The organism is Acetobacter nitrogenifigens DSM 23921 = NBRC 105050 (genome assembly GCF_000429165.1).
Classification (GTDB): Bacteria; Pseudomonadota; Alphaproteobacteria; order Acetobacterales; family Acetobacteraceae; genus Acetobacter; species Acetobacter nitrogenifigens.
On sequence record NZ_AUBI01000005.1, the window covers coordinates 1 to 57,671 of the forward strand.

The window sequence follows — 57,671 nt, forward strand, 5'->3', positions numbered from 1 at the left end:
AGCCGAATCCTGACCCTTCGCCTGTTCAAACAGAGCCTGCCAGACGCCGAGCTTTGCCCAGCGGATGAAGAGTTGGGCTGCCGTCCACCAGGGGCCGAGTTCAGCAGGAATGGAGCGCCATTTCGCGCCGTTCTGATGGCGCCAGAAAATCGCTGACATGGTCCGTCGCAGATCGCGAGGCGGGGTTTTGCCTTTCGGACGAACCGTCTCGATCAGAGGTTCCCAGATCGACCATGCATCATCGGAAAATACAGACTGTATCATGCTCATGACAAAGAGCTATGCAGTGCGCTCCGTCTTTCAAGACCTAACAGGCCCTAGCTCACTGACATTGGCCCCCTAGCGGCGCGCGTGGTCCCATGGGTAACGAAGCTCGGCCGACCACTCAGCCGCTCATGTCGGGCATTATCTTTGGTTTTTCTGATACGCTTCTTCGGAGCGAACCGGCGTTAAAGTCGTCACTTCGATGAAGTAGCCGCCCTTCGCTCGAAAATAGAAAGACCATGCACCATGTGCGTTGCGCGGCGCCTGAGCCTCCCAGCCATCTCCGCTCAGGCGCTTATACAAAGCATCAACGGCATCGCGAGACTTCTGGATGAAACCAATATGCAGGATGTCGAGCTGCTGGGGATAACCGAAGCCTTCGAGTTTGTTTTCGAAGTGGTTGACGATCAGCACCAGCCCGTCGTCGTCCTGCATGATGACCATCTTCGTTCCACGCACCACAAGAGTACGCAGGCCGAAATACTGCTCGAACATTGCGCGATCGGCGTCCGTGTCGTGACTGTAAAGGTTGATATGGTTGAGCTTCATGGCTGTGCCTTTCCGTTGGTGAGACGGACACGAACCGGTCGCAACATGGACAACGACGACCGGCCACCGACGAGGCCAATCCTCGTTGTGTCCGGCCATGGCCAAGAGCGGGCTTATTCGCTCAAGCGTGACTGTCTCCAGAGAGACCGCAGGTTGTCACCATACCTGCATCGCTGTCTTTTTAGGCAAAAACGACCTTGCTAGCAGCGGAAGCGGCGGTCAAGCGTCATGTTCGCTTTGTAGACGCTTATTGGACAACGAAAATGACTGGCAGGAGAACGGCACTGTCGGCTGTCTTCTCTGTATCCATTGAACTCACCGGATGTTTTGGGAGAGGTAAGCGGTCGGTCTACTTTTGGATAGAAAAGCAGAAAAATAGTCGTTCATCGTGCCCGCACAGCCTTCAAACTATTCTTTCCTGATCATAGAGCGATAAACTCAACCGGAAACAATATGCATATTCACGCATCCATAAAAGCAAGGAACTTTTCTTTCCACTCTGGGTGCCAGCGCGACAGGGCTGGCCGGTTCAGGACCATGTCATTTGCAGCCCAGAGAATTTTCTTTGCATCTATTTTAAGCGCAACTTCATTATCGGGGCACAGAATATAAAAATCATCCCGTTTTAGGCGATCGACGAAGTACTTGATCAATTCATCGGCTGTCCATGCCCCATCGGGTTTTGGGGTTCCCGCGGGTTTGAAAGCCTCATTCATTGGTGTCCACGTATAGCCCGGGACCAAGAGGTGCGCTGTAACCTTGTTCTGTGGAATTTGGCGTAATTCATGAGCAAGTTTCTCGGTCAGAACTTTAACGCCGGCCTTGGCAACAGAATATGCTGCATTACCTGGCGGGGTCGTAATGCCTTCCTTCGAGCCGAGATTGATAATCGCCGCGTGACTGTCTTGTGCGATCATACGGGGCACGAAAATTGTTTGAGCCATCAGAACCGAGAAGAAATTAACCTCGAGCTGATGTCGCCATGCCGGTATATCGCTCCAGGGACCGGCGCCCGCCGAGATGCCTGCGTTATCCATCAGTATGGCGACGTCCCCAAAGGCACCATACACCGTGTCCCTGAGCCGACAAAGATCTTCATACGATGTGACATCGCCAACAACCACTTCCACTGGGCCTACCATGCTCAGTTCGGCCGACAAGGTATTCAGCGCCTTCTGATCGCGATCGAAGAGACACAATCGCATTCCGCACGCTGAGAAATGACGTGCCGCAGCAGCGCCAATTCCGACAGCGGCTCCGGTGATCACCGCCACGCGGCCGGGAGCCAGAAGAGAGGAGAGGTCCGTCATTTTGGAAAGCCCACTGTTTTATTGCTGAAAGTATTGCCCACGCGGGCAACGGCGCACGACAGGCCCATCATCGCAAGACCGCCAATCGCGAGCCCACCGGCCACCAGACCTGTCGAGGGCCAGCCCAGGCCAGCATTGATGGCCATACCACCGGTCCATGCACCAATCGCATTCGACAGATTAAAAGCCGAGTGGTTCATTGCAGCTGCGAGAGCCTGTGCGTCCTGAGCTACGTCCATAAGACGAGCCTGTAAGGCGGGTACGAGTGCAAACCCTATACCGATCAAAAATAGCGTTACAGCAGCTGATAAAGGACCTGTTGCCGCGAAATAGAAAACACTGAGAAACACGACATTCCAAACAAGAATACCAAAAATTGCGGGGATCAGTGCGCGGTCGGCAGCCCAGCCACCGACGATATTCCCAACGATCATTCCGAGGCCCCACAAAGCAAGATAAAGCGGAACGTGATGGACCGAAATGTGCGCAGCTTGGGTGAGTGTTGGCGTGATATAACTGTAGACCGCAAACATGCCCCCGAAGCCAACTGTTGCCGCAGCGAGGGTCAGCCAGATTTGCGGACGACGGAAAGCCGACAATTCTTTCATTGGGGATGCATTGGCTTCCGCTTCAATCATGGGAAGGGAGCAGAGCAGCAAGGAGTGGAGAGCCCAACACAACCCCGAGTGCATAAGCGCTGATGAGATTTCCGGCTTGCGGCACAGAGACATGTGTCGAGGCAGCCATATCGGGCAGCAACCCCATTGACGCAAATTCACCCGTGCCGATGAACAGGCCGCCGAGGCCGAGCACGAATTGCGCGAACGCCAACCCGCGGGGCGCTTACACCACGTTGCCGCCTTTTTCAGCCATAAAAAATCCCGTTCTTATGATGGGCGCGTTGTCAGAATTGAGCCAATCTAAGGGGTTTCTTCGATTGAGGCTCTATCCTCTACCGTCAATGACGTGTTCATCTGAGCTCAACACCAGCGTCAGTTTTAGAGGAAGGCATGACTCATCTTACCCGTACGGATCTCGGTGACCTCAATTTGGTCCGGGTGATCGCGCGCGCTGGTGGCTTCCGGCGTGCAGCGCTCGAGTTGGATATCTCCCCCTCTGCTTTGAGTCATGCCGTGCGAAATCTGGAAGCACGACTTGGTGTAAGGCTTTTCAATCGTACAAACCGGAGCGTAACGCCGACTGATGCTGGACATGAGCTCATCGCCTCTCTCGTCTCCGGGTTCAGCGTCATCGAAGAGGGACTGGAGGGAATTAACCGGTATCGGGACCGTCCTACCGGACGCCTGCGCCTGAATGTGCTGACTGATGCAGCACGGCTACTCTTGGCGCCGGCGCTCGCGAGTTTCATTGTTCGATATCCTGATGTTAAGCTCGATATTACCGTACAGGACGAATTTATTGACATTGTCAGCGCAGGTTATGACGCAGGCATTCGTTTTGGTGGTCGAGTGCCAGAGGAGATGGTCGCACAAGCGATTGGTCAGGATCTGCGGTGGATCATGATCGCGTCCCCGGCCTATCTTGCGGCATCTCCTCCCCTGACGCATCCAACTGATCTCGCGTTTCATCGTTGTATCGGTCTACGTACGGGTACCGGTGCTCTTGAACGTTGGGAGCTAGAGCATGGTGAAGAGATGAGGGCTGTTCATGTCGATTGGGCAGTCATCGTTAACGAAACCGCACTCGCGATTGAGTTAGCTGAACGAGGCGCAGGCATTACGTATTGCCAGGAACATCGTGTCGCCCATCAGATTGAAGCGGGCGAGTTGTGTGAAGTTCTGCCAGAGAGGTCATCATTCGGACCAGCATTCCACATCTACTATCCCAGCCGACGTCATGTACCTAAAGCGTTGCGCGCGCTTATTGATCATCTACGATCTCATGACTAATAAATTTTATCTTGCAAAATATAAATATTTGAAAATTTTAAAATTAATAAAGGAAATATAATATTTTTATTCCAGAATACATATCAATCAATATAAAAATATTAATCCGATTCATTCCTGATATCGATCAAGCAGTGTCAATCTGAAAATCTTCGAGTTCAGTTATGCGTTCCGCGTCCCATCGTTGAAGTGGTCGGTAACGAGGTTCACCTATCTGCTCAGTAAGAATTTCAACTACGTATATTCGATCCGTCCGAAAATGACGGAAACCTGTAGATATTCACGCTAAGTGGCCGTTTTTTGAGCACGGTATATGGCCACCTACCGGCGCAAGGGGGGGAGCGGAATGTCGGGTATTGGGAAGAGATAGTCGGAAGTAGCCATTCGCAGTGTTCAATCCGCGCTGTCTCCGGCTGAATGCGACTGCTTGTTACCGGCATTGTGCAGGGCTACCGATCCGCCGAAACATCGCTAACGGCGACCTTGCCTGTTTTACGACATGGTGTCCAAAAGGAACAACCATGCAGGAACTCGTGAACGTCGAAGGGACGCGTTGAAGAATCGAAGAGTGTTTCGAGACGGCCAAAACGAATTCGGTCTCGATCATAACGAGACCCGCTCCTGGCATGGTTGGCATCGGCATGTCTCTCTGGTCATGCTTGCCTATGCCGTCATGGCAAGTGTCCGTTACCAGGCAAACTCACTGAAACCGAAAAAAAACTGCACCGGACACGATATTCCTTGTCCGCTGGTCCATACCGGAAATCAGGCGTCTCGTCGTAAAACTCGCACAACGCAGGCTGCCCGTCGCCCACATCCTCAGATGGTCTGTCTTTCGACGAACACATCAAGCCAGTGCTATCAGCGTTCACTCACAACACAAAATGCAACTGTAGGGGTAGAGGGAAGATTTTTGATCTGGACATATTAAGGCCGCTCCGTCTCCGCCCTCTCCATCGCGCAGCCCGACAACGCCTCACCAGGCCGCCCCGAAAGTCACTTCCCGATTGAGTGCAATTTCGCGTGACAACACGCCGCATATCGCGACCCAATATAAGCTGATGTTGACAAGCACCGGTCTTAGAGAGTGTGATCGCGCGCACCAAGGGGGGTTCCGGCAAGGAACTGAGAGGTCATTGGGCGCGTGTCTGACACGTTGCCGCGTGACGACCCTGCCGGACGCGCCAATAAGGAGGCCGCCCGGGGAACCTGATCCGGTTAATACCGGCGGAGGGACTGGTCTGGTCGCGTGGCTTCGACACGTTCGAACTCACGAAAACTACGACCGGCGCCCGTTCCTCGTTAGAATCGAGGACGTTTCTCATGAACCATATCGCCCCCCCTGCCCCACATTCGAACGCGCCTGCCCCCGGTGAAGTCACCACAGGCCCCATCTGGGGTTCACGCAAGGTCTACTCCAGCCCTGAAGGTCACCCGGGCATCCGCGTTCCGTTTCGCGAGATCGCGCTTGACCCGTCCGCTAACGAGGCTCCACTACGCATCTACGATACGTCTGGGCCTTACACCGATCTGGACGTGGCGATCGACGTGCGTCAGGGGCTGCCAAAGGTTCGGTCGGAGTGGCTGACCAGGCGTGGATTTGCCGCCTCCGTGCCTCGCGCGGTCAAACCCGAAGATAATGGCGGCGCCACAGGCGATCGCCTTGTCGCCCCTTGCCCGGCCCCACACACCGTGCTCGAGGCCGGTCACGCGAAGCTGGTGACGCAGTACGAGTTTGCGCGCGCAGGCGTCGTTACGGAAGAGATGATCTACGTGGCGCACCGCGAGAATCTCGGACGCTCCAAAGCAGCTGAAGGCGCCACGGCCCGCCGTCGCGACGGCGAAGATTTCGGCGCAGTCATTCCCGAATTCGTAACGCCCGAATTCGTCCGTGACGAGATCGCACGTGGCCGCGCCATCATCCCGGCGAACATCAATCACCCGGAGCTGGAGCCAGTCATCATTGGCCGCAACTTCCTGGTGAAAGTGAACGCGAATATCGGCAATTCAGCCGTCACTTCATCGGCAGCGGAAGAAGTCGAAAAACTTGTCTGGTCGATCCGCTGGGGCGCCGACACCGTCATGGACCTGTCGACCGGCCGTAATATCCACAACATCCGCGACTGGATTCTGCGCAACTCCCCGACCCCGATCGGCACAGTTCCGCTGTATCAGGCTCTGGAAAAGGTCGGCGGCGACGTGTCCGCTCTCAACTGGGAGGTTTTCCGCGACACGCTGATCGAGCAGGCCGAGCAAGGCGTCGATTACTTCACCATCCATGCGGGCGTCAGACTCGCCCATGTCCCGCTGACCGCCGAGCGCGTGACGGGCATCGTGTCGCGCGGCGGATCGATCATGGCCAGTTGGTGCCTGATGGAGCACCGTGAGAGCTTCCTTTACGAGCATTTCGAGGAAATTTGCGACATTATGCGTAAGTATGATGTCTCGTTCTCCCTTGGGGATGGCTTGCGTCCGGGCTCCATCGCCGACGCCAATGACGCAGCCCAGTTCGCCGAACTGGAGACGTTGGGCGAACTGACGAAGATCGCCTGGGCGAAGGGCTGTCAGGTAATGATCGAAGGCCCTGGCCATGTGCCGATGCACAAGATTAAGGAGAACATGGACAAGCAGCTACGCGAGTGTGAAGAAGCGCCGTTCTACACGCTTGGCCCGCTAACGACGGACATCGCGCCGGGCTATGACCACATCACCTCCGCCATCGGCGCCGCGATGATCGGCTGGTTCGGCACGTCGATGCTCTGCTACGTCACCCCAAAAGAGCACCTTGGTTTGCCGAACCGCGACGACGTCAAAGTCGGCGTCATCACCTATCGCATCGCCGCACACGCCGCCGACCTCGCAAAAGGCCACCCGGCGGCGAAGCTGCGCGACGACGCTCTGAGCCGCGCACGTTTCTCTTTCCGATGGGAAGACCAGTTCAAGCTATCGCTCGATCCCGATACGGCGCGTGCGTATCATGACGAGACGTTGCCGAAAGAGGCGCACAAGACGGCCCATTTCTGCTCCATGTGCGGGCCAAAATTCTGTTCCATGCGTATCAGCCAGGACATTCGTGACGACGCGCAGCGTCTGGCCGGTATGGAGCAGAAGAGCCGCGAGTTTCGTGAGGCGGGCAATACGGTCTACGTGCCTGCCGAGTAAACAAGATAGAGTGGCGCAGTCTCTCGGGGACTGCGCCACCTGCATCAGCATTTGATTAGCATCATTCGTTTACTACTCACGTGCGTGGATGGTCACAGACGTCGCGTAAAAATCAGGATGATCTAAACACATGCACCGCCAACTTCACGCGTAGGCCCAGTGCGATTCCTTACGATTCATGATCTACGCAAGAAACGTCATTTCTTAACGAATACGGGGCACTTTGCATCGAACCACATGAATGAGATGCAGAGCATGCGAAAATTTATTTTTGGCGCATTTTTAACGGTGTATTCACTGGGTCACGCGTTGGCCCAGGATTACTCGACCGATCCCGCATTAAACAAATCTCAGTGGGATTATACAGCAGGTAGCCGTCGGGTCTCTCCACCTTCATACGAAGGCGCTCCGCCGCCCCCCACACAGGTCATCATCATGCCCAACACTGCAGGCTACGGCGAAAGCGCATCGTCTTCTAGCGGAGTTCCCATGCAGCCAAGAAATCTCTCACAACGACGGAACTCTTTTTCAGCCTCCGGAAATTCAAAATTTATTCAGCCACCATTGAGCCAACCGCCAACTGATACTCATCACTGACGACTCAATGAACATCGTCTCTTGAATAGCGACACATGCCTCGCATGGGCACCCGTATCCAGTCGGCCGGTTAAGCAGGCGCCACGATACGATGATCTCTCGCTATAGCTGAAGCTTCTTCCTCCGGCATCGGCCGCCCGAGCAGAAAGCCCTGCATTTCGTCGCAGCCACGCTCCGTAAGGAGAGAGAGCTGCGCTCCTGTTTCGATCCCTTCCGCCGTCACGCGCAAGTTGAGCTTATGGCTCATAAGAATGATTGCCTCTACAATAGTCCAGGCGTTCGGATCGTTGCTGATTTTTCCGATAAAACTTCTATCCACCTTGACCTTGTCGAACGGAAAATTATGTAAATAAGCCAAACTTGAATAGCCGGTGCCAAAATCGTCCAACGCCACCCGAACGCCGTGATTCCGCAAGTCCCTAACCAGCTCAAGTGCTTTAGCCGTATCTTCCATTAACAGGCTTTCTGTAATCTCCAGCTCCAGTCGCACGGGGTCGAGCCCCGTTTCCGAGAGGATTCGGGTAACCATTTCCACCAGATCGACCCGCTGAAATTGAATCGGCGAGAGGTTGACCGCAATACTGATGTCGGAACGCCACTTCGCAGCCGTGCTGCATGCCGTTCTAAGCACCCACTCGCCTAGCGGGACAATCAACCCTGTTTCCTCCGCCAGAGGGATGAAACGATCAGGAGGTATCATTCCTCGGGTGGGGTGTGGCCAACGCGCCAGCGCTTCAAATCCGGTGATAGAACCGGCAATATCGAATAAGGGTTGATAATGAATGGCCAGTTCTTCTCGACTTAAGGCCGCTCGCAGGTCCAGTTCGATATCGTGGCGCTCACGCAGGGCGGCGTCCATACCCGAAGCGAACTCGCAAGCCTGCCCCTTCCCCCCCTGTTTCGCCTGATACATAGCTATATCTGCTGATTTCAGTATTGACACAGCATTATCGCCGTCACGCGGACTCACGGCAACGCCGATACTGACCCCCACGTAGGCGTCGTGCCCACTCAGTTCAAAAGGTCGCCACAAGCACGCGATGATCCTGCGCGCGAGTGCGACAGCATCCGAAATTTCGTCGACCGCTCGCAGAACGATGACGAATTCGTCTCCACCCAACCGAGCGATGTAATCGCCGTCCCTCAACTCAGCCTGAAACCGATGCGCAACCTGTTTCAAAAGCATGTCGCCCGCGTGATGACCAAGCGTATCGTTGACAGCCTTAAAACCATCCAAATCAAGGCACAGAACTGCTGATTGTCCTCCTGCAAGGCGGGTCTGGTTCAAAACTTGCGTCAAGACGAGTTCAAGGCCTCGTCTATTCGGCAGGGACGTCAAGGAATCATGCAACGCCAGAAATCGAATATGCTCCTCTGCAGCTTTTCGTTCCGTAATGTCACGCACGGCGAGAACAGACGCCTGTCCGTCGACATACGGAACGGATCTGGAGAGAATTTCAACGGCGATACACCGTCCTGTTGCACTCACAAGTTCGAGTTGCTGCGGAGCCGACACGATCCCGGTTTCGGCTTTTTCATTGTTCAGTATTTCGACGGACGGAGGCTCCACGAACAGTTCTTCGATCGTCCGCTTCTTGGCCGTTTCGATATCGAGTCCGGTCATTTCGAGTATTCGTTCGTTGGCGTCGATGATGTTCGACCCCCGATGAATGAGAATGCCTTCGAATGTTCCGTCAGCCAGATGTCGCATTCGGTCGCTTTCACGCTGCTGGGCGCCAGCAACACGGATATCAAGAAGCGAGGCGAGGAAAACGAGAAACATGACCGCCAGAAACTCCGACAGGCCGATGACCGCGATTGGCGAGAACGCCGCACTATCCGGCGTCTGGCTGGCCGACATCCAGTCTCCGAAAGGCAGGACCGATCCCATCGATCCCAGCGGAAGCTCTGTCAACGTGACCGCGAGCAACAGACTCGACACCAGCACGGGCCGGGCGGCTATGCTGCTGCCCAGTTCCCAGAATGCGAATCCGCACAGAGTCGACCCGACGATCATCACCGCCATCACGGCTGAAAGATCGTACGCAAGCGTGAATGGTTGCGCTATAGAAACGAGAACAGCGAAGGTCGAGCAGGACATTCCAAAGGCAAGCAAACATCCGGCCAAAATGACGTTTCTGATGCTTCGACGCTGGCAAAGATAAAGATACCCGGAAACTGCCGCCGACAGGAACGTGATCGCACCTGCGAGCAACGTGACAGGTTCCGGTAAACGCCCCCACAGACTTGGGTAGGTCGACCATAAGGTATCGAAGAAAGTCGCCAATTCCGATGCCGAAACAACAGCGCCGAACGCGAATATGCGAATCAGCGTTGGCCAACGCGAAACCAAAAGACAACGGACCGAAAGAGAACCGCCAAGGATGGCGAGCGCAAGCACCGTCAGATGCGATCGCACATGCTGCTCATTAAGCAGGAATGTAAAGAGTCGCTCCATGAGTCCGCTTCTCGAGATCTTTACGAAGCGCCAGCCATCTGCGCCTTACTGAACTTAGGCGTCGATGTCTTAACGACGTCATAAAACGCTGCACGAAACGGATCAGGCTGCGTCGGGCGAAATCAGATCTCTCTGAAATCATCCTATCTTTCAAATATTACTTGTAAAATCCAAGATCATTTGGAGGATTACTTCACCTTTCCCCTTCGAAAATCATTCCCCGCGATACGCCGCACGGTCGCAGTTGTGGAGTGACCGGCCCGCAGATTCGCCAGAACCAACCGGCCTCCCGCTGCAATCACGTCACCGGCGCCGACCACCTGCTCAGGCGTGTAGTCCGCACCCTTGACCAACACGTCCGGCATGAGCGTACGAATTATCTCCAGAGGCGTGTCCTCGGAAAAAGAGACCACTGCATCGACCGAACGCAGCGCGGCGATGACGATGGCGCGGTCCGTCAAGGCGTTTATGGGACGCGTCTCCCCCTTGAGCCGCCGCACGCTGGCGTCGTCATTCAACGCCACGATCAGCCGGTCGCATTCGGCGCGCGCCGCAGCCAGCAAACTGACATGCCCTGGATGGAGGATATCGAAGCATCCGTTAGTGAAACCAACGGTCAGCCCCTGCTCCTTCCATCGGACGACCTGACGCGCCGCCTGCTCCTGCGACAGCAGATGACCAGCAGGCGACGACATATCCTGGGCTCGCAATTCGCCGAGCACCTCGGCGATATCCGCGGTGGCCGTCCCCAACTTGCCGACGACAACCCCGGCGGCGGCGTTGGCCACCCGCATCGCCTGTTCCCACGGCATACCGGACGCCACGGCAAGAGCCATAGTCGCGATGACCGTATCGCCAGCGCCCGAAACGTCGAAGACTTCACGCGCCCGGGCCGGCGCGCCTACGGCCTGACCGTCGCACGGCACCAGCATCATGCCTTTCTCTGAACGCGTCGCGAGAATCGCTTTCGCTCCGGCCTGCGCCATGACAAGTCGCGCGGCCGCCTCCACCTCGGCGTCATCTCCGGCGTCCGCTCCAGCCGCCGCCGCAAGTTCCCGAGCGTTGGGAGTGATGCAGGTCGCTCCATGGTAACGGCTAAAATCAGAAGATTTCGGATCGACGAATACAGGCACGCCCCTGTTTCTCGCCCCCTCCATCAGGTGACGCACGACAAGCGGATCGCACACACCCTTTCCGTAGTCCGAAAGAATGACAACGTCCGCTTCGGTCAAACGCGCATCGATCGCCCGCTGCAATGCTTCGGCCTCATCAGACTGCAACGGTAGCCTGCTCTCTTCATCAGCGCGCACGACTTGCTGGTGGGTCGCAATATACCGGGTCTTGCAAATGGTCGGCCGATGCGCAGTAGTCACCAGCGCGTCAGTGATCTGCTCGCCATGACGCAGTCGGTCGCGCAGGGTGGCGGCGGCATCGTCGTTTCCAACCAACCCGACGAGAACCGCCTTGCCGCCCAGCGAGATCACGTTGCTGACGACATTGCCCGCGCCCCCCGGCATCTCCCGACGCTCTTTCAGCAACAGTACGGGCACCGGCGCCTCAGGCGAAATTCGCTCCATTTCGCCATAAAGGAAGCGATCGAGCATCACGTCGCCAATGCAGAGGACAGTGATCGCGGAAAAATCCATGACTTCAGCAAACCCGTTGTTTCAAGCGTCGCCCGTTCAGACGACCGTTTGCATGTGACGGCCCTTGTCGCCAAACGCTGATACTGATGACGCTTTTATCGCGGCGCGTTCTTCAATCTTCAAGATTTTCGCAGATGATATCCGTAAGCGAAACAGCGCTCATCCACACCAGACGTCCGCCGAAATCTGCATAACCAATAAGGTTGATGCAAGAATGCGACCAGCCGTTCCTGCAATCATGGTCTCCGATAGCTGAATAAACTATGACGCAACCTGAATCGCGTGCCGCACGTTACACAAAGAACCCGTCGACGAAGCTTTCAAGCCCTGTCTGCCGAAGAGTCTTTAACCGCGCGGATATCAACACCGAGCGGGCTTCAAGGAGCGCACGATCAAGATCCGTATTGACGATAACGTGGTCGAATTCGCGCCAGTGGGAAATCTCGTCGCGGGCCGCAGCCATGCGGCGACCGATCTCGTCCTCCGCGTCAGACCCGCGCGAATGCAGTCGACGCTCCAGTTCCGGCAAGGACGGCGGCAACACGAACAGGCTGATGACATCGCCAGGCAGCGCCGCACGAATCTGGCGATGCCCCTGCCAGTCGATGTCGAACACCATGTCGCGCCCCTCAGCCAGCGCACGTTCCACCGGCTCGCGCGGCGTTCCGTAACCACGACCGAACACCGTCGCCCATTCCAGCAGTTCCCCGGCGTCGGCCATTCGCCGGAACTCTTCCATACTGCGAAAATGGTAATGCACCCCATCGACCTCTCCGGGGCGAGGCGCCCTCGTGGTGACGGAGACAGAATCGCTGAGGCGAGGCTCCGCAGCGCGGAGAGCGTTCGCGATGGTCGACTTGCCCGCACCGGACGGCGCAGAAATGACGAAACAGACGCCCCGCCGCGCCACTGCCGGACCAGCTGCGCGGACTGGCGGCGCACTCCTTCGCATCGGATGTTCGCCGGGGTGGTTGCTCGTCATGGTCTAATGATCCCAACACGCTGCGCCAGTCACTTGCGCCCTTCTATCAGCGTCGGGTTAATAGCGCGACTATGAAACGGACCACGCTTCTGATCACCGGCGCAGCGTCGGGACTTGGCCGCGCGCTCGCGTTGAAACAGGCGAAGCCCGGCGCGACGCTTCACCTCGTCGACCACGACGCTCTCCGTCTGCAAGATACCGTCGCGCGCGCTGAAGCGCTCGGCGCCCGGTGCGAGGGGCGCCGCATCGATGTCCGCGACGCGACGGAGATGCAGGCGCTGGTGTCGGGGTGCAGGCATCTGGATCTGGTGATCGCCTGCGCAGGCGTGACGGGCGGGGTAACACGCCCAGCGGGCTGCCCAACCACTGGCGGCGCTGCTTCGCTGGAATCCGAACGGCAGGTCCGGGCGATGATCGAGACCAATCTCCTGGGCGTGATCAACACGGTGATGCCCGCGATCGACGTTATCCGCTTCCAACCGCGTGCGGACGACGGCCTTCGCGGCCGCATCTGCGCCATCTCCTCCGTCGCGGGCGTCGTGTCGTTTCCCGGCACGCCGTCCTACTGCGCGACCAAGGCCGCCGTGGACCGCTTCATGGTGGCGACAGGCGGCAATCTGCGTCGCGAGGGCGTGCTGCTGTCGTCCGTTGTGTGCGGCTTCATCTCAACGCCCATGGCGAACGTGAACGAATTTCACATGCCCGGACTAACGCAGGTTCAACACGCCGCCGACCGTATCATGAACGGACTGAACCGCAACAAGCGGAGAATCGTCTTTCCACGCTGGCTCGTCGTTGGCTCGCGTCTGATGGACATGCTGCCGATCAGTCTCGCTGAAAAATATTACCTCAATCAGCCTGTCGGCGCCGCCGGGACATTGTGCCGGGCAGGCGACCCTTCCTGAGGCGGGCTGGGCGCATATACGCCGCCCGCACTCCGTATTAACGTTACGAAGGCGATTCGCCGGACGTCGCATCCCCATCAACGGAACCTCGCCATTGACATCGCCCCCGCAGCGTAACGCTCACGCCCTGATGGAAGATCTGTCGGCGGCTTCCGTGCGCGAACCCGCCCCGCTGTCGCGCAAGACGATGCCGATGGACCGCGTGTTCTGGAGCCATTTCTCCCCCAATCTGGGGCCGGGAGGCTGGGTCACCGGCGCCCTGCTGGTCAGCCTTGGGCTGGACTTTCGAACCGGCGTTCTTGCGATCCTGCTCGGCAACGCGATCGGCGCCTTGCCGGTCGCGCTGGCCGCGGCGATCGGACCGCCCACGGGCCTCACCCAGATGGAGGCTTCGCGCCGAGCGCTCGGAACGCTGGGCGTAAGGCCGCCCTCATTTCTCAACTGGCTCTATTGCGTCGGCTGGGATGCGGTGAACAACGTGCCCGCCGCCGCCGCGCTGATCGCGCTGCTGGCGGTGTTCGGCCTCTCCGCGCCGTTCTGGCTCGCGCTCGGCGTGCTGGCTGGCGTGCAGATGATCGCCTCGATTTACGGACATCACGTGGTTCAGGCGCTTCAGAAATATCTGGGGGCGCTGCTGCTGGCGGTATTCGCCCTGATCGGCCTGACTTTCGCGGCCAACGGCGGATCGGTAATCCATGCGGAACATTCTGTCGGCTTCGCCACATTTCTGCTCGCCGTCGGGATTCTCGTCAGCTTCAACCTGTCATGGGCGACCTACTCGTCCGACTACACACGATATTTGCCGGTGGACGCCGACCCGAAACGTGTAGTGACCCTTGCTCTCGCCGGGTTGCTGACCTCCGCCGTACCGTTCCAGATTCTCGGGTTGCTGACTGCAGCGAGCATCGCGGAACCCTCGCCGACCGCCGTGATCGCCAGTCTTCAGCACGCCATGGGTCCGCTTGGCCCGCTTGCGCTCGCCGCCATCGCTTTGTCGTCGATCACTGGAAATTCTTTCAACGACAACACTGCCAGCTACAGCCTGATTTCGGCTGGCATTCATGTCCCGCGCGTGGCGGCGGCGATCATCACAGCCTCACTCGGCTACGTGCTGGCTGTGGCGGGCGCCGGACGTTACGCGTCGCTCTACACAGACTACCTGTTGGTGACGATGTACTGGATAGCCCCTTGGGCGGGAATCGTGCTTGCAGACTGGTATCTGGTTAAAAAGAACGATCCCAACGTCGCATACGGGCATGAGCCAGACGCGCCGTCGGGCTGGACGCATGGAGCGACGATTTTCATCGTAACGTCCGCGCTGACGGTTCTGCTGTTCTCCACAAGCAGCCTTTATACCGGGCCTATAGCGCGATGGCTGGGCGGCGCGGATATCGGCTACTATGTCGGCTTCTTTGTCGCCGCGCTCTGGTACGCCGCTACGGCTCGCCCGCGCGGCGCAAGCTCGCGTTAGAGCGGCGACGCAGGCCGCGTCGTCAAAGGCTTCCGTGTTCCGCCGTCAGTCCTCGGTCGGCGCTTCCTCGGAAACCTCGGCGACGGTCGACACCTCCGCCTTGCCCACCAGTCCGCGCGCGAAATCCTCCGCCGAGAACGGACGCAGGTCCTCCGCCTTCTCGCCCACGCCCACGGCGTGCACAGGCAGCTTGAACGCATCGGCCAAAGCAACGACCACGCCGCCGCGCGCCGAACCGTCCAGCTTCGTGACGATCAGGCCCGTGACGTTCACCAGTTCGCGGAACACGCGAACCTGCTCCAGCGCGTTCTGCCCCGTGGTGGCGTCCAGAACCAGAATGACCGAATGCGGCGCCGTCTCGTCGAATTTCTTCATCACGCGGATGATCTTCGCGAGCTCTTCCATGAGAGCGCCCTTGTTGTGCAGACGCCCGGCAGTGTCGATCAGCAGCAGATCGGCGCCTTCCGCACGACCGCGACGCAGCGCCTCGAACGCCAGACCGGCAGCGTCGGCGCCCGGTTTTCCGGCGATTACCGGCGTTCCGGTGCGCTCGCCCCACACCTGTAGCTGCTCGACGGCGGCGGCGCGAAAGGTATCGCCCGCGACCATCAGGACCTTCTTGCCCTGCTCGCTGAAATAGCGAGCCATCTTGCCGATCGTCGTGGTCTTGCCTGTACCGTTGACGCCCACCATCAGCACGACATGCGGCTTGAGCGCCGGATCTGGCTCGAAGGGAATCGCGACCGGCTGCAGCACGCGGGCGATTTCCTCGGACAACGCGGCGCGAATTTCGTCGTCCGTCACCTCCGCCCCGAACCGCGTCGCGCGGAACGAATCGATGACGCGACCAGCGACCGCCGGGCCGAGGTCGGCTGCGATCAGATGCTCTTCAAGATCCTCCAGCGCTGCTTCATCGAGCTTGCGCTTCGTGAAGACCGCTCCGAGTTTCTGGGTGGAACGAGACAGGCCCTGCTTGAGCCGTGAGAAAAAACCGAGCGCCATGTCAGATCGTTTCCGCCACGACGCCGCCCGCGTCAACCGCTACGGCGCGCACGCGCTCTATGCGTCCGATTTCGGAAGGCTTCGTCAGCCTTACCGGCGCGAACTCCTCGCTATGGCCGGAATCGGCTGTCTCCATGAGCACGCTCAGTTCCTGCCCGATAAGGCTGCGGTAATACGCCTGCGCCGCCGCCTCGCCGAGGGCGCGGATACGCGCGGCGCGCGCCTTTCGCTCGATAACCTGCACGGCGGGCATCCGCGCAGCGGGGGTGCCGGGGCGCGCACTGTATGGAAAAACATGCAGAAACGGCAGTGACGCCTGTTCGACGAACGCCAGAGTTTCCTCGAACAGCACGTCGTCTTCAGTCGGAAAACCCGCGATCAAATCGGCTCCGATGCCGATGCGTGGCCTGATCGCACGGGCGCGCTCAATGACCCGCGCGGCGTCCTCCACCAGATGACGCCGCTTCATGCGCTTGAGGATCATGTCGGATCCCGCCTGCAACGACAGGTGCAGATATGGCATGAAGCGGGGCTCGGATTCCAGCAGACGCCATATATCGTCATCGATCTCCACCGGATCGACGGAAGACAGCCGCAGCCGCTCCAGTTCAGGCACAAGCGCAAGCAGACGACGACACAGCTGCCCGAGGCGCGGCGTTCCCGGCAGGTCCCCACCCCAAGACGTGATGTCCACGCCCGTCAGCACGACCTCGCGATAACCAGACGCGACCAGCGCCCTCACCTGCTCGACGACCGCTCCGACCGGGGCGGAGCGCGACGGCCCGCGACCGAACGGGATGATGCAGAAGGTGCAGCGATGGTCGCAGCCCTGCTGCACCTCGACGAAGGCCCGGGTACGCCCGGCGAACTCCGTCACCAGATGCCCCGCAGTCTCCCGCGCGGCCATGATGTCGGAGACCGCGTTCCCCTGCGTCAGCGCCGTCGGCGTCCAGCTTTCGGCCTTCAGCTTGTCCTCGTTCCCCAGCACACGCGTCACGCCCGGCAGGGCTGACCAGCGATCAGGATCGATCTGCGCGGCGCAGCCCGTGACGACGATGCGCGCGCCGGGGCGCTCGCGGTGGGCGCGACGAATCGCCTGTCGCGCCTGACGCTCAGCCTCGCCCGTCACGGCGCAGGTGTTGACGATGATCAGGTCGTCCAGCCCTGTGGCATGGCCGCGCATGACCTCGCTCTCATACGTGTTGAGGCGACAGCCGAACGTCAGGATATCGACGCCGCGCTCCGGCGAAGGCGCGGGTGACACGGCTTCCGGCGCGAGCGCCGCTGCGGACTCCACCAGATGCTCCGGCGCGCTCATCGGGGGAAAGCCTCGAGATCGACAACGCCTTCAAAGGCAAAGGCGGCCGGGCCGGTCATCAGCACATGGTCGTCCGCCGCCCACTCGATAAGCAATTCGCCGCCATCGGCCTCGACCGTCATGCGACGTTCCCCAAGGCCGCGTCGCGCCGCATTGACCACCGCCGCACACGCGCCGGAGCCGCAGGCGAGCGTGAATCCCGCGCCACGTTCCCACACCCGCAGGCGCATGCGGTCCGGCGCGTCGATGCGAGCGAAACCTGCATTGACGCGTTGCGGAAACAACTCATGGACCTCGATCTCCGGCCCTGCGGAGGAAGCGGCTATGTCATCGACGAAGAACGTCACGTGCGGGTTGCCCATCGACAGCGCTGCGGGCTCTCCCGCCAGAGGCAGGCGGAGCGTGTCGGCCTCCCGGGCCAGCGGCACGTCGCGCCAGTCCAGTTGCGGACGCCCCATATCGACTGTCACCCGCGCCTCGCCCTGCTCTCCTGCATCGAGCACGCGGGCGGCCAAGAGGCCCGCCTGCGTACGCAGCGTAAACGACCGGGCGTCGCTCTCGCGCGCCAGAAGCGCCGCGACGCAGCGCGAGGCGTTGCCGCACGCACCGGCCTCGCCGCCGTCCGGGTTGAAGAAACGCACATGCACGTCCGCGTTCCCGCCTTCCGCCTGAATGTCAGGGCGGGAGAGCGTCACGAACTGATCGGCCCCTATGCCGCGTTTGCGGTCCATCAGCGCGGCGATGCGCCGTGGCGTCAGGTCGAGCGATCGGTCACGTTCGTCAACCACGACGAAATCGTTCCCCAGTCCATGCATCTTGTGAAAAGCGGCGCGCATGCGGGCCTTATAAGGCATCCTCCTTTTGGTTGCGAGGATTGCCGCAAGTGGATTTCTAGAAGGCGACGACCTGAGACGTTACAGCGATGGCCAACGCCTTCGTCGTTGGGCGACGCTCCATGGAGATCTTTTAGTCGACGATATGGCCCAGGATTACAGGTCTGTACCCGCACGGAGCGTCGCGGGCTGCGCCGCGTCCCCGCTTTAGCATCGCGTTACAGTCATCCCACATATGCGTGTCCGACGACTGAAAGCGGTCTCCGGCCATAACGGGCTGGACGACAGAACCCTAACTCTACGCACGGAAGATTCATTATGTATCAGACGACGTCAGCGCGCGCCTCTTCGCAATAACGATGCTCCGACAGCGAAACTGGCCGCAAATCAATACCTCCGACGCATGAGCGACTCCCGATCAGGCCCGTCATGACTTGAACCTTCGCAGCATGAAGGGTAAACCCCGGCGTTCCGGTGACGTCGCCCGACATGGCGTTTCATCTTTGTCGGCGGTTCGAACCGCCACCGGACTCCCACAATCGACCGCTCCATCGTCAGGAACGACGTCGTCCGCGCGCCTGCACACCACCAGCAGGCGGCAGGGTCATACGTCGTGAATGCTGGCGTTCGCCGGCGATAGTCTCTATGCCCACCTTCCGATCCCGCTCAGGAAACCTTTACCGTCATGCCTTTTCCGGACTCCGCCGCCCCCCTCGCCCGCGCGCTCGCCGAACGCGGCTATGAAGAGCCGACCGCCGTTCAGGCCGCCGTGCTCGCGCCGGAGGCGCGCGGACGCGATCTTCTCGTCTCTGCGCGCACCGGTTCAGGCAAGACTGTCGCCTTCGGTCTCGCCATGGCCGAAGAACTGCTCAACGACGAAGGGCGCGCCATTCACGTTGCGACGCCCGCCGTTCTGGTCGTGGCGCCGACGCGCGAACTCGCGCTTCAGGTCAAAAACGAACTGACCTGGCTTTACGCCCAGACGGGCGCGCGTATCGTTTCCTGCGTCGGCGGCATGGAGCCCCGACGCGAGGCGAGCGCGCTGGCCGCTGGATGTCAGATCGTTGTCGGCACCCCCGGCCGCCTTTGCGATCATCTGGCGCGCGGCAACCTGAACCTGTCAGCGCTGCGCGTCGTCGTTCTCGACGAGGCGGACGAAATGCTCGATCTCGGCTTCCGCGAAGAGCTTGAGACCCTGCTGCAGGCGAGCCCAGAGACGAAGCGCAGCTTCCTGTTCTCCGCGACCATCGCCCGCGAAATCGCGCGCCTCGCCAAGCGTTACCAACGCGACGCGTTGCGGATCGACACGATTGGCGACAACGCCCCTCATTCGGATATCGAATACCGCGCCGTTCTGGCCGACCAGACCGACACAACGGGCGCGATCATCAACGTCCTGCGCCTGGTTGGCAGCCCCTGCGCAATGGTCTTTTGCCATACCCGCGAAGGCGTGCGGCAGATGCAGTCGGCCCTGCTCCAGCACGGCTTCGCCTCGGTCGCCATCTCCGGCGAACTCGGCCAGAACGAACGCAGCCGCGCCATCGAAAGCCTGCGCAACGGGCAGGCGCAGGTCTGCGTCGCCACCGACGTCGCGGCGCGCGGCATCGACGTGCCGACCCTCGGCCTCGTGATCCACGCCAGCCTCCCCAGCAATCCGGCGACCTTGTTGCACCGCTCTGGCCGCACCGGCCGCGCCGGACGCAAGGGCGTCTGCGTGCTGGTCACCACGCCCGCGCGCAGACGTCAGGCAGACCGTCTGTTTCAGGCGGCGGGCGTCGAAGTTACCTGGAGCGCCGCGCCGACCCCCGACGCGATCCGCGCCGCCGACGTCGAGCGCCTGCTCGCCGATCCGGTCCTCGTCAGCAAACCGCCCTCTGATCAGATCGCTCTTATCGAACGGCTGGTCACCGAGCGGACGCCTGAGCAACTGGCCGCAGCCCTCATCGGGTTGTGGAACTCCCGCCTGCCGGAAGCCGCACGCATTCGCGCCATCGCGCCAGGCGCCCCCTCCCCGCGCGAACGCGCACCCGCCACCGCGCGACGCGACAATGCGGACGGCCCTCCGACGCGCCGACGCGCCGAGCAACGCGACGGATCGGGCTCATGGTTCCGCCTGTCCGTGGGGCGCGCCGATCGCGCCGATCCGAAATGGCTCGTGCCGCTCCTTTGCCGTCTCGGCGGCGTGACGAAGCCGGACATCGGCGCAATCCGCATCGCGCCGACATATACGCTTGTCGAAATCGCGTCGGACAAGGCTGACCGCTTCGCGTCATGCGCGTCGGCTACTGACGATGACGAGATCAAGATCGAACCAGCTCAGGCGCCATCCGACAACGAAGCGCCTCCGGCTCGTGGCCGTTCGCCCGGCAAGAAGCCTGTATACAAGGGCGGCGGCAAGGGACGCGGCGATCGTCCCGCTGGCCCATCTTCACGCAAGCGTCGCTGATATACTCCCGTTCAAGCGGAAAGCTCGAACGGGCGAGAAACGCAGCGCACGACGCTCCAGACAGTGTTCACCACGCCTTGGTTCGGTGGACACTGCCCTGTTCACGGGAACGACTACGCGAACCCGTCATTGAATCGAATTCGTAAAGACGGAAGACGGGCGTCGAGTTAAGCCGCCATTTGGTCGGGCAAACCCCACTGACTGGAAAAATTCATTCCAAACAAGCGACTGGAGCGCATAGGCCGAGAGTCAGCCGTGATGCCCGTCGCGCCGACAGCGGGCTACGCGCTGGGCGGCGTAAATGGCGGTTTCATGCCGGGCCCTAATAAACCACGCGCAAACCGCAAATTGCGCGTACGGTGGGGACAAGGACGGGCCCCGCCACTCTACAATCGAAAAATCATCAGCCGTTTTTGCTTACGTGGGCATCCGCCCCGAACGCCGATCCCGAAATGTGGATTGCAGAGCCCGGCACGCCTCTTTTGACAAGAATGTCAGCAAGCGTTCGGGCGCGCAGCAATCCCAGTTCGACAGCGTGCGCCTGATCTTCGGGAGCCATGGACACGGTATCGCCAGCGCCGTGCACAAAGAGCGTGGCGCTCCCGCGCGTAGCGACCAGCTTGTTCAGCGCTGGCTCCTGCCCGACCACGAGCTGGTCTGAGCCGGCCTGAAATCTGATCAGCACCCCATCCGGATCCGACAGATCGTAATCGGGGCGCTTGACGTCCGCCAGCTTAGAGTCGGCGGGCGTTTCAAACCCCGGAAACTCAGCGGGAGATGGAGGGGCGTTGGGAATTTCCGGTAATACGACTGGCCCAACCTGAGCCGACGCCTTCGGTTCCCGGAATTCGGGCATAGCGATTTCGGGCTCGTCTCCCGACGTTTTCGCGGACGTCGTTTCTGCTTTTGGAGACGTCTCCGGTTTGGTTACGGAAGTCGAAGGCGCGGTCGCTGAGGTCTGGGGCGGCGACGTCGCCTCCGCGGCATCCAAAGTGGCGCCTAACGACCCGCCTGGCGCCACCGGCGACGCCTTGGCGGGGGAGGTTCCGGTCGACTTGCCTGTCGCCTGCGCGGCGCCTGTATCCGTCTTCGGTCCTGGCGCTTTCGCGGCCACCTGACCCGGCGGAGGTGGAATGACCGGCGTCAGGGCGCCATTCTGCGCGACCGTGCGCTGGTTAAGATTACGCGCCTGCACAAGTTGCTGGGTAAGCGACTGCCGGAGGGCGGGCGACGGAAGATCCGGCCCGGATGTTGGCGTCAACCCAACCTTGGGATACGGCGCGGCCTGCCCCGGCGGCGGCGGGCGTTGCAGAGCGATGGCGCCGCCCTGATGCTGCTGGTACCACTCCAGCGTCGAATCGACGACGTCGCGGTGTTGGCATCCGGCCAGCGCGGCCACGACGACCGAACCTGCGGCAATTTTCGCCGTCGCGCGCGAGAAAGGCGAAGGCTGCCCAACCCCTGGCGTGGACGGCGGAATCTCGCATTGCCCGACAATTTCGGCGGGCGGCGACACGAGCATAAACTGACGGAGCGAAAGAAGCCTCATTTGCCAGCCAGTCTAGCCCGTTCCGTCGTTTCTGGCGAGGCGACGCCGAACGATTCCCGAGTGTCTTTCGAGCAGAGGCCCGCAAGGCTGCTTACGGGCCTCGCAATCGCCAAGGAACGCCCCCATCTGTTTCGGACGCCTGCTCTCTCCGCCCCCTCTTGGCAGCGGACGCGCAGCGGCGCAGGATGTAGCCATGACTTCGCATCTCCATTCAGAGGAGGCCTCCGCTATGGGCTCCATGAAGAACGACCACGACCTGCGGCTTGCTCGCACACAATTCGACGAAGATCCGGACGGACCCGATATCCCTGAGCCGCAGGGGCCGGACGTCAAGGAACCGGACGACAACAAGACGCTGTCCTCGCCGGTCAACGAACTGGAGAGTCGTCTGTTCGATCAGCGCAAGGTGCTGATCTTCGGCGGTATCAACGACAAGATCGCCCGTGACGTCACCGGTCGCCTTCTGGCGCTGGCCGGAGCCTCGGACAAGCCGATCGACGTCTATGTCAATTCGCCCGGTGGCCATGTCGAAAGCGGCGATACGATTCACGACATGATTCGTTTCGTCGATTCGATCGCCCCGGTGAACATCATCGGCACGGGCTGGGTCGCGTCCGCTGGCGCCCTGATCTTCGCGGCCGGTCACAAGGACCGCCGTTTCTGCCTGCCGAACACCCGCTTCCTGCTGCACCAGCCGATGGGCGGCGTGCGCGGCCCGGCGACGGACATCGACATCGAAGCGCGTGAGATCGTGAAGATGCGCGAGCGTCTGAACCGCCTCTTCGCCCGCGAGACCGGGCAGTCTTATGAAAAGATCTGCAAAGACACGGACCGGAACTACTGGATGTCCGCCGAAGAGGCGATTTCCTACGGTCTCGTGACCAAGGTCATTTCCAAGCTCTCCGAGCTCCACTAACGCACGCTCATTCCGCGCGAGCATATCGCGCGGAATGGCCCTGCAATCGCTCGCAGTCCATCGGCCTTCGCCCGGATTTGCGGGCCTATACCGAGCGCCTGCGACATGAATGCTCTTTCTGATATCTACAGCCGTCTTCCTGACAACCTCGACGATCTGCCGCCCCCGCCCAACGAAGCTGCGGTGCAGGAAGCGGATTACCGCGCACGTCACTGGAGTTCGACGGTCCCGGGACCACTGAAACCGGGATCTCAGGAACACAAGCAGGCTGTCGCGCAGATGTTCCGCGACACGTTCAATCCCTACAAGCCTTCCGTTATCAACTGGCCGAAGCTCGATCCGGAGACGCTGAAGCGCGTCACGTCGCTGCCGATCTGGGACATCGCCGTTCAGACCGAAGGCAAGGCCCGCCTCCGTATGGCAGCCTACGCCAGCATGATCGACGATCCTGACATGAAGGATGCGATCTCGCGCAACGCGTGGGAAGAGAACCGACACAAGGAAGTCCTCAGCAAGCTCGTCGAGGCCTATGGCATCGAAATGGCCCCAGAGCCGCCCTATATCGAGCCAGGCGATCCTGAGTGGGCGTATCTCGTCACCGGGTTCTCCGAGTGCGTCGACAGCTTCTTCGCTTTCGGGCTGTTCAAGGTCGCGCAGACGTCAGGATTTTTCCCAGCGGAACTGATCGAGACGTTCGAGCCGGTTATGCAGGAAGAGTGTCGTCACATTCTGCTCTTCGCGAACTGGCTGGCATGGTATCGCGCCACGGGTCCGGCGTGGCGCCGTCCGTGGTTCGAACTGAAGGTGCTCGCTGTGTGGTTCTTCCTTGTCTACGAACGCATCGGCCTCGCCCGTTCAGTCGACAGCGACGGGAAGGAGCACACGCAGGACAACAACTTCACGGTGACCGGCGCACAGGAAATGACCAGCCAGGACCTGACGCTGGCTGACTTCATGGCGCTGTGCCTCAAGGAAAACGACAGGCGCTTTTCGGGATACGATCGCAGGCTCCTGCGGCCGAAACTGGCGCCGAACCTCGCCAAGGCGGGTCTCTGGGCGCTTCGCCTCGCAGGCCGCAAGCCGAAGGCGGAACCAAATGGCTTTGCCGTTCCCGCATGAGCATCAAGGCGGGCTCAGACGCACATAAGCGCCTGTTCTGTGAACAGTTCATCGCCACGCATCAGTCGTTCGACCCGGAAACGCTGCCCTGGCCGGAGTTGGACGAACGCGACCTGACGCGCTTGCGCAGCATTCCGTTCTGGCAGGAGGTGTATCACACCGAGCGCCGTGCGGGAGCGATCGTCGACGCGTTCGCTCCCTTCGTGCACGACCAACTGGTACGGGACGCGGTGGAGATGCAGGGGCTTGAAGAGACCCGTCACGCGCGCCTGATCCGCACGATGATCGATCGCTACGGGATCGACGCCACCGAACAACCGATCGAAAAATTTCCCGCCGATCTCGAGACCGCATTCATCGATTTCGGATTCGGAGAGTGCCTCGACGCGTTTTTGGGCTTCGGCGCATTCAAGACGGCCCGCCAGTCAGAGTTTCTGCCGGAGGGTCTGTTCGAGATTTTCGATCTGCTTATGTTCGAAGAAACGCGGCACATCGTGTTTTTTATCAATTATATGGCCTGGCGAGAGCGGCAGCGCGGCCTCGGCCGAATACGGCGGACTATCAAGTCATTGAAGTTCTACTCCAGAGCGGCGCAGCGGCTGCTCGGGATGGTGCGCCGCGGCCAGAACGCCAATGACGGGCATGATTTCGCCGTGACGCAGACTGCCGTGTTCCTGGAAGGCTTCGCGTTCCGTAACTTTGTCGAGGATTGCTATCGCGAAAATGCCCGTCGAATGGCCGCGTTTGATCCGGATCTGATGCAGCCCCGCCTGCTGCCTGCTATCGCCAATCTGGCGCTGCAGGGGTTGCGGTTGTGGCCGCATAAGCCCGCACACCAGACACCCCATCCGGCGTAGGGCGCCACAGTGGCGCACGCAAAGACGAACTTCTCATGCGTGCATCATTGTGTTTTGGAACATCCAGAGTCAGCGCCAATATCGCCGCCAGGCGCGGACAATATGCCGCCTCACGATTTGCATTTGGAATATAAAAAATATCACCAAATATTTTAAAGAATTGAACGCCACCCGGAGACATCTCCGGTAGATTTTAAAAGCTCTTGCAGACGAAAGACCGCTCCCCGCAAAGCCTTGGCCTCGTATCACGAAGCGATCCAACCACTCCCCACTGGCGGAAAGGATCGATTTGTGCACGGTGTTTACCAAGTGTGCGATAAGGGCCGTATCCACGAACCTGCGTGACGGAATGGCGCTTCAGTTCGTTCGCGCCCGCAATATGGCCGCTCCTCGAGCCCGCAAAGCCGAAATCGAGGTCAGTCCAGCCAACGCCATAACGTCGCGAATTTCCTTTGCCAGCCCGCCAAGAGTCGCCATGACTCCCGCATGACCACCTGCAGCGAGTCCCCAGGCCCACGGTCGCCCGATCGCAACAGCTGTCGCGCCCAGCGCCAGCGCGGTGACGACATCGCCACCGCACCGGACGCCACTATCGAGAATGACGTCCCCCCTCCCCGCCACAGCCGCGACGATGTCTTGCAGGACGTCAAGGGTGGCTGGCGCGGGATCCATCTGCCTGCCGCCATGATTGGACACGACCACGCCATCCGCGCCCGCCGACATGCAGGCGCGCGCGTCGTCGCTCTCCATAACGCCCTTGACGACCAGCTTTCCCGCCCACTCCGCACGCAGCCAGTCGAGATCACGCCAGGTCAACGTCGGGTCGATCTGCCCTGCCGCATTCCCCGCCTGCTCCAGCAAAGTCGCGCCCATGTGGTATGGTTCAAGATTGCCAATTTTGGGCTTGCCGCCACGCGCCATCCCAAGACTCCAACGCGGATGCAACGCCATGGACGCCAACAATGCGGGCGATGGGCGCGTCAGGCGTCGGAACCCGTTGCGTGCGTCCCGGCGCCGCAACGGGGTGATCGGCGTATCGACGGTAAGGATGATCGTCCTGACGCCGCATGCTTTCGCACGCGCCAGCATGTCCTGCGTCAAACTCCGATCTCGGAAAACGTATATCTGAGAATAAAGCTTCGCATCATTTGTGCGAGATAACTCTTCCATGGACGCTATGGAGAATGTCGACACGCCCATCGGGACGCCGACCCTCGCGGCGGCCGAGGCTGCAAGGCTCTCTCCGCCTGGCCACATCATGCCGCCAAACCCCAGGGGGGCCAGCATGAATGGCGCCCCCCAGCGCTCTCCAAGGCAATCTGTTTCAATATCCACCTGCGAAACATCGGTCAGGCAACGGGGCGTTATGGTCCAACGACCAAACGCCGAGCGGTTGGCCTCCAGCGTCGCCTCCTGAAATGAACCGCCATCGACATAGTCGCGAAAAAGTCCGGGAAGGCGGCGGTTGGCCAAACGCCGCATATCGTCGATGCCAGAGAATTCCATGACCGGTCTTTCTTATTTCTGATTTTTCATGAGGCGGCTATCGGCTCACACGGCGTCGCGTCAGCCTGAACGCGGGCGCTCGCGAAGGACGCGTCGAAAGCACGCCTACAGGCAGGACAGGACCATCGTCGCAAATCGCAACATGATAACGCTGCAGCAGGCGCGCCAGAACGAAGACCGCTTCGGCCATGGCCAATTGCGCGCCTATACAGACATGCGGCCCAACGCCAAATGGCAGATACGCGAATCTGTCCGGTTCGGGGCCGCGCAGAAAACGCCCCGGGTCGAATGCGTTCGGCTGCGACCAGAGCGCCGGAGAACGATGCAGCATCCAGAACGGCGTAAGCACCATTGCGCCGCGCCTGACTACGTGCCCGCAAAGTTCCGTGTCTTCGACAGCTTCCCTTCCGGTCATGAAAGCAGGAGGGAACAGCCGCAAGGATTCGCGTACAATAGCCGTCACCACGGGAAGGTTTTCCAGATTTGCGGCGGCGTTGTCTGGAGACAGATCAACGTTGAGGACCTCGTCCGCCGCCATCTTCTGCCAATCATCAGCATGAGCCAGAAGCCATACGGACCAGAACAACGCGGTCGCAGTCGTTTCATGTCCCGCAACAATCATCGTGCCGACTTCGTCGATGACTTCTGGGCCTTGCGGCGCACCATTGACGCCAAGCGCCGCAACCAGCAGATCAAAAAGATCTCGTGGTTTTCCGACCGCAGCGGCAGGCGGTCGTTCCGCGATAATGGCTTCGACCAGCCGAACCCACCGTTTGCGAAAGCGCGCACGGCGCCAGTCAGTGACGGTCAGCGCCGACAGCGGCAACAGAAAATCGGCCGGACGGGGGCGACCAATTCCCGTCATAAAAGACGTCACCATCTCACGAAGGGACGCATTGAATCTCTCACTCGCCATGGAAAACATGGTGACCGCAGCAATATCCAATGCAAGAATCTGCATGAACGCGAAGACGTCGACTACGCTGTCGTCATCTAGTGTTTGCAAGGCCTCTTCGGAAGATGTCGCGATATGCGGCGTCAGCGCGGCGACCGCCCGTGGTGTGAACGCCGGAGCCATGGCCTTGCGCCGCTCGCGCCAGACAGCACCTTCACTGACAAGAATGCCATCGCCGACAATCGGACCAAGAACGCGCCGTCCCATCCGCAAACGCCGAAATGTCGTAGCCTGCCCGATGAAGAGGGCCTTCATAGCCTCGGGACTGGAGGCCAGGACCAGCGACTTTCCCGGGACGCGCAAAGACACCACCGGCTCATGGAAACAACGCTCCGGGAACGCCGAGAAACCGTTGCGGCGCAACCGGGTCAGAACGCCAAAGCCACCGATGGAATCAGGCGGCGACGATGGCATCGATGGAGTGAATAGCGTGGACATGCCGCATCACAATGCACGCAATTTCTCATTCCGACCAGAGAACGTCAAAAGGAAAATCAACCCTCTCACCCACCATGCCCTCCCGGTTTGTGAAGCCGCCTGTCAGAAAGCGCCGCGACTGCCCACCGTTCGCTGACAAAGGCGGCTCACGCAGTGCGCGCATGAACTCCCCACTCGCGCGGACGGCTTACCGAGCGGGCGCCACATAGAAAAAGCCCGGCATAACGCCGGGCTGCACTGTCATGAACCTCGACAGTTTCAGAAATTTTCCAAAGCATTGGAACGTCCCCGAAACCTGCGTTCCCCTTTTATCCCGCCATATCGACAGTCGGCAACGCGACGCCCGCAACCGCCTTCGGCAACGCCCGCTGACCAAGCAAAGCGACTGCCGCTTCGATATCTGGCGTAAATAACCGATCTTTTTCATAGAAAGGCACCGACGCCCGCAACGCAGCCACAGCGCGCACCAGCGGCTCAGACGACGCAAGCGGCGCAAGAAAATCGATTCCCTGAGCGCTGGCGAGGTATTCGATAGCGAGAATGACGCGCACGTTGTCGGCCATATCGCCCAGACGACGCGCAGCAAACGTCGCCATGCTAACGTGATCTTCCTGATTCGCTGACGTCGGCAGGCTGTCGACGCTGGCCGGATGCGCCAATGTCTTGTTTTCCGAAGCCAGAGCCGCCGCAGTAACCTGAGCGATCATGAAGCCGGAGTTCAGACCGCTCTCTTTCACGAGGAACGGAGGAAGCCCGCTCATCTGCGCATCGACCAGCAGCGCCAGACGTCGCTCCGCCAATGCGCCGATCTCCGCGATCGCTACGGCCAAGGCATCCGCGACGAGGGCCACGGGTTCGGCATGAAAATTGCCGCCGGAGATCATCTCGTCCGTATCAGCAAAGTGCAGCGGGTTATCGGAAACTGCGTTCGCTTCAATCAGCAGAACCGAAGCTGCGTGACGCAGACTGTCGAGACAGGCGCCCATAACCTGCGGCTGACACCGCAGGCAGTATGGGTCCTGCACCCGCTCGTCATCTTCAATGTGAGACGCGCGGATCGCGGAACCGGACAGCAACGCGCGGTAGACTGCCGCGCATTCGATCTGCCCGCGTTGCCCGCGCAATTCGTGCAGGCGCGGGTCGAACGGCGCGTCAGTGCCGCGCGCTGCGTCCAGTGTCAGGGCGCCGACGACCAGAGCGCTCTGGAGCAACGTCTCCGCCGCGAACAGTCCGACCAGCGCCAGCGCCGTCGAAGCCTGCGTGCCGTTCAGAAGCGCCAGGCCCTCCTTCGGCCCCAGTTCCACGGGCGTCAGACCAGCTTCCGCCAAAGCCTGCGCGCCCGGAAGCACCCGACCGTTCAGCGTCGCATGCCCCTCTCCGATCATCACGGCCGACATATGCGCAAGCGGAGCGAGGTCGCCTGACGCCCCGACCGAGCCTTTCTCGGGAATGACCGGCAGGACGCCCGCATTGAGCATATCCAGCAACAGCGACACGACCTCGGGCCTGACGCCGGAAAAACCGCGCGCCAGACCGTTCGCCTTCAAAAGCATGAGCAGTCGCACGGCGTCGTCGGCCATGGGCGCGCCGATGCCCGCCGCATGACTCAGCACAAGATTGCGTTGCAGCGCGCTGAGATCAGCGTCGGCAATGCGTGTTTTCGCGAGTTTTCCAAACCCTGTGTTGACGCCGTAAACAGGCTCGCCCCGGGCGACGATGCGGTCCACCGAACGAGCGGCTTCGGCAAGCGTCTCCGCAACGCCATCCGCCAGCACGACATGCGCAGGGTTCTGCAGAAATGAGCGAAGGTCGTTCAGGGAGAGACGGCCCGGAACAAGCGTCAGAGAGGCTTTTTCCATAATTCAGACAACCTTCTTCGGAGCGACCATCGGCAGATCGAGGCCTTTTTCACGCGCGCACTCGGCGGCGATGTCGTAGCCCGCATCGGCGTGACGCATCACACCGGTCGCCGGGTCGTTCCACAGCACGCGCTCCAGCCTGCGCGCCGCATCCGGCGTGCCGTCGGCGACGATGACCATGCCCGAATGTTGCGAGAAACCCATCCCGACGCCGCCGCCATGGTGCAGGGAAACCCACGTCGCGCCCGACGCCGTGTTCAGAAGAGCATTGAGCAGCGGCCAGTCGGACACAGCGTCCGAACCATCGCGCATCGCTTCCGTCTCACGGTTGGGGCTGGCGACGGAGCCGCTGTCCAGATGATCGCGCCCGATCACGATCGGCCCTTTGAGTTCCCCCTTGGCGACCATTTCGTTGAAGGCCAGACCCAGACGATGGCGATCCCCCAGTCCAACCCAGCAAATCCGCGACGGCAGACCCTGAAACTGGATCTTCTCGCGCGCCATATCGAGCCAGTTGTGCAAATGCCTGTCGTCGGGAAGCAGTTCCTTCACCTTGGCGTCGGTCTTGTAGATATCTTCCGGATCGCCTGACAGCGCAGCCCAGCGGAACGGGCCGACGCCCTTGCAGAACAGCGGACGGATATAAGCGGGCACGAAACCCGGGAATGCGAAGGCGTCCTCGCAACCAACCTCAAGCGCCATCTGACGGATGTTGTTGCCGTAATCGAAGGTCGGCACGCCCATCCTGTGGAACGCCACCATAGCTTCGACCTGAAGCTTCATGGACTCCTTGGCCGCTTGCTCAACCTCGGCAGGGTTCGTCACGCGCATCTTCGCGGCATGGTCGAGCGTCCACCCCGCCGGCAGATAGCCGTTCAGCGGATCATGGGCGGAGGTCTGGTCGGTCACGCCGTCAGGCCGGACGCCACGTCGCACCAGTTCCGGAAAGACTTCGGCCGCGTTGCCCAGCAGACCGACCGACACGGGCTTGCCGCTCTTGCAGGCCGCGTCGATGATCTCCAGCGCTTCGTCGAGCGTATCGACGCGACGGTCCAGATACCCGGTCTGAAGACGCTTTTCGATGCGCGAAGGTTCGCACTCCACCGCAAGCATCGAAGCGCCCGCCATGACCGCCGCCAACGGCTGCGCGCCGCTCATGCCACCGAGGCCGCCGGTCAGAATCCACCGTCCTGTCAGATCTCCGCCGTAATACTGGCGGCCCATCTCGACGAAAGTTTCGTATGTGCCCTGAACGATCCCCTGACTGCCGATATAGATCCAGGAGCCCGCCGTCATCTGGCCGTACATCATGAGGCCAAGTCGATCGAGTTCGTTGAACTTGTCCCAGTTGGCCCAGTGCGGGACGATGTTGGAGTTGGCGATCAGCACGCGCGGCGCATCCGCATGGGTGCGGAAAACGCCGACCGGCTTGCCGGACTGCACCAACAGCGTCTGGTCGTCCTCAAGCGCCGTCAGACTCTCCACGATCCTGTCGTAGCACGCCCAGTTGCGCGCCGCGCGGCCTATGCCACCATACACAACCAGCTCTGACGGCTTTTCGGCCACGTCCGGATCGAGATTGTTCATCAACATGCGCAGCGCCGCTTCCGTCTGCCAGGACTTCGCCGTGCGGGTCGGGCCTGTGTCCGCGCGAATCACGCGGTCATTGGCTATGCGGCCAGCGCCGCCGTCTTCCGGTGCGGTCTGGGGGAATGTGGCGAAACGGGGCTCAGTCATCGGGCGACCTCATTGCTGAGTAGATGAGAGTTTAATTGTATAGACAAGCCAGTAGAAGCATGGTCTTTTCCTGTCAATCCGTTTCGTGTTGGTATGAATCCTGCGGCGCCTGAACAATGGGCGCCGCGCAATTTCAGCCTAGCTCACGCATAGGCAGAATATTGTCTGCGCCGGGTCCCCTTCCGGTTACGATACGATTTTGGGCGTTATGCACCGCGCCCGCTCGCCCCAAGGAGGCCAGATGACCGATACGGTGACCGCGATCGAGGCGGAAACGATCTATCCGATCCCTCTCGACAAGCGGCACGGTCATCCTCGCGACCTGTTCACCATCTGGTTCGGCTCGAACATGATGATGCTTACACTGGTCACAGGAGCGCTCGCCACCACAGTCTACGCGCTGCCGCTGCTTCCGGCGCTGGTTTCCATGGTGGTCGGAAGTCTGATCGGCGGCGTGTTCATGGCGCTCCATGCCGCGCAAGGGCCTCGTCTGGGCGTGCCGCAGATGGTGCAGACCCGTGGTCAGTTCGGCTCCATCGGCGCAGCGCCAATCACCGTCCTGATCGTCCTCATGTATATCGGCTTCGCGGCGTCGAATCTCGTCCTTGGGGGCGAAGGGCTTGAATTCATCCTGCCCGGCATCAGACGTATGGGAGGCATACTGATCATAGCGGTCGCGACCTTGTTGCCGGTCGTATTCGGCTACCGCATGATTCATATTTCGGCAAAGCTGATGAGCCTGTTTTGTGGACTGGCGGTCCTTTACTGCCTGTTCGCCATCGGGGTGAACGGCTGGGACGTGCTGACCAGCGCTCGGGAAAGCGTGATCAGCACACGCGGCGTCCTGGGAACCATATCGACGGCGGCGTTGTGGCAGATCGCGTATGCGCCCTACGTCTCGGATTACTCACGCTACCTTCCGCCCGACGCCAAAGGCGAGCGTGAAGCATTTATCGCAAGTTTCTCAGGGTGTGTTCTGGGATCTTTGCTGGTCATGACTGTCGGAGCCATGATCGGCGTCATCGCGCATGGCGCTTCGGTCGTATCGACGCTCGGGCTTCAACTTGGACATGCCGCAGTGCCGATTCTGGTTCTTCTTTCGCTTGGCATTTCCGTCGCCAACGCGATGAACATTTACTGCGGCACGTTGTCGACCATCACTGTAGTGCAGACCTTCACGCCCAACCTGCGCCATGCCAGTCGGTCACGCATGGCGACCACATTGATCCTCCTTCTGATCTCTCTCGCAATGGCCCTCTTCATGGCCAAGAGCTTTCTTTCAACGTACAGCGAATTTCTCGAACTTCTGATGTCGGTCATGGTGCCGTGGACCTCCATCAACCTGACGGATTACTACCTGATCCACCGGGGAGATTATGACGTCGCGTCATTCTTCGAACCCGATGGCGGGCGCTATGGCCATTACAACAAGCCCGCTTTTTTCTGCTATTTTGTCGGGATTCTCGTGCAAGTCCCTTTCCTTGCTAACGGAATGTATGTCGGCCCCATGGCGAAGCTGTTCCACGGCGTCGACCTGTCCTGGTGCGTTGGCCTGCTGATCACCACGCCACTCTACTGGTATGTCGCACGGCGCTGGCCTTCCCTGCGTGAGCATCCCTCAAACGAAGTCGCTGCAAAGATCTGAGCAGAACAAGCTGTTGACCAGAGCGAAATCCTGCGACGCAAGCGGCTGACGGAACGGAATACAATTTAGCCGCCAGAGACGAAGCCCCTCCGGTCACTCCCGCAACTTCCCGGCGTTCACGCGTTATGATTGTGGGCAGTGCGGACACAACCATGTGAACGCAATGGTAGAGTCATTGCCGTAAAGAGGCTTACCTCTGCAAGAAACTCAGGGTTAGCCTGACGTCGCCTTGTCGAACAGTGCAGGGCGACGCGAACGACGCGCCGATAATGCGGCCGTGGCCTTGCACGGGACGTCTATGTCCACCCATATACAGACACTCGAACAAAACGACCGATCAGGCCGTGACGGAGCAATGAGTGATGAGCATGTATCGCACGATCAATCCAGCGACTGGAAAGACGGAAAAAACGTACGAAACCCACAGCGACGCGCAGATGTTCTCGAAACTCGAGAAAGCCCACGCACTCTGGGAAAGCTCATGGCGCAAGCTGTCCTTTGGGGAGCGTCGCGCAATTATGCAGAAAGCCGCCGATCTGCTGCGCCAGAACAAGGAAAAGCACGCGCGGCTTATTTCGACGGAAATGGGGAAAATCCTTCCCGAGGCGCTCTGGGAGATCGAAGTCTCCGCTGATATCCTCGCTTATTACGCTGAAACAGCAGAAACTTTCCTCGCTCCCAAAGAGCTTCCTGTCAAAACCGGGCACGCAACCGTCATCAGCCAGCCGCTCGGTGTCATTTACTGCGTGGAACCTTGGAACTTCCCGTATTATCAACTGGCGCGCGTTGCAGGTCCCAATCTGATGTCCGGCAACGTCGTTATGGTGAAGCACGCCCCCGGCGTCCCGCAATGCGCCGAAGCGTTCGAAACGCTGTTCCGGGAAGCGGGCGCGCCCGAAGGTGCATACACAAATCTGTTCATCACCAACGACCAGTCCGAAGCGCTTATCGCCCGCCCGGAAGTGCGTGGCGTCGCCCTGACGGGTAGCGAGCGCGCAGGAAGCGCCGTTGCGGGACAAGCCGGGCGCGCGCTCAAGAAAAGCACCATGGAACTTGGCGGGTCCGACGCCTTCATCGTGCTTGACGACGCCAATCTCGACGAAGTGGTCCCCCGCGCCGTCGCTGCGCGGATGAGCAACAACGGACAGGTCTGCACCGCCGCGAAACGGATGTTCGTACATGAAACGCTCGTCGACGAGTTCACCATTCGTCTGGAGCAGGCAATTTCAGAGTTCCGCTATGGCGATCCGCTTGAACAGGGCGTCACACACGGGCCAATGAGCAGCGAAGACGCCATGAAGCGCGCGATTTCGCAGGTCGAAAAAGCGGTGGAAAACGGCGCCACACTGGTCACTGGCGGGAAACAGCTTGAACAGGAAGGCTTCTATATGGGAGCCGCGATCCTGAAAGGCATCACCAAGGACAACCCGATCTTCTATGAAGAGATTTTCGGGCCGGTTGCCTCAATTTACCCTGTAAGCGGCGACGACGAAGCCGTTGCGCTCGCCAACGACTCACCTTACGGACTCGGTGGATCGGTTCACACCAGCGACATCGCGCGCGGCAAAAAGATTGCCGAACGCATCGAGACAGGCATGGTGTTCATCAACGACGTGACAGGGACCGCGCCCGATCTACCGTTCGGCGGCATTGGAAACTCAGGTTATGGACGGGAGCTTTCAGAATTCGGCATTGAAGAATTCGTCAACCACAAACTGATACGCACCCCCTGACGCGCAGGAGACGCCCTTTCAAGGGCGTCTCCCATGCAAAGCCGGCACCGCGTTTTTGCAGCGTCTTTAATCCGACGTCAGTTCAGCCGTTCGTCTGCATCCAGCACCGCACGAAGAAGAACGTTGGCTCCCGCCGTGACGTCGTCGGCTTCGGCGCTTTCTTCCTCGTTGTGGCTTACGCCGCCCGCGCAGGGGATGAAAATCATCGTCGTGGGCGTGACGCCCGCCATGTACACCGCATCGTGCCCGGCGCCCGAGACGATGTCCCGCGCCGGATACCCGAACGAATCCGCTGCGCGACGCACCGCGTCGATGCAGGTCGGATCGAAACGCACCGCCGGAGAATCCCAGACAAGCTTGATCGTAATCTCCAGCCCGGATTCAGATGCGACTTGAGCCGCGGCCGACCGAAATGCCTCCTCCATACGCACGATGACCGCATCATCGGGATCGCGAAGATCGACCGAGAAGAACACCTCTCCCGGCACCACGTTACGGCTGTTAGGACGATTTTCGAGCAGCCCCACGGTCCCCACCGCGCCCGGAGCATGCTTCAACGCGATGGATTGCACCGCCTCGATCAGCTTCGCCGTTCCCACCAATGCGTCCGCCCGCAGCGCCATTGGCGTGGCGCCCGCGTGGCCATCGCGCCCGATCACCGTGACCTCGTACCACCGCATGCCCTGCACGCCCGTCACGACGCCTATGGTTTTGCGTTCCGCTTCGAGAATCGGTCCCTGCTCAATATGCAATTCGAAATACGCGGCGATCGGATGATCGCCGCAACGCTCCGCGCCACGGTAGCCGATGCCGACCAGCGCATCCTCAAAGCGGACGCCGTCCCGGTCGGTCTTGGCCAAAGCCTCCTCTTCCGTGAAAACGCCAGCAAACACGCCTGAACTGAGCATTGCGGGCGCGAACCGGGAGCCCTCTTCGTTTGTCCAGTTTATCAATTCGACCGGGTGACGCGTCTCCCGTCCAGACTCGTGCAGCGCGCGCAACACGGCCAGGCCGCCCAATACACCGACAATGCCGTCGAACTTGCCGCCTGTCGGCTGCGTGTCGAGATGACTGCCCATTGTGATAGGCGGCAAAGACGGATCAGTTCCTGCTCTGCGAGCGAACTGGTTGCCCATGGAATCGAACGTCACGACACAGCCCAGAGCCTCGCACGTTCTGATGAACCAGTCGCGAACCTGCCGATCCTCTTCGGTCAGGGTCAGACGCCTGATGCCACCCTTCGGGGTCGCACCGAAGCGAGCGGTCTCCAGAATGTCAGCCCATAATTTTCCGCCGTCCACTGTGACGTTGCCGCCAATGCCGTCAAAACCGCTCACGTCTTTCTCCTTACGGCGTAACAAAGAAAACGCCTCGGGCTTAGCCCGAGGCGCGAGGTCCCGCCAACCTGCCTGCTGAAACCCTAAAGCCTAGTGCGCGCCCGACATAGGGTTGTTCGGGTGATTCGGCCAGGTAAGCACGCCGTCGGTCGGCTGCGGCGCCATGGTGATGCAGTCATCGACCGGGCATACATGGGCGCAAAGGTTGCAGCCCACGCACTCCTCGTCGATGACCTCGTAACGACGCGAGCCATCGACGCGCAGACGGGCAATGGCCTGATGCGACGTATCCTCACAGGCAATGTGGCATAGCCCGCATTGAACGCACAGATCCTGATCAATCCGCGCCAGTGTTTTGAATTTCAGATTCAACTGGTTCCAGTTGACGAAATTCGGAACGGCGCGCCCGACCACATCTGAAAGAGACCCGAATCCCTTCTCGTCCATCCAGTTCGACAGACCGTCTTTCATGTCCTCGACCACGCGAAATCCGTAATGCATAGCCGCCGTACAGACCTGCAGATTGGACGCGCCCATGACGAGAAACTCGGCTGCGTCACGCCAGGTCGAAATTCCGCCGATGCCCGAAATCGGCAATCCAGCCAGATCGGGACTGCGGGCGACTTCTCCCAGCATCCGCAACGCAATCGGTTTGACGGCGGGACCGCAATACCCTCCGTGCGTGCCCATGCCATCGACGACCGGGGTCGGCGCCATTGCGTCAAGATCGACGGAGACGACGGACTGAATCGTGTTGATCAGCGACACCGCATCCGCGCCACCACGCATCGCCGCGCGGGCAGGCGCCAGAATCGACGTCACGTTAGGCGTCAGCTTGACGATGGTCGGCATCCGGCTGTGCTGCTTTACCCAGCGCGTGACCATCTCGACATATTCTGGAACCTGTCCAACGGCGGAACCCATGTTCCGCTCCGACATGCCGTGTGGGCAGCCGAAATTCAGTTCCAGTCCGTCGGCGCCGGTTTCCTCGACCAGAGGCAATATCGCTTTCCAGCTTTCCTCGACACAAGGGACCATCAGGCTGACGATCACCGCACGGTCAGGGTAATCTCTTTTGACGTCCTTTATTTCAGCAAGATTGACCGCAAGGGGCCTGTCGCTGATCAACTCGATATTGTTCAGGCCGAACATGCGCTCGCCCCGATAGGACAACGCGCCGTAACGGCTGCTGACGTTGACGACCGGCGGATCTTCGCCAAGCGTCTTCCATACGACGCCTCCCCACCCGGCTTCGAAAGCGCGACGAACGTTATACGCCTTGTCGGTCGGTGGCGCGGACGCCAGCCAGAACGGATTGGGCGACCGGATTCCGATAAAGTTGCTGCGAAGATCGGCCATCTTCAGACCTCCTTCTTCTGCGAAAGGTCCGCATGAATGGCTTCCGCCGCGTCCCGTCCGTCCCTGACCGCCGCAACGGTCAGATCCTCGCCTGCTGTGCAATCGCCGCCAGCGTAGACCCCGGCGCGCGAGGTCCGGCCTACTGCATCCACACGTATCCGCCCGCCCTCCGTTTCGACGCCGCTGCCCTCAAGCGGATCGAACACCACATGCTGGCCGACCGCTTTCAAAATCATGTCGGCCTCAAGAACGAATTCCTCTCCATCGTGAACGGCGCGCCCATCCAGAGCGCGCCCCCGCGTGAAAGCGATCGCCGTCGTCGCACCGTTGGCGCCTTCGATCCGCGCGGGAGCCGCCCAGTGACGAATTGTCACCCCATTGGTCTGCGCCCATGCCTGCTCAACCTCAGTCGCCGACATGGTCTCCCGTCCGCGGCGATAAACCAGCGTCACCTCTTCCGCTCCAAGGCGTTTCGCCTGCACCGCCGCGTCGATTGCAGTGTTGCCGCCACCGATAACGACGACACGACGGCCGACGGCTACATCCTCCTTTGTCCCGGAGATGCGAATGGACTCGATGAAGTCGACAGCGTTCATAACCCCGGACAAATCCTCGCCTGTCAGGCCCGCCTTCCGAGCCCCGGCCTGTCCAAGGCTAAGAAAAATCGCCTCATATTCGTCCATCAATGTGTCGATCGTGAAGTCGCGCCCGAGCGCCTGATCCGGCGCCAACGTCACGCCGCCTATGGACAGGACGAAATTCACCTCGTCCTGTGCAAAATCGCCCGGCGTTTTGTAAGCCGCGACGCCATATTCGTTCAGTCCGCCAAGCTTCGGCTTCGCATCGAAGAGCGTCACCTCGTGCCCGTGCATCGCAAGACGATGCGCGCAGGCGAGCCCCGCAGGACCGGCCCCAACGACTGCGACCCGACGCCCCGTCGCGGCCGCGCGCGTAAACGGCTGAACGCCCCTGGCCATTTGCCAGTCGGTCGCGCGACGTTGCAGGGCGCCGATCTGCACCGGCTTTTCTTCCTGCGCGTTACGCACGCATTTCTGTTCACAGAGAATTTCGGTGGGACAAACCCTCGCGCAGGAACCGCCGAGAATATTGGATTCCAGAATTGTGCGTGCGGCGCCAGCCAGGTTTCCTGTAGCGATACCTTTGATGAAGGCTGGCACGTCGATGCTGGTCGGGCACGCTTCGATGCATGGCGCGTCGTAACAGAAGTAACAACGGTCGGCCTCTATGATCGCCTGAGCATCGGTCAGCGGCGGGTGTGCGTCCGCGAAGTTCAGCGCCAGTATTTCCCGCGGCACGCGCCCTGCCGCAATATCCGGCCCTCGATCCATGCGCTCTCCGTTCCATCCGTAAAACGACAGCATGGAGGAATTCGACGCACACGCGCAAGGAAAGAAACGCCCGACCGGATTAACCGCCGGGCGCTCTCTCAGAGTCAGCCATGAGTGGGCATGACGAACTCGGCGCCTGCGCGCACTCCGTCCGGCCAGCGTGTCGTAACCGCCTTCATGCGCGTGAAAAAGCGCACGCCCTCCGGTCCGTGCATGTGATGGTCTCCGAACAGGGAGTCGTTCCAGCCGCCGAAGGAATGGAACGCCATTGGAACGGGGATCGGCACATTGACGCCGACCATTCCCGCCTTGACCCGATGGGTGAAGGCGCGGGCCGTATCGCCGTCCCTCGTGAAGATGGCGGCGCCATTGCCGAACGGACTGTCATTCACCAACCGTAACGCTGTCTCGAAATCCGGCGCGCGCATAACGCAGAGAACCGGACCGAAGATTTCCTCCCGGTAGATCGTCATATCGGCTGTCACATTGTCGAAGAGAGTGCCGCCAATGAAAAATCCCTTTTCGTGGCCATGCACTGCATGGTCACGCCCATCCACGACGACGGTCGCTCCCTGCTCCGCCCCGCTGGCGACCAGACCGCTCACGCGCGCCAGATGTTGCCCGGTGACGAGCGGCCCCATTTCGTTGTCGTTGTTCGTCCCTTCGCCGATCCGAAGCGCCCGCACCTTGTCCGCCAGCCCGGCGACCAGGCTGTCTGCGACTGGCCCCACCGCCACCGCGACGGAAATCGCCATGCAGCGTTCGCCCGCCGATCCGTACGCCGCGCCGATCAACGCATCGATCGTCTTGTCGAGATCGCAATCGGGCATGACGATGGCGTGGTTTTTCGCGCCGCCCAACGCCTGCACCCGCTTGCCATGCGCTGTTCCGGTCGCATAGACGTGCTTGGCGATCGGCGTCGATCCTACGAAACTGACGGCCTGAATATCGGGGTGAACGAGGATGGCGTTAACCATGTCCTTGTCGCCCTGCACCACCTGAAACACGCCGTCGGGAAGACCGGCTTCCTTGAAAACATCAGCAAGGAGAACCGCCGCCGACGGATCGCGCTCGGACGGCTTCAGAATAAAGCAGTTGCCTGTGGCGATAGCCATCGGCGCCATCCACAGCGGCACCATCACCGGAAAATTGAACGGCGTAATTCCCGCGACCACGCCCAGAGGCTGGCGCATGGTATGAGCGTCAATGCCGCGTCCGACCTGCTCCGTGAACTCGCCTTTCAACAACTCCGGCGCTCCAGTCGCGAACTCCACGACTTCGAGGCCTCGCGTGATCTCTCCCTTGGCGTCGGACAGGATCTTTCCGTGTTCGGCGGTGATGATCGCCGCAAATTCGTCCGCGCGGGCCTCCAGCATGTCGCGGACACGGAAGAGGATGCGGGCGCGCGTAAGCGGAGGCGTTTCAGCCCATTTCGGGAAGACGGCCTTCGCCGCCGTCACTGCCGCCTCCAGATCCTCCTTCGCGCCAAGAACGACATGCCGCGCGACGACACCCGTCGCCGGGTTAAAAACGTCGGCCCGCCGCGAGCCAACGCCTTCAGTCTTCCGACCTGCGATCACATGGGGAATTATGCTCATAGGGCCTCTCCTGTGTTTGCATCGACGCCCGAACGTCGTAACAACAGACGACATTCGGCGTTTTCGAGATCAGTAATTTTCGCGCATATCAAAACATTATCGCATCGCGCCGCATGACGAAATTTCATCTACGTCCGCCATATCGTTACGCCTGTCTAGCGTCAGGCTCGATACAGGCGACCTCCCCTTGAAGCCATCATGCCGGGTGTTCAAAAGACGCTTCGGGCCCGGAGGAGGCCGCTGCATCCGATATGGGCGCAGCTACCCTGCGCGCGCCTGCCCCGCGCGGCAAGGTTTCCGGCACGAACAGCAGCGTCACGACGAAGCCTATGGCGCAAACTGCCATCGGATAGAGCAGTCCGGCATAAAGATTTCCTGTCCGGCTCATGAGACTCAGTGATATCAACGGAAGAAATCCGCCGAAGACGCCATTGCCGATATGGTACGGAATTGAAATCGAGGTATAGCGCACATTGGCGGGGAAGCATTCGACAATGAACGCCCCATATGGCCCATAGATCAACGCCGCAATCACGACCAGCACGAAAACGCAAGCGGCAGCAGGCACGAAAGCGACGCCGTCAGAAAGGACAGACGCCCGCAAACCGGCGAACAGCGGAATGTACAGCACAACCGCTGCGGCCATACCGGCAAGCGAGAGTTTCTTTCGTCCCACCCGGTCAGACAGACGGCCAAAGATTACGAAGAACGGCAACCCGAGCAACGAGCCTACTGCAATGGCGAGCGTCGCCGGGAGAAAGGCCACGTGCAATGCACTCTGGAGAAAATACAGGGCGTAAAACTGCGCCGTGTAGAAGGTCACCGCCTGAGCACAGGCCACTCCGAAAAGAAAGAAAACGATCCGCCTGGCGTTTCCGGGAATGGTGAATGCGTCCCTGACTGGAGATTTCGACAATTTGTGCGATTTTTGCATCTCCACGAACACCGGAGATTCCGACAGACGCAGGCGTATCCGGACGGAAACCGCCACCAAAACGATCGAAAGGAGAAAAGGAACCCGCCATCCCCAGGAACCGAAAGCCGCCTCGCCCAGACCAATCCGTAACGCCAGCACCATGCCCAGAGACAGGATGAATCCGCCGGACGCCATAGCCTGAATATAGCTTGCCCATTTTCCGCGCTCTTCGGGCGGCGCGTGTTCCGCGACATATGTCGCGGCGCCGCCGTATTCGCCGCCAAGCGCCAGCCCCTGAATGATCCGCAGCAGGATCAGCAAAACAGGTGCCAGATACCCGGCGACTGCGTACGTAGGGAGAAACCCTATCGCTGCAGTCGAACAGCCCATAATCAACAGCGTGGTGAGGAACGTGGCTTTTCGCCCTAGCCGATCCCCCATATGTCCAAAGACCAGACTGCCGAGCGGTCGGACAGCAAACCCTGTGGCGAAGGTCGCGACGCTGATCAGCGTCGCTGCGACGCCCTCTCCCGGCGGGTAGAACAGTTTTGCAAAAAATATCGCCAGACTGCCGTAAAGAAAGAAATCATACCATTCGATGACCGTGCCGACGCTCGACGCCAGAACAAGTCCGGCCATACTGCGCGACGATTGATCTGCATTCTGCATGACGGCCTCCGTCGCCGATCCGTTTCAACCCCAGACGACACGATAGAGAGCGACGATCTCCTCCGCAGTCGGTATGCGCGGGTTGTTGGCGGGCGAGCCCGAAGCGAGCGCCTGCTCGGCCATCAGCGGCAACAGGTTGTCCCAACGGGCGGCGTCCAGGCCGAAAGTTTTCGGGCTGGGCACGCCGATTTCATCGTTTCGCGCACGCAGCGCCGCGACAAGAGCGTCGCCCGCCTCGACATCCGGCGCACGCGCCGACGCCACACCCAGGAGTCGCGCACAGGTTGCATAACGCGCCGGAGCGCCCGGCAGGGACCAGGCCGTGATTTCCGGCAGCAACATCGCGTTGGAAAGTCCGTGCGCCACGTGAAAATGCGCTCCGATCGGGCGACTCATACCGTGGACAAGCGCCACTGACGCGTTGGAAAACGCCATCCCCGCCTCGAAGGCGCCCTGCATCACCGCGGCGCGCGCCTCCCTGTTCGCAGGTTCCCGGCAGGCGGTCGGAAGATGCTCCCATATGCGCGTCATGGCGGTCAGCGCCAGAGCGTCCGTGAAGGGGTTCGCCCGACGCGACACATAAGCTTCCAAAGCGTGTGTGAACGCGTCAGTACCCGTGTCGGCAGTCAGTCGCAGCGGCATGGACAGCGTCAGCTCATAATCGACGATAGCGATGCGGGGCTGATACGCAGCCCCCATGCAGAGCATCTTCTCGTCCGTCGCCTCGTCAGTGATCACGGTGACGCGCGTGGCCTCGGAGCCCGTTCCCGCCGTGGTCGGAATCGCGATGATGGGAAGACCGGGCTCGTCCTGCACATACGGAGCCTTCAGGGCCGCAGGCGTCGTGTCGTGAACAGCGAGAACCGCCACCATTTTCGCCGTATCTATCGGGCTGCCCCCGCCCAGGCCGATGACACAGTCGTGACGGCCTTCTTTCAGAGCCGCCAATGCAGCGTTGACCGATACGACCGTAGGATCCGGCACGGCGTCAGCGAAGGCTCGTGCGTCGAAGCCTTCCCCGAGAAGCAGGTTTTTGACCCGCTCAAGCAAGCCTGACGACGCCATGAAGCGGTCGGTGACGATAAATGGCGCTTTCAAACCGGCCAGCGCCAGCGCAGCGGGTAGCTCGTCCAGCGCTCCGCCGCCGAGACGCACGAAAGAAGGAAGGTATAACGCCGTCATCGGGCATTCCCTTTCAGGAAAGGGGGCGGGACAGACCCGCCCCTTTCTTCTCGTTATTGTTGCGTCCCGCTTAGCGTCGCAGCGCTCTCGGTAAAATTAGGCGATTTCGCCCATGGGCCGTGCAAATCTGCACAGGTCGTTCCCAAGGCCGAGGAGGCGATATGGCTTTGTTAGCCAAAAACCGGCGTTACCTGCCGGAAAACCTGCCCCAGACCTTTTCGCGGAGCGCCTGCTTGCGTCGTCACGGGAAGAAGCATAATGCCGGGGCGCTCGCGGAGCGTTGATGACGATGAAGCGCGGTCTGGACTGGCGAGACCTTCAATATTTCCACGCGGTCGCCCGCGCGGGTTCGCTCTCTGTGGCGGGCAGAACCCTCGGCGTCGACCACGCTACGGTTGGAAGGCACATTCAGTCTCTTGAGCAGGCCATGGGCGTCAGCCTGTTCGAGCGCCATCTACGCGGCTACGCACTGACGCGCCATGGCGAGCGTCTTCTGGCTTCGGTCGAGGCGATGAACCGTGAGGCCGGACGGCTGGCTGAAAACGCTCCGGCTGGCGGATTATCCGGAACAGTCAGGATCAGCGCGCTGGAGGGAATCGGTAATTTCTTTCTCGCCTCCAGAATCGGCAAACTTATCGAAGGCAATCCTCATCTGACCGTTGAAATGGTGACGATCCAGCAGATCGTCACCCTGTCGCGGCATCAGGCCGACATCCTCATCACCCTTCATGTGCCGCCCGGCGAACGCTTCTCTGCGACGCCGCTCACAGATTACCGGCTCTTCGTCTACGGCTCTCCCGATTACATCGCGCGCAATCCGCCGATCCGCACTACGGCGGACCTCGCGCATCACGTGTTCGCCGGATATGTCGATGAACTGCTGTTCACGCGCGGGCTGGATTATCTGGAGGAACTCGGCGTGCCGCTGAAATCGGTGCGTATCCAGAATTCCAGCCTTCATGCACAGATGGAAGCCGCATGTTCGGGGATATGTCTGGCCGTCCTGCCCGCCTTCATCGCGGCGGAACGCCCGTCACTCGTAAGAATTTTACCAGGTGACGCCGCGCTGACGCGCACCTACTGGCTGATTACTCGCTCAAGAGAGCAGGACGCCCCGCGCATCCGCCGTATTTGCGAGCTCCTGCGCGCAGAAGTAGAAGCAGCGCGCGCAGTGTTTCTCGGGGAGTAAGCCATACGACTACTCTGGTTGCGTTCGGTAAACAGCGTTGTCCATAGGCCGCTTCGTTCCAATGAACATGCCGACCAGACCATAACGCCGGAGACCGTCCGCACCGAACGAAGACGGTCGACGCCGAGGAGGCATCCGGCCTCGGTGCACTCCCCCGCTCCAGAGTTCAGTGAGGCACCAGCAAGCGCAGCAGCGTCGCAAGGCTTATGAACGCAACCGTGCTTGCCGCCCAGATCGCCACGAACCAGCCGAACCGGCGAATGAAGCCACGCGGCGCGGCGCCGTCCCTGTAATGCAGGTCAGTGATGGACATCGGCTTCCGTCACCTTTCCACGAAACACATGATAGGAATAGACTGAATAAATAAGAATAATCGGCAGAAGCACAGCCGTTCCCACAAGCTGAAACAACTGGCTGGACGGCGGGGAAGACACGTTCCACAGCGTCAGCGTCGGCGGCACGGCGTAGGGCCAAACAGTGATGGCGAGGCCGGAGAGGCAGAGAAAAAACCAGCCCAGCACACACAGGAACGGCGTCCGAGAATGCGCGCGTCGCAGGCCCATAAGAAACAGCGCCCCCAAAGCGACGACAAGAACCGGAACAGGCGCGACATAAAGAACGTTCGGCCAGGCCGTCCACCGTGTGAGATATGGCGCGTGCAGCATCGGCGTCCAGAAGCTGACCGCCACGATGGCGACGAACAGGCAGGCCGCGAGCGCCGGAGCCAATTTCCGGACGAAGATTTCCAGGTCTCCCGAGGTGCGCCAGATCAGCCAGGTTGCGCCGAGCAGGGTGTAACCGCACACGACAGACAGGCCACACAGCACGCTGAACGGGGTCAGCCAGTCCAGCGGACCGCCTGCGAACGCGCCATCATTCGACACCGTGACGCCCTGTATGACGCCAGCAAGAATGCAGCCCTGACAGAAAGCGGCAACGCCGGATCCGGCCATGAATCCGATATCCCACAGCGCAGCGCGCCCACCATCTCGCGTCAGAATACGAAACTCGAAGGAAACACCACGAAAAATCAACGCCAGAAGCATAAGGACGATCGGCAGATACAGCGCAGGCAACAGCGTTGCGTATGCGCCCGGAAAAACGCCGTAAAGCACAGCGCCGCCCAAGACCATCCACGTCTCGTTGCCATCCCATACCGGCGCAATGGTCTGCACCATCACGTCGCGTCGCAGCCTGTCGCGCTCCACAGCAAAAAGAATGCCAATCCCGAGATCGAAACCATCAAGGATCACGTAGATCATGATGGCGGAACCAAGAATGCATGCCCAGACAACGGGAAGCCAGTATGCGAGTCCAGTCATGACCTTACACTCCGTCGTCGGTAACGGCGCGGACTGCCGCCGATTGAGCTCGTCCGCCCAGAATTTCACCCGCCGGCGTTTCGCTGGCGTCATGCTCTCCGACTTCCGGAGCCCTGCTCAGTATCCGCATCAGAATTCCAAGGCCTGAACCGAAGACCAGAACATAGACAATCACGAACGCGGTCAGGGACAGCTCGATATTGGATAGAACTATGGGCGACACGCTGTCTGTAGTCCGCAGCAAGCCGTAGACCGTCCAGGGCTGGCGGCCGACCTCTGTCGTCACCCACCCGCAAAGCAGCGCAATGAACCCCGCCGGAGCCATCGCGACCGCTGCGCGATGAAGAGCGGCGCTTTCATACAGACGCTTCCGCCAACGCATATACAGCGACCAGAAGCCCAGCCCGGCCATCAGCACAGCAAGCGCGATCATGATGCGGAAGGAGAAAAACACGACAGGCGACGGCGGACGTTGATCGCGCGGAAAATCCTTCATCCCCGGCACCTTGCCGTCAATGCTGTGGGTAAGGATCAGCGAACCGACCAGGGGGATCCCTATCGCGTAATCAGTGTGCTCCGTCTTCATGTTGGGGATGCCGAACAGCAGTTCCGGCGCTCGACCTTCGGACACCCAGTCCCCTTCCATGGCCGCGATCTTCACCGGCTGATATTTCAGCGTGTTCAGTCCATGCGCATCGCCGACCAGCATCTGGACCGGCGCGACGATGGCGGCCATCCACATGGCCATGGAGAACATGACCTTCACCGGCTCCGTGACGGGAGCCCTCAGCCGCCGAGCGCGCAACATATGCCATGCGCCGGTTGCGCCGACCGCAAACGCGACAGACAGGAACGCGGCCAGACCCATATGCGCCAGCCGGAACGGAAATGACGGATTGAAAATAATCGCCAGCCAGTCAGCAGGCATGAAGCTTCCGGTCGCCGGGTCGATCGCATATCCCTGCGGAGTCTGCATCCAGGAATTCGAGGCCAGAATCCAGGTCATGGAAATCAGGGTGCCAACGGAGACCAGACACGTAGCGGCAAAATGCAACCCTCGTCCGACCTTGTTCATGCCGAACAGCATGACGCCAAGGAACCCGGCTTCCAGGAAGAACGCCGTCATCACTTCGTAAGACAGAAGAACGCCTGTGATAGGACCGGCCTTGCGGGAGAATGGCGCCCAGTTGGTCCCGAATTCGTACGCCATGACGAGCCCCGACACGACGCCCATGGCGAAAACGACGGAAAACGCCTTTACCCAATAGCGATAAAGATCAAGATAAACCGAACGGCCGGTTCGCAGCCATAGTCCCTCAAGGACCGCGAGATAAGCCGCCAGTCCGATCGAAAACGCGGGAAAGACGATATGCACGCCGACGGTGAAGGCGAATTGAAATCGAGCCAGCAATAGCGCCAGATCGTGCGAACTTTGCAACATGACTTACTCTCCGCGTCCCAAAGGCGCATACCATGGGATAGCTGTCTGCGCGTTCAACGCACAGACAGCCGCTTACGTTTCACTGCACGGAAGACCGCTGCTATCGGCAGTCCTGTCGGCGCTGAAACTCTCCCAACTCCTAACGAACAAAAGAAAACCTGAGTGAAATCGCCAGAAACGCGTTTCTGGCGATTCTCGGCGCGTGTCACGCATCTTGCCGACCACGACGCACTATCCTGCCGCCGCACCTGAAACAGCGAACCAGACTTGACCCGACGAAGCCAACCCTTACCTGACCAATCACTACTGTTTCGAAAAAACTGTAACTATTAACTAGGTATGTTCTAACAAAAAGACGTCACACTCGCCAGTCAGTATTGAAGTCTTTTTTCTCCCTCCACGCACCTGCGAAACGATGTCAGAATGATAACGGGAACAATTCGGCCGAGGAGTCGTCCGCCGTGACGGAGCAAGAACAACATGCCCCTGAAGAGGTGGACGCACATGGTTGGCGTCCTGTGGCTTTGGGGCTCGATCTGCCGCCCGCTTCCGTCACTGGAGCACGGATCGGCGAGCAACGACTGGCGATCTGGCGGAATTCACATGGCGATGTGAGGGCCTCCGATGATCGGTGCCCGCATCGCGGCATGAGACTCAGCCTCGGCTTCGTGCGCGATGACATGCTGGCGTGCCTCTATCACGGCTGGCGCTTCGACGCCGAAGGTCGCTGCAGGACCATTCCTGCGCACCCCGGCCTCAAGCCTGCGGCGACAATACGAACGACAACCTTCCCGACCATTGAAAGCGATGGACTGATCTGGTGCCGGGTCGACGGCGTGGAGCCGCCGGAATCACCACCCGCCCTGACGTCACCCGCACACCCGACAACGCCCGTCCGCACAATCCGCATCGACGCGCCGACACGCAGCGTCTCACGCGCGCTCGGCATAAGCCCAGACGATCGGACCGCTCGGGTGAATCTGCCTATCCACGATATCGCCGATACGCCGGACGACAACGCCCCCACCCCGAGCGACGCCGCCGCGATGAGCGCGGTAACCGTGGTGGTCGTGCAGCACGCTGTCGGACGAGAAGAAACCCGGCTCTATGTCCTGATAGAAGGAGACGCACCAACGACGACGATTCAGCGTGCGTCCCGATGGGCAAGCTCACTACGCGACAAGGTGGAGCGGGAACATAAAGACGCTATCGTGGTCGAACATGTCTGATCTTGTCCTGTACGACGACGAACTGGACGAGGATTGCTACCGCGCCCGCCTTGCGCTGGCATTGTGCGGCGTCACCGCGCGGCTTCACGCCATCGACGTGACGATGGCGCGGGAGCAGGACGCTTCGTCCTTTCGGGCGCTGAGTCCCGCCGGGCGCTTGCCTGCACTTCAGGGGGTGACCGGAACGGGTGACCTTCCCGCCATATGCGGCGCTGCGGCGGTGCTGCGAGCCGTGGCGGTCCTCGCGGGACCCGCTTCCGGATGGGCTCCGGTCGATACGGGCGAGGCTGCATCCGTCGCCCACTGGCTGAGCTTCGCCGAATACGAATTGGCCGCGGCGCGACGTTTGCGCAGGCTGGCGTTGTTCGGCCCGTCTGCGGATGACTGCGACACGCAGACGTCAACCCCGACGCACGCCGCCCTGCGCGTCATGGAAGACCATATGACGTTGCGCAGGATTTCGGGCCGAAGCTGGTTTGTGGGAGACAGGCCGACCATCGCCGATATCGCCCTGTTTCCGTCCTTCGCCCTGTGCCGCGACTACGGGTTGTCCCATGACGATTATCCAGCCCTGCGCCGCTGGCAAACTTGCGTGAAGGGGCTTCCCGGGTTCATCGCAATGCCAGGCGTGCCGGAATACGGTTGACGGGGCGCTTTCATCAGGAGGACCCCGTACCGTGTTCACTATCGGCAAAATCCTGACGATCGCCCTCTCCCCAACCGCCCTGCTGGTCGAGGCGTTGCTGCTCGGTCTGCTGTTCCGCGCGACGCGCGCCGGGCGCGCCCTGGTGTGGGTCGCCGCCATCGGTTTTGGGGCGTGCCTCGTATTTCCCGTCGAACAATGGGCGGTCAGGCCGCTCGACGACCGCTTTCCGCAAATCGTTGAACCGCCTGCCCACGTGGACGGGGTCATCGTCCTTGGCGGATCGATCGACGACGTGCTCAGTCAGGACCGAGGGACGCCAATCATCGCCAACGCCGCCAACCGTCTGACCGCTTTCGTGGCGTTGAGCCGCCGGTATCCGGATGCGAAGCTGGTTTTCACCGGGGGTTCCGGCGACATCAAGCAGGGCGTCTCGAATGAGGCCAAATGGGCGCGGATGGCTCTCAACGAGCTTGGGCTGCCTCCGGACCGCGTGATCTACGAAGATCGTTCGCGCACGACGCGCGAAAACGCCACTGACAGCTACGCCCTTGTTCATCCGAAGCCTGATGAAGTCTGGGTGTTGATCACCTCCGCCAGCCATATGCCGCGCTCTGTCGGCGTGTTCCGCAAGATCGGGTGGAACGTGCTGCCCTGGCCTGTGGGATATGTGTCGCGCGAACGGTTAAGCGCATGGCCTTTGTCTCTCGGCGGCCGTCTGGCGACGCTGGACTGGGCCGCACACGAGTGGATCGGGCTAACCGCCTATCGGCTCCGAGGTTGGACCGACGCATGGTTCCCCGGTCCGGGAAACTCTGCCCCTGCGGCTTCGACCAGGACAGAATAACGCGCAGGCTCGGGATTACCCCGGCGACGAGACCGTCAGGCCGTCCGTCAACCAGCCCCCTTGTCCGCACATCTGCCATGCTCCGAACGAGCGTTTAATCCGCACACAGATTCGCTCTCGTTCATCACTGACCGCGACACGGGCGACAGGAAGAGCGTAGGATCGTTCGGCAAGAAAACGAAAGACAAAGGATCGGGATCCGTGACTGCAACTCTCGGCAAAAAACATTGGTTCCTGTTCGTCGCCCTCGGCGTCGTCAGCATAGTTCTCGGCGCAATCGCATGGGTTGACGCAATTTCCGTCACGCTCGCCAGCACAATCGTGCTGGGGGCCCTCCTGATCGCCGCTGGCGTAGCGCAGGTCATCCACGCTTTCGCAGTGAAAGACTGGGGAGGTTTCCTGTTCTCCATTCTCGGAGGCGCGCTGTATGTTGTGGGTGGCGGCCTGCTGATAGAGGAACCGGTCGCGGGCTCGGTCGTCATCACGATCTTCGTGGCTGTCAGTCTGGTCATCAGCGGCGTGACGCGTGCAGTGATCGCAGCACGCCATCGGGAACTCTCCGGCTGGTGGGTCGTCCTGCTCGGCGGGCTGTTCAGCTTTGTCGTTGGCGTGACGTTATATGCGACTCTGCCGTGGTCCGGGTTGTGGCTGATCGGCACGATTATCGCTGCGGAGTTGATCTTCGTCGGCGTCGGCTGGATTCAGTTCGGACTGGCGCTGCGGCGCGGCGCGATTGCGACGTTGGGCACAGGCTTCTGATGGGATGGCGTCCCGCCGCAGCAGATCGTGATTAGGTCAAATCGTCTGGCGACATGAGGATGCTTTAAGCGCGATCAGGATGCGCTCGCAGCCGGATGAGCCTGAGGCAAGTCGCATTTCAGGCGTTACGCCTCGCGGCGCGCCCCGGGACACGTCGGCTGACGCTGCAGTTTCATAAAGTCAGGAGCACGCGATGAGCGACAATCACGAGATACGCGATCTTCCCATCGGGATCGACGCAAGCGGCGCGCGCGTCGAAACTGACTCCATGGGCTCCATCGAAGTGCCCGCCGACCGTTACTGGGGGGCGCAAACGCAGCGCAGTCTGGTGCATTTCTCGATCGGCCGGGACGTGATGCCGATCGAATTGTGCCGAGCCTATGGCGTCGTCAAGAAAGCCGCCGCTCTGGTGAACGCCGCCGACGGGCGGCTCCCGCAATGGAAGGCGGACGCGATCATCCGCGCGGCGGACGAGGTGACGGCAGGCAAACTCGACGGCGAATTCCCGCTGTTCGTGTGGCAGACCGGCTCCGGCACCCAGACCAACATGAACGCCAACGAAGTGATCTCAAATCGCGCGATCCAGCTTCTGGGCGGCGAGATCGGTTCGAAGAAACCCGTACATCCCAATGACGACGTCAATATGGGGCAATCGAGCAATGACTCGTTTCCCACCACGATGCACGTCGTCACGCTCCTGCAGATCGACGACGCACTCATCCCGCAGGTGGAGGCTCTGATCGCCGCGATCTCCAGCAAGGCGGAATTGTGGGCGAAAGTCGTGAAGATCGGACGCACGCATCTGCAGGACGCCGTGCCGTTGACCGTCGGGCAGGAATGGTCCGGCTGGGCGCAGCAGCTTGAAGACGCTCTGGATGCGCTGAAAGCCGCCCGGGGCGGCCTGTTGCAACTTGCCGCCGGAGGGACCGCCGTGGGCACCGGCCTCAACGCGCCCCCGGGTTTCAGCCGGGCCATCGCTGAGCAGATCGCAAGCCTCACCGGACGCGCTTTTGTCACCGCGCCGAACAAATTTGCGGCCCTTGGCGGTCTTGACGCCATGGTGCGCGCGTCGGCAGGCCTGCGCGGCGTCGCCGTCGCACTGATGAAAATAGCAAACGACATGCGCTGGCTAGGCTCCGGTCCTCGTTGTGGACTGGGAGAACTGCGCCTGCCGGAAAACGAACCCGGTTCGTCGATCATGCCGGGCAAGGTGAACCCGACGCAGTGCGAGGCGCTGGTCATGATCGCCACACAGGTGCTGGGCAACGACGCAGCCGTCGCGTTCGCCGGAGCGCAAGGCAATCTGGAACTGAACGTCATGCGCCCGGTCATCGTGGCGAATGTCCTGCACGCAATCCGCATTCTGGCCGACGGCTGTCACAATTTCCGCATTTTCTCGGTCGAGGGCACAACGCTCAACGAGGAACGCATCCGCCGCTACGTCGAAGGTTCGGTCATGCTGGTCACCGCCCTGAGTCCAGTGGTCGGATACGACAAGGCCTCGGCCGTCGCTCATCGCGCAATCGAACACGACGAAACGCTCCGCGAGGCGGCGCTTGCGCTCGGCGTCGACGCGGAGACGTTCGACCGACATGTAAAGCCGCTCGACATGGTAGGCGACGGCTACGCTGGCGCGTGAGCCTGCCGTTCAGGCAGCGCCGTTTTCGATCATTTTGCCGAATTAGAGACGACAGGGCTTGGGTACGTTTTAGAGCGAACTGAAAGCCATTTTCAGGCCGATGAGTTGTCGGGACGATTCAGATCGGCGCGCGCGTCGCCCCGGAGCGTTCCCCCTTCATCGAGTTTGCCGGACTAAGAGCGTCTGTCGGAACTATCTCTCGTTTTCACCTTGCTAGCCTGCCCTACTGCCCGCCTGAAGACGCTCGCACGTGGCTTTCAAAAACATTCCAGGCTTTGGTTTTTCGTTCTGATGCGTCTTTATCAAATCTTCCGGTTCGTTACGGCCTGACACGCCCCAGCCTGCGGCGCTCCGTTCAAACCGCGAGGCGCGCACTTCGCCCGAACAGTTTCGCACATTCGGCGCATCCGACGATGCGCCAGCCTAGGCTTTTCTCCCCGATTTCTCCCGCCTCCGCGCGAATCATTTCAAAAAATCAATGGTCACTCGATCGTTTCAACATATATGCTTTTTTATGCACGCCCTATGCCTCTCGCACGATTGCAATTGCGAGATCGTTACAGAAGTGCTGCGATACGATTGTGGGTCGGGGTTTTTATAAATAACAAAAATAATTAGTTATTTATTTCTCGCTCCCGCAAACGTTCACGACAAGACTCTCGTCATCACGGTCTCCGGGGCGCACGCAGGAATGGAACTTCCGGCACTGATCTACTTTACGAACCTTGTAGACGAAGGCTCCGCGGCGCGCGCAGCCCTCGCTCTGGGCGTCAGCGCGTCCGCGATCACTCACAGCGTGTCTGCGCTTGAGCAGGCGATGGCGGCGCACCTCCTGTCCCGCACGTCGCTCCGTAAAGGAGGCCGGGCGCTGACGACCGCGTATGGCGAAAGTCTGTATAACTCCGCCCGTCAATTACTGGGCTGGTGCGGCTCTCTGATCTCTAACAACCAGATCATCGGGCAGCCCGAAGAGAACGCACCCGCCCCTTTGTCGACCCACGACATGCGCGCCCTGCTTCAGTCAGGCCTGACTTTGCGCATGATCGGTTACTTCCTCACCGTCTACGAAACGGGGCGTATCGCTGCGGCGGCGCAACGGCTGTCGCTTACGCAACCGACGCTTTCGCGGCAGATCCGCAGGCTTGAGGAAATTCTCGGCCGCACGCTCTTCGTGCGCAGTTCCAGTGGCGCAGAGCCAACGGCCGCCGCCGAGTTGCTCAGGCAGGGGTGCCAGCTCGTAGACAACACGTACCGGCAAATCACCCGAGACGAAAATTTCAGCTATTTCCGGGAATCAAGAACGCTGCGCCTTGCGTCCATGATGCCGACCAGTAGCGAAAGCTCGTTGACAGCAGTGCTGGCCAACCTCGTTCGTCTCTGGCGCCACCGCCGTTATCAACCCTCCCTCACAATTTCGACCATCGCAGCACCGCAGATGGTGGAAGGACTTCTCGACGGAAGATTCGACGCCGGATTGACCGACCTGATCGATATTCCATCCAGTCTGGATCGTGAGGATCTCGAAAGATCGCCAATTTATCTGGTGTTCGACCGCTCGCATGGCCCCAGAAGCGGACAAACGCCGAAAATGATCATCAGCACGCAGCTTCTTGCCGTGCCCGCTCTGGGCACAGGCCTACGCCGCATCACGGATCGCTATCTCGATCAGGAAGGCGTAACGCCAACCGCAATTTTTGAAACGCAATCGCTGTCGCTGATCCTCCGGCTCGTCGAGGACGGAACATGCTGCGCAATTCTGCCCGCCGGATCGTTTCAGTCTCAGGCTGTCCATGCCTGGCCACTGCCGGATCGTTATCGCATGACGACGCGCCTGATATGGAGGAAAGATCATTCCAATCTCGCGATCATCGAGCGTCTGCGCGCATGTTTCGCCGAAATTCGTATGGAGGGAAACTCCGCGTCGCGAAGGCCTGCGGCATGAACGCGGCGCCTGCGTCCCTCTCTCCTGCCGTCGCGCGCCGCCGGACATGGACGGTCGCTTTTCTGATAGCCGCTGGCTGCATCAGCTACATCGACCGAGCGGCGCTGTCGGTCAGCAGCACCGCGGTTATGGCGGATATGCACATGTCCTACACCCGGATGGGCCTGCTGCTATCGGTCTTCGCCTGGGCGTATCTCGCCGGACAAATTCCGATGGGTCTGCTCGCGGATCGTTTCAACAGCCGAGGCCTTCTTGGCGCGGGGCTCGCCATATGGTCATGCGCGCAAATGGCGTTTGGACTTGTGCATGGTTCTGCGGGTCTGTTTCTTGCCCGCATCGGATTAGGATTAGGCGAGACGCCGCTTTTCCTTTCCGGCACGCGCGCGCTTGTCCTGTGGTTTCGCCCGGAAGAGCGCGGACGGCCGATCGGGCTGTTCAACGGTTCGGCCGCTTTGGGGCCAGCCATCGCCCCGCCAGTTCTGCTTGCGATCATGGCGGTGTGGGGCTGGCGCGGCATGTCGGTGACCATCGGCGCCGTCAGCCTCCTTCTTGCGCTGGCCTGGGTGATTTTCTATCGCGAACCGCAGGAGTTGCCGCTCGCGCCAGATGATCGTCGCGCTCTTCCTCCGCCTTCACCCACGGTTCATTCCGGAATTACTGAAGTCCTGAAAGACGATCTGAGCTATCTGCTGCGTAAACGTTCGAGCTGGGTCATTACCGCCGGTTTCGCTGGCGTCATTTACGTGACATGGCTCTATGCGACGTGGATGCCTGCCTGGCTCGAAAAATCTCAGAAACTGACCGCCGATCAGGCCGGACTTTTATCGGCCGCGCCTCAGTTCTGCGGTTTCGCCGGAAGCGTTCTGGGCGGATTCATCTCGGATCGGCTGGCCGCTCGCGGGATGGATCCACTCAACGCCAGCAGAACGCCACTTGTGTTGGCTATGCTGATCTCCGCCTGCGCCACCGCGTTGACGACGCTACACCTTGGTCTCCCTCTCATGGTCGCGTCCATGGCGCTCGCCCTTTTTGCAGGAGGGCTCGCCATGACGTGCGGGTGGACGCTCGGAACGATTATCGCATCGGAAAATCGCGTCGCTACGCTGGAAGCCATTCAAAACACAGGGGGCTCTCTCGGTGGAGCCCTTGCGCCGGCGATCACCGGCGCGCTGGCCGATCATTTCTCGAGTTTTACGCCGTCGATGCTTGTCGCCAGCGCAATCGGCGTCGGGTGCGCACTCATCTACCAATTCGGGCTGCGTCCGGGCGACGCTGCGCATCGTCCAACGCCCCTCTGAAAGCCACCTTGCAAATTAGGGAAATACAGCAATGACGTCTCGGCAACTCCTCACATTTTCCAGCATCATCAGCAGCCTTGTAATTATTTCCAACGCCTACGCAGCCCCGACCTCCTCCAGGCCGAAGACGTTGCGAAAGCCGTTGACGCACCCCTTGGCGGCAGGTGCTGCATCCTCACCCACCAGCCCACAATCCACCCCACGACACGCCAGGGCGATCGCGCAGGGCAACGAGGCCGTCACCGTTTTCGGCCGTGGCTCAACGCGGCAGATGACCAGCGTCACCCGCACGATGATGCAGCAAAGCGTGCCCGGCACGTCGCCGCTGAAGGTGCTGAGCCAGTTACCGGGCGTCGTCTATCAGTCGGCGGATCCATTTGGCGCTTATGAGTATTCCAGCCAGATTTTCATGCGCGGATTCAGCCAGTCTCAACTTGGCTTCACGCTCGACGACATTCCGCTCGGCGATCAACAGTTCAACAACTACAATGGCCTCGCCGTGACGCGCGCCATCATCTCTGACAATGTCGGCGGCGTGGACGTATCGCAGGGAGCGGGCGCAATCGACGTCGCCTCCACCAGCAACCTGGGCGGCGCCATCGAGACCCACTCGCTTGATCCGTCGCACAAACGGGGCGGTTCAATTGGTCAGACCTTCGGCAGCAATTCCACAATGCGGACGTTCGTACGTCTGGAAAGTGGCGACCTGAACCCGACCGGAACGCGGTTTTACGTTTCCTATGCACGTCTGAATGAAAATTTGTGGAAAGGTGCCGGTTACGACCACTCAGATCAGGTCAACGCCAAGTTCGTACAACCGCTCGCGCGTGGCTCTTCCGTGAAAGTCTTCTTCGACTGGAGTTCGATCCAGCAGTTCGATTATCAGGATATGACGATGAACTGGCTGCATACAGTCGGCCCCAACCTCGCCAACTACTACCCCGATTATACGGCGGCCTATAACGCTGCTCTGGGCCAGTATTCCTCGACTGTTCTCAAGACAAATGATCCTCTCGACGCCGCCTATTACGCCGGAACGGCCAATCGCGTCGATTATCTGGGCGGCGTTACGCTCGATGAAAATCTCACATCGTCGCTGAACTGGAAAACGACGCTGTACGGCCATGGCGATAGTGGCTACAGCACCTGGACGACGCCCTATATGCCTTCGCCTAATGGAGCGCCCCTATCGCAGCGCGTCCAGACTCCCGGCATCGCGCGTGGCGGCTTTCAAACGGCCCTCACATGGAAAATCGGACGGCACAAGTTGAACGCGGGCATCTGGTATGAATACGGAAACTTCACAGAAAGCCGCTATTTTACCGAAGCCCCGGTGCTCGGTCAGGGCACGCTCGGCAACCCGACCACCGGCTTTCCGGGCGACAAGATTTTTGCGACCCCATGGCAGGAAGCGTTCTCAACGAATACCTTCGTATTCCACTTGCAGGACACCTACAAGATTACCGACACCCTGACGGTGAATGCAGGTTTCAAGTCGATGATCGTCAACTCCGGCAACAGCGTGCTGACGCAGGACGTCGCCATCAACGGCACACAGGTCGCACAGGGACGTCTGGAGGCCTCAAACGCCTTCCTGCCTCAGGTTTCCGCGATATGGCGTTTCCTGCCTCGTCACGAACTGTTCTTCGACGTATCGCATAACATGCGGTCCTTCCCCCTCGACGGCTACGGAACCAACGTGTCGGCGACGCCATGGACCGCCTCGCAGGCCAGTTTTCAGGCGACGAAAAACACGCTGAAACCGGAAACGGACTGGGTATACGA

General features: G+C 60.5%; 47 protein-coding genes and 1 pseudogene (1 of these 48 running past the window's edge). 22 read left to right on the forward strand and 26 right to left on the reverse strand.

Annotation, left to right across the window (positions count from 1 at the left end; all coding sequences use genetic code 11):
• The 5 genes from G442_RS0108580 to G442_RS25885 form a co-directional block, all read right to left on the reverse strand.
• A partial coding sequence (locus G442_RS0108580) for a transposase (protein ID WP_154660363.1) occupies positions 1-264 on the reverse strand: 264 nt, incomplete at its 3' end.
• Positions 265-405: 141 nt separating this feature from the next.
• The gene (locus G442_RS0108585) at positions 406-813 is read right to left on the reverse strand and encodes a VOC family protein (protein ID WP_026397673.1); all 408 of its coding nucleotides are present in this window, start codon (positions 811-813) and stop codon (positions 406-408) included.
• Between the two features lie 461 nt (positions 814-1,274).
• Entirely contained in the window at positions 1,275-2,123 is an 849-nt protein-coding gene (locus G442_RS0108590) for an SDR family NAD(P)-dependent oxidoreductase (protein WP_026397674.1), read from the reverse strand.
• Entirely contained in the window at positions 2,120-2,761 is a 642-nt protein-coding gene (locus tag G442_RS21475; RefSeq protein WP_211229131.1) for an MFS transporter, read from the reverse strand. The genes G442_RS0108590 and G442_RS21475 overlap by 4 nt, the downstream gene beginning before the upstream one ends.
• Positions 2,754-2,954, reverse strand: coding sequence for a hypothetical protein (locus tag G442_RS25885; protein ID WP_051292118.1), 201 nt, complete (start codon positions 2,952-2,954; stop codon positions 2,754-2,756). Before G442_RS25885 ends, G442_RS21475 begins: the two co-directional genes overlap by 8 nt.
• 179 nt (positions 2,955-3,133) lie before the next feature.
• On the opposite strand from G442_RS25885, the gene G442_RS0108600 reads away from it, so the two are divergent.
• The 4 genes and pseudogenes from G442_RS0108600 to G442_RS26660 all read left to right on the forward strand — a co-directional run bounded on the left by G442_RS0108600 (position 3,134) and on the right by G442_RS26660 (position 7,792).
• Positions 3,134-4,033: a LysR family transcriptional regulator gene (locus tag G442_RS0108600; RefSeq protein ID WP_026397675.1), complete on the forward strand. Its 900-nt coding sequence runs from the start codon at positions 3,134-3,136 to the stop codon at positions 4,031-4,033.
• 446 nt (positions 4,034-4,479) lie between these two features.
• Positions 4,480-4,816 (forward strand): annotated as a pseudogene (locus G442_RS24340) (IS701 family transposase); the annotation flags it as partial.
• Between the two features lie 540 nt (positions 4,817-5,356).
• A complete protein-coding gene (gene thiC, locus G442_RS0108605) occupies positions 5,357-7,195 on the forward strand; it encodes a phosphomethylpyrimidine synthase ThiC (protein WP_026397676.1) in 1,839 nt (612 codons plus the stop codon).
• A gap of 237 nt (positions 7,196-7,432) precedes the next feature.
• Positions 7,433-7,792, forward strand: a complete 360-nt coding sequence (locus tag G442_RS26660) for a hypothetical protein (RefSeq protein WP_154660360.1) — start codon at positions 7,433-7,435, stop codon at positions 7,790-7,792.
• A gap of 70 nt (positions 7,793-7,862) precedes the next feature.
• Here the strand turns inward: G442_RS26660 and G442_RS21480 are convergent, their stop codons facing one another.
• Positions 7,863-9,683 carry a putative bifunctional diguanylate cyclase/phosphodiesterase gene (locus G442_RS21480; protein WP_307188547.1) on the reverse strand — a complete coding sequence of 607 codons (1,821 nt, stop codon included), beginning with the start codon at positions 9,681-9,683 and terminating at the stop codon, positions 7,863-7,865.
• Here G442_RS21480 and G442_RS26145 point away from each other — a divergent pair.
• Positions 9,574-9,957: a hypothetical protein gene (locus tag G442_RS26145; protein WP_246789378.1), complete on the forward strand. Its 384-nt coding sequence runs from the start codon at positions 9,574-9,576 to the stop codon at positions 9,955-9,957. The genes G442_RS21480 and G442_RS26145 overlap by 110 nt on opposite strands.
• A gap of 481 nt (positions 9,958-10,438) precedes the next feature.
• Here G442_RS26145 and hldE read toward each other — a convergent pair whose 3' ends face one another.
• Complete coding sequence (gene hldE / locus G442_RS0108615) at positions 10,439-11,896, reverse strand: bifunctional D-glycero-beta-D-manno-heptose-7-phosphate kinase/D-glycero-beta-D-manno-heptose 1-phosphate adenylyltransferase HldE (protein WP_026397677.1); 1,458 nt, start codon at positions 11,894-11,896, stop codon at positions 10,439-10,441.
• A gap of 292 nt (positions 11,897-12,188) precedes the next feature.
• Complete coding sequence (gene gmk, locus G442_RS0108620; protein WP_026397678.1) at positions 12,189-12,848, reverse strand: guanylate kinase; 660 nt, start codon at positions 12,846-12,848, stop codon at positions 12,189-12,191.
• 101 nt (positions 12,849-12,949) lie between these two features.
• Here gmk and G442_RS0108625 point away from each other — a divergent pair, with 101 nt between their 5' ends.
• Together G442_RS0108625 and G442_RS0108630 are read left to right on the forward strand one after the other, a co-directional pair.
• A complete protein-coding gene (locus G442_RS0108625; protein WP_026397679.1) occupies positions 12,950-13,783 on the forward strand; it encodes an SDR family NAD(P)-dependent oxidoreductase in 834 nt (277 codons plus the stop codon).
• A 130-nt stretch (positions 13,784-13,913) separates the two neighbouring features.
• Positions 13,914-15,254 carry a purine-cytosine permease family protein gene (locus G442_RS0108630; RefSeq protein ID WP_051292157.1) on the forward strand — a complete coding sequence of 447 codons (1,341 nt, stop codon included), beginning with the start codon at positions 13,914-13,916 and terminating at the stop codon, positions 15,252-15,254.
• 45 nt (positions 15,255-15,299) lie between these two features.
• Here G442_RS0108630 and ftsY read toward each other — a convergent pair whose 3' ends face one another.
• The 4 genes from ftsY to G442_RS25025 all read right to left on the reverse strand — a co-directional run bounded on the left by ftsY (position 15,300) and on the right by G442_RS25025 (position 18,898).
• Positions 15,300-16,256: a signal recognition particle-docking protein FtsY gene (gene ftsY / locus G442_RS0108635; protein WP_026397681.1), complete on the reverse strand. Its 957-nt coding sequence runs from the start codon at positions 16,254-16,256 to the stop codon at positions 15,300-15,302.
• 1 nt (position 16,257) lies between these two features.
• Positions 16,258-17,574: a tRNA (N(6)-L-threonylcarbamoyladenosine(37)-C(2))-methylthiotransferase MtaB gene (mtaB, locus tag G442_RS0108640; protein ID WP_084440456.1), complete on the reverse strand. Its 1,317-nt coding sequence runs from the start codon at positions 17,572-17,574 to the stop codon at positions 16,258-16,260.
• The gene (gene dapF, locus G442_RS0108645; RefSeq protein WP_026397683.1) at positions 17,571-18,410 is read right to left on the reverse strand and encodes a diaminopimelate epimerase; all 840 of its coding nucleotides are present in this window, start codon (positions 18,408-18,410) and stop codon (positions 17,571-17,573) included. The genes mtaB and dapF overlap by 4 nt, the downstream gene beginning before the upstream one ends.
• A 320-nt stretch (positions 18,411-18,730) precedes the next feature.
• Positions 18,731-18,898, reverse strand: coding sequence for a hypothetical protein (locus G442_RS25025; protein ID WP_154660361.1), 168 nt, complete (start codon positions 18,896-18,898; stop codon positions 18,731-18,733).
• 194 nt (positions 18,899-19,092) lie between these two features.
• On the opposite strand from G442_RS25025, the gene G442_RS0108655 reads away from it, so the two are divergent.
• Complete coding sequence (locus tag G442_RS0108655) at positions 19,093-20,853, forward strand: DEAD/DEAH box helicase (RefSeq protein WP_026397684.1); 1,761 nt, start codon at positions 19,093-19,095, stop codon at positions 20,851-20,853.
• Between the two features lie 403 nt (positions 20,854-21,256).
• On the opposite strand, the gene G442_RS0108660 is transcribed toward G442_RS0108655, so the two are convergent.
• On the reverse strand, positions 21,257-22,402 hold the full coding sequence (locus tag G442_RS0108660; protein WP_051292120.1) for an OmpA family protein: 1,146 nt from the start codon (positions 22,400-22,402) through the stop codon (positions 21,257-21,259).
• Between the two features lie 238 nt (positions 22,403-22,640).
• Between G442_RS0108660 and G442_RS0108665 the strand changes: the two genes are divergently transcribed.
• From G442_RS0108665 to G442_RS0108675, 3 genes are all read left to right on the forward strand, one after another.
• Positions 22,641-23,318 carry an ATP-dependent Clp protease proteolytic subunit gene (locus G442_RS0108665; protein WP_371863398.1) on the forward strand — a complete coding sequence of 226 codons (678 nt, stop codon included), beginning with the start codon at positions 22,641-22,643 and terminating at the stop codon, positions 23,316-23,318.
• Positions 23,319-23,423: 105 nt separating this feature from the next.
• Positions 23,424-24,437 (forward strand): ferritin-like domain-containing protein, encoded by a 1,014-nt coding sequence (locus G442_RS0108670; RefSeq protein ID WP_026397687.1) that lies wholly within the window; start codon positions 23,424-23,426, stop codon positions 24,435-24,437.
• Positions 24,434-25,294 (forward strand): hypothetical protein, encoded by an 861-nt coding sequence (locus G442_RS0108675; RefSeq protein WP_035376393.1) that lies wholly within the window; start codon positions 24,434-24,436, stop codon positions 25,292-25,294. Before G442_RS0108670 ends, G442_RS0108675 begins: the two co-directional genes overlap by 4 nt.
• Before the next feature lie 357 nt (positions 25,295-25,651).
• Here the strand turns inward: G442_RS0108675 and G442_RS0108680 are convergent, their stop codons facing one another.
• From G442_RS0108680 to hutU, 4 genes are all read right to left on the reverse strand, one after another.
• Positions 25,652-26,800, reverse strand: coding sequence for an alpha-hydroxy acid oxidase (locus tag G442_RS0108680; protein WP_026397689.1), 1,149 nt, complete (start codon positions 26,798-26,800; stop codon positions 25,652-25,654).
• 37 nt (positions 26,801-26,837) lie between these two features.
• Entirely contained in the window at positions 26,838-28,193 is a 1,356-nt protein-coding gene (locus tag G442_RS0108685) for a cytochrome P450 (protein WP_026397690.1), read from the reverse strand.
• Positions 28,194-28,501: 308 nt separating this feature from the next.
• Positions 28,502-30,052: a histidine ammonia-lyase gene (hutH, locus tag G442_RS0108690; protein ID WP_026397691.1), complete on the reverse strand. Its 1,551-nt coding sequence runs from the start codon at positions 30,050-30,052 to the stop codon at positions 28,502-28,504.
• A 3-nt stretch (positions 30,053-30,055) separates the two neighbouring features.
• Complete coding sequence (gene hutU, locus G442_RS0108695; protein WP_051292121.1) at positions 30,056-31,789, reverse strand: urocanate hydratase; 1,734 nt, start codon at positions 31,787-31,789, stop codon at positions 30,056-30,058.
• Between the two features lie 241 nt (positions 31,790-32,030).
• On the opposite strand from hutU, the gene G442_RS21485 reads away from it, so the two are divergent.
• On the forward strand, positions 32,031-33,434 hold the full coding sequence (locus tag G442_RS21485) for a purine-cytosine permease family protein (protein WP_051292122.1): 1,404 nt from the start codon (positions 32,031-32,033) through the stop codon (positions 33,432-33,434).
• 362 nt (positions 33,435-33,796) lie between these two features.
• Entirely contained in the window at positions 33,797-35,167 is a 1,371-nt protein-coding gene (locus G442_RS0108705; protein WP_026397693.1) for an NAD-dependent succinate-semialdehyde dehydrogenase, read from the forward strand.
• 77 nt (positions 35,168-35,244) lie between these two features.
• Here the strand turns inward: G442_RS0108705 and G442_RS0108710 are convergent, their stop codons facing one another.
• From G442_RS0108710 to G442_RS0108735, 6 genes are all read right to left on the reverse strand, one after another.
• Complete coding sequence (locus tag G442_RS0108710; RefSeq protein WP_026397694.1) at positions 35,245-36,504, reverse strand: Zn-dependent hydrolase; 1,260 nt, start codon at positions 36,502-36,504, stop codon at positions 35,245-35,247.
• A gap of 90 nt (positions 36,505-36,594) precedes the next feature.
• Positions 36,595-37,863 (reverse strand): NAD-dependent dihydropyrimidine dehydrogenase subunit PreA, encoded by a 1,269-nt coding sequence (gene preA, locus G442_RS0108715; protein WP_026397695.1) that lies wholly within the window; start codon positions 37,861-37,863, stop codon positions 36,595-36,597.
• Between the two features lie 2 nt (positions 37,864-37,865).
• A complete protein-coding gene (locus G442_RS0108720) occupies positions 37,866-39,212 on the reverse strand; it encodes an NAD(P)-dependent oxidoreductase (protein ID WP_026397696.1) in 1,347 nt (448 codons plus the stop codon).
• Positions 39,213-39,316: 104 nt separating this feature from the next.
• Positions 39,317-40,810, reverse strand: a complete 1,494-nt coding sequence (locus tag G442_RS0108725) for a CoA-acylating methylmalonate-semialdehyde dehydrogenase (protein ID WP_026397697.1) — start codon at positions 40,808-40,810, stop codon at positions 39,317-39,319.
• 196 nt (positions 40,811-41,006) lie between these two features.
• Positions 41,007-42,395: an MFS transporter gene (locus G442_RS21490; RefSeq protein ID WP_084440457.1), complete on the reverse strand. Its 1,389-nt coding sequence runs from the start codon at positions 42,393-42,395 to the stop codon at positions 41,007-41,009.
• Between the two features lie 24 nt (positions 42,396-42,419).
• Positions 42,420-43,577 carry an iron-containing alcohol dehydrogenase gene (locus G442_RS0108735; RefSeq protein WP_026397698.1) on the reverse strand — a complete coding sequence of 386 codons (1,158 nt, stop codon included), beginning with the start codon at positions 43,575-43,577 and terminating at the stop codon, positions 42,420-42,422.
• A gap of 283 nt (positions 43,578-43,860) precedes the next feature.
• Between G442_RS0108735 and G442_RS0108740 the strand changes: the two genes are divergently transcribed.
• Entirely contained in the window at positions 43,861-44,766 is a 906-nt protein-coding gene (locus G442_RS0108740; RefSeq protein WP_035376394.1) for a LysR family transcriptional regulator, read from the forward strand.
• Positions 44,767-44,932: 166 nt separating this feature from the next.
• On the opposite strand, the gene G442_RS24345 is transcribed toward G442_RS0108740, so the two are convergent.
• Genes G442_RS24345 through G442_RS21495 form a run of 3 tightly spaced genes read right to left on the reverse strand, consistent with a single transcriptional unit; the run spans position 44,933 to position 47,526 of the window.
• Positions 44,933-45,079, reverse strand: a complete 147-nt coding sequence (locus tag G442_RS24345) for a DUF2474 family protein (RefSeq protein ID WP_084440458.1) — start codon at positions 45,077-45,079, stop codon at positions 44,933-44,935.
• Positions 45,066-46,088, reverse strand: a complete 1,023-nt coding sequence (gene cydB / locus G442_RS0108750) for a cytochrome d ubiquinol oxidase subunit II (protein ID WP_026397700.1) — start codon at positions 46,086-46,088, stop codon at positions 45,066-45,068. The genes G442_RS24345 and cydB overlap by 14 nt, the downstream gene beginning before the upstream one ends.
• A 4-nt stretch (positions 46,089-46,092) precedes the next feature.
• On the reverse strand, positions 46,093-47,526 hold the full coding sequence (locus tag G442_RS21495; RefSeq protein ID WP_051292159.1) for a cytochrome ubiquinol oxidase subunit I: 1,434 nt from the start codon (positions 47,524-47,526) through the stop codon (positions 46,093-46,095).
• 464 nt (positions 47,527-47,990) lie between these two features.
• Between G442_RS21495 and G442_RS21500 the strand changes: the two genes are divergently transcribed.
• From G442_RS21500 to G442_RS0108800, 8 genes are all read left to right on the forward strand, one after another.
• Entirely contained in the window at positions 47,991-48,758 is a 768-nt protein-coding gene (locus tag G442_RS21500) for a Rieske 2Fe-2S domain-containing protein (RefSeq protein WP_246789380.1), read from the forward strand.
• Positions 48,751-49,404: a glutathione S-transferase family protein gene (locus G442_RS0108765; RefSeq protein WP_026397701.1), complete on the forward strand. Its 654-nt coding sequence runs from the start codon at positions 48,751-48,753 to the stop codon at positions 49,402-49,404. Before G442_RS21500 ends, G442_RS0108765 begins: the two co-directional genes overlap by 8 nt.
• A gap of 31 nt (positions 49,405-49,435) precedes the next feature.
• Positions 49,436-50,248 (forward strand): YdcF family protein, encoded by an 813-nt coding sequence (locus tag G442_RS21505; protein WP_051292124.1) that lies wholly within the window; start codon positions 49,436-49,438, stop codon positions 50,246-50,248.
• Positions 50,249-50,449: 201 nt separating this feature from the next.
• Complete coding sequence (locus tag G442_RS0108775) at positions 50,450-51,007, forward strand: HdeD family acid-resistance protein (RefSeq protein ID WP_026397702.1); 558 nt, start codon at positions 50,450-50,452, stop codon at positions 51,005-51,007.
• Positions 51,008-51,200: 193 nt separating this feature from the next.
• Positions 51,201-52,646, forward strand: coding sequence for a class II fumarate hydratase (fumC, locus tag G442_RS0108780; protein WP_026397703.1), 1,446 nt, complete (start codon positions 51,201-51,203; stop codon positions 52,644-52,646).
• A gap of 691 nt (positions 52,647-53,337) precedes the next feature.
• The gene (locus G442_RS0108790) at positions 53,338-54,588 is read left to right on the forward strand and encodes a LysR family transcriptional regulator (protein ID WP_026397704.1); all 1,251 of its coding nucleotides are present in this window, start codon (positions 53,338-53,340) and stop codon (positions 54,586-54,588) included.
• Complete coding sequence (locus tag G442_RS21510; protein WP_051292125.1) at positions 54,585-55,886, forward strand: MFS transporter; 1,302 nt, start codon at positions 54,585-54,587, stop codon at positions 55,884-55,886. Before G442_RS0108790 ends, G442_RS21510 begins: the two co-directional genes overlap by 4 nt.
• A gap of 31 nt (positions 55,887-55,917) precedes the next feature.
• Positions 55,918-57,671, forward strand: the 5' portion of a protein-coding gene (locus G442_RS0108800) for a TonB-dependent receptor (RefSeq protein WP_026397705.1). Its footprint extends 625 nt past the window's final position; 1,754 of the gene's 2,379 nt are visible here — the first part of the coding sequence; the start codon lies at positions 55,918-55,920; its stop codon lies off the right edge, out of view.

Coding starts and splice junctions, on each gene's coding strand:
- G442_RS0108585 (WP_026397673.1), bottom strand. CDS start 813: ATGAAGCTCAACCATATCAACCTTTACAGTCACGACACGGACGCCGAT.
- G442_RS0108590 (WP_026397674.1), bottom strand. CDS start 2,123: ATGACGGACCTCTCCTCTCTTCTGGCTCCCGGCCGCGTGGCGGTGATC.
- G442_RS21475 (WP_211229131.1), bottom strand. CDS start 2,761: ATGATTGAAGCGGAAGCCAATGCATCCCCAATGAAAGAATTGTCGGCT.
- G442_RS0108600 (WP_026397675.1), top strand. CDS start 3,134: ATGACTCATCTTACCCGTACGGATCTCGGTGACCTCAATTTGGTCCGG.
- thiC (WP_026397676.1), top strand. CDS start 5,357: ATGAACCATATCGCCCCCCCTGCCCCACATTCGAACGCGCCTGCCCCC.
- G442_RS26660 (WP_154660360.1), top strand. CDS start 7,433: ATGAATGAGATGCAGAGCATGCGAAAATTTATTTTTGGCGCATTTTTA.
- G442_RS26145 (WP_246789378.1), top strand. CDS start 9,574: ATGACCGCCAGAAACTCCGACAGGCCGATGACCGCGATTGGCGAGAAC.
- G442_RS21480 (WP_307188547.1), bottom strand. CDS start 9,683: ATGGGATCGGTCCTGCCTTTCGGAGACTGGATGTCGGCCAGCCAGACG.
- hldE (WP_026397677.1), bottom strand. CDS start 11,896: ATGGATTTTTCCGCGATCACTGTCCTCTGCATTGGCGACGTGATGCTC.
- gmk (WP_026397678.1), bottom strand. CDS start 12,848: ATGCGAAGGAGTGCGCCGCCAGTCCGCGCAGCTGGTCCGGCAGTGGCG.
- G442_RS0108625 (WP_026397679.1), top strand. CDS start 12,950: ATGAAACGGACCACGCTTCTGATCACCGGCGCAGCGTCGGGACTTGGC.
- G442_RS0108630 (WP_051292157.1), top strand. CDS start 13,914: ATGGAAGATCTGTCGGCGGCTTCCGTGCGCGAACCCGCCCCGCTGTCG.
- ftsY (WP_026397681.1), bottom strand. CDS start 16,256: ATGGCGCTCGGTTTTTTCTCACGGCTCAAGCAGGGCCTGTCTCGTTCC.
- mtaB (WP_084440456.1), bottom strand. CDS start 17,574: ATGAGCGCGCCGGAGCATCTGGTGGAGTCCGCAGCGGCGCTCGCGCCG.
- dapF (WP_026397683.1), bottom strand. CDS start 18,410: ATGCGCGCCGCTTTTCACAAGATGCATGGACTGGGGAACGATTTCGTC.
- G442_RS25025 (WP_154660361.1), bottom strand. CDS start 18,898: ATGTCGGGCGACGTCACCGGAACGCCGGGGTTTACCCTTCATGCTGCG.
- G442_RS0108655 (WP_026397684.1), top strand. CDS start 19,093: ATGCCTTTTCCGGACTCCGCCGCCCCCCTCGCCCGCGCGCTCGCCGAA.
- G442_RS0108660 (WP_051292120.1), bottom strand. CDS start 22,402: ATGAGGCTTCTTTCGCTCCGTCAGTTTATGCTCGTGTCGCCGCCCGCC.
- G442_RS0108665 (WP_371863398.1), top strand. CDS start 22,641: ATGAAGAACGACCACGACCTGCGGCTTGCTCGCACACAATTCGACGAA.
- G442_RS0108670 (WP_026397687.1), top strand. CDS start 23,424: ATGAATGCTCTTTCTGATATCTACAGCCGTCTTCCTGACAACCTCGAC.
- G442_RS0108675 (WP_035376393.1), top strand. CDS start 24,434: ATGAGCATCAAGGCGGGCTCAGACGCACATAAGCGCCTGTTCTGTGAA.
- G442_RS0108680 (WP_026397689.1), bottom strand. CDS start 26,800: ATGGAATTCTCTGGCATCGACGATATGCGGCGTTTGGCCAACCGCCGC.
- G442_RS0108685 (WP_026397690.1), bottom strand. CDS start 28,193: ATGTCCACGCTATTCACTCCATCGATGCCATCGTCGCCGCCTGATTCC.
- hutH (WP_026397691.1), bottom strand. CDS start 30,052: ATGGAAAAAGCCTCTCTGACGCTTGTTCCGGGCCGTCTCTCCCTGAAC.
- hutU (WP_051292121.1), bottom strand. CDS start 31,789: ATGACTGAGCCCCGTTTCGCCACATTCCCCCAGACCGCACCGGAAGAC.
- G442_RS21485 (WP_051292122.1), top strand. CDS start 32,031: ATGACCGATACGGTGACCGCGATCGAGGCGGAAACGATCTATCCGATC.
- G442_RS0108705 (WP_026397693.1), top strand. CDS start 33,797: ATGAGCATGTATCGCACGATCAATCCAGCGACTGGAAAGACGGAAAAA.
- preA (WP_026397695.1), bottom strand. CDS start 37,863: ATGGCCGATCTTCGCAGCAACTTTATCGGAATCCGGTCGCCCAATCCG.
- G442_RS0108720 (WP_026397696.1), bottom strand. CDS start 39,212: ATGGATCGAGGGCCGGATATTGCGGCAGGGCGCGTGCCGCGGGAAATA.
- G442_RS0108725 (WP_026397697.1), bottom strand. CDS start 40,810: ATGAGCATAATTCCCCATGTGATCGCAGGTCGGAAGACTGAAGGCGTT.
- G442_RS21490 (WP_084440457.1), bottom strand. CDS start 42,395: ATGCAGAATGCAGATCAATCGTCGCGCAGTATGGCCGGACTTGTTCTG.
- G442_RS0108735 (WP_026397698.1), bottom strand. CDS start 43,577: ATGACGGCGTTATACCTTCCTTCTTTCGTGCGTCTCGGCGGCGGAGCG.
- G442_RS0108740 (WP_035376394.1), top strand. CDS start 43,861: ATGACGATGAAGCGCGGTCTGGACTGGCGAGACCTTCAATATTTCCAC.
- G442_RS24345 (WP_084440458.1), bottom strand. CDS start 45,079: ATGTCCATCACTGACCTGCATTACAGGGACGGCGCCGCGCCGCGTGGC.
- cydB (WP_026397700.1), bottom strand. CDS start 46,088: ATGACTGGACTCGCATACTGGCTTCCCGTTGTCTGGGCATGCATTCTT.
- G442_RS0108765 (WP_026397701.1), top strand. CDS start 48,751: ATGTCTGATCTTGTCCTGTACGACGACGAACTGGACGAGGATTGCTAC.
- fumC (WP_026397703.1), top strand. CDS start 51,201: ATGAGCGACAATCACGAGATACGCGATCTTCCCATCGGGATCGACGCA.
- G442_RS0108790 (WP_026397704.1), top strand. CDS start 53,338: ATGGAACTTCCGGCACTGATCTACTTTACGAACCTTGTAGACGAAGGC.
- G442_RS21510 (WP_051292125.1), top strand. CDS start 54,585: ATGAACGCGGCGCCTGCGTCCCTCTCTCCTGCCGTCGCGCGCCGCCGG.